The 57,671-nt window shown below is 39.7% G+C and carries 44 protein-coding genes and 1 tRNA gene (2 of these 45 only partly in view); 18 read left to right on the top strand and 27 right to left on the bottom strand.

The window, feature by feature from the left end; genetic code table 11:
• From secA to psb28, 4 genes are all read left to right on the top strand, one after another.
• Nucleotides 1-2,766: the 3' portion of a preprotein translocase subunit SecA gene (gene secA / locus AB0756_RS17695; protein WP_038087926.1), read on the top strand. It extends 30 nt beyond the left edge of the window; the window shows 2,766 of its 2,796 coding nt (coding positions 31-2,796); the start codon falls outside the window, past its left edge; it ends in the stop codon at nucleotides 2,764-2,766.
• A 244-nt stretch (nucleotides 2,767-3,010) separates the two neighbouring features.
• A complete protein-coding gene (locus AB0756_RS17690; RefSeq protein WP_038087929.1) occupies nucleotides 3,011-3,781 on the top strand; it encodes an RNA methyltransferase in 771 nt (256 codons plus the stop codon).
• A 142-nt stretch (nucleotides 3,782-3,923) separates the two neighbouring features.
• The gene (locus AB0756_RS17685) at nucleotides 3,924-5,525 is read left to right on the top strand and encodes a serine hydrolase (RefSeq protein WP_038087932.1); all 1,602 of its coding nucleotides are present in this window, start codon (nucleotides 3,924-3,926) and stop codon (nucleotides 5,523-5,525) included.
• Nucleotides 5,526-5,538: 13 nt separating this feature from the next.
• Nucleotides 5,539-5,907, top strand: a complete 369-nt coding sequence (gene psb28, locus AB0756_RS17680; RefSeq protein WP_038087935.1) for a photosystem II reaction center protein Psb28 — start codon at nucleotides 5,539-5,541, stop codon at nucleotides 5,905-5,907.
• Between the two features lie 205 nt (nucleotides 5,908-6,112).
• Here the strand turns inward: psb28 and dprA are convergent, their stop codons facing one another.
• The 4 genes from dprA to AB0756_RS17660 form a co-directional block, all read right to left on the bottom strand.
• Nucleotides 6,113-7,231 carry a DNA-processing protein DprA gene (gene dprA / locus AB0756_RS17675; protein WP_038088064.1) on the bottom strand — a complete coding sequence of 373 codons (1,119 nt, stop codon included), beginning with the start codon at nucleotides 7,229-7,231 and terminating at the stop codon, nucleotides 6,113-6,115.
• Between the two features lie 54 nt (nucleotides 7,232-7,285).
• A complete protein-coding gene (locus AB0756_RS17670; RefSeq protein ID WP_038087937.1) occupies nucleotides 7,286-8,014 on the bottom strand; it encodes a phytanoyl-CoA dioxygenase family protein in 729 nt (242 codons plus the stop codon).
• 188 nt (nucleotides 8,015-8,202) lie between these two features.
• A complete protein-coding gene (locus AB0756_RS17665; RefSeq protein ID WP_038087941.1) occupies nucleotides 8,203-8,853 on the bottom strand; it encodes a DUF2301 domain-containing membrane protein in 651 nt (216 codons plus the stop codon).
• Between the two features lie 91 nt (nucleotides 8,854-8,944).
• Nucleotides 8,945-9,718: an SAM hydrolase/SAM-dependent halogenase family protein gene (locus tag AB0756_RS17660; RefSeq protein ID WP_038087944.1), complete on the bottom strand. Its 774-nt coding sequence runs from the start codon at nucleotides 9,716-9,718 to the stop codon at nucleotides 8,945-8,947.
• 144 nt (nucleotides 9,719-9,862) lie between these two features.
• On the opposite strand from AB0756_RS17660, the gene pirA reads away from it, so the two are divergent.
• Complete coding sequence (gene pirA, locus AB0756_RS17655; protein ID WP_167844709.1) at nucleotides 9,863-10,018, top strand: arginine synthesis PII-interacting regulator PirA; 156 nt, start codon at nucleotides 9,863-9,865, stop codon at nucleotides 10,016-10,018.
• 182 nt (nucleotides 10,019-10,200) lie between these two features.
• Here the strand turns inward: pirA and AB0756_RS17650 are convergent, their stop codons facing one another.
• The 16 genes from AB0756_RS17650 to AB0756_RS17575 all read right to left on the bottom strand — a co-directional run bounded on the left by AB0756_RS17650 (nucleotide 10,201) and on the right by AB0756_RS17575 (nucleotide 34,046).
• Complete coding sequence (locus AB0756_RS17650) at nucleotides 10,201-10,530, bottom strand: STAS domain-containing protein (RefSeq protein ID WP_038087948.1); 330 nt, start codon at nucleotides 10,528-10,530, stop codon at nucleotides 10,201-10,203.
• Nucleotides 10,531-10,715: 185 nt separating this feature from the next.
• Nucleotides 10,716-12,140, bottom strand: coding sequence for a sugar transferase (locus tag AB0756_RS17645; protein ID WP_038087951.1), 1,425 nt, complete (start codon nucleotides 12,138-12,140; stop codon nucleotides 10,716-10,718).
• A 139-nt stretch (nucleotides 12,141-12,279) separates the two neighbouring features.
• The gene (locus AB0756_RS17640; RefSeq protein ID WP_038087954.1) at nucleotides 12,280-13,446 is read right to left on the bottom strand and encodes an endo-1,4-beta-xylanase; all 1,167 of its coding nucleotides are present in this window, start codon (nucleotides 13,444-13,446) and stop codon (nucleotides 12,280-12,282) included.
• 47 nt (nucleotides 13,447-13,493) lie between these two features.
• Nucleotides 13,494-14,273 (bottom strand): WecB/TagA/CpsF family glycosyltransferase, encoded by a 780-nt coding sequence (locus AB0756_RS17635; RefSeq protein WP_082051723.1) that lies wholly within the window; start codon nucleotides 14,271-14,273, stop codon nucleotides 13,494-13,496.
• Nucleotides 14,274-15,182: 909 nt separating this feature from the next.
• Nucleotides 15,183-16,502: a glycosyltransferase family 61 protein gene (locus AB0756_RS17630; RefSeq protein WP_038087956.1), complete on the bottom strand. Its 1,320-nt coding sequence runs from the start codon at nucleotides 16,500-16,502 to the stop codon at nucleotides 15,183-15,185.
• A 1,117-nt stretch (nucleotides 16,503-17,619) separates the two neighbouring features.
• Nucleotides 17,620-18,384, bottom strand: a complete 765-nt coding sequence (locus AB0756_RS17625) for a WecB/TagA/CpsF family glycosyltransferase (protein WP_237265900.1) — start codon at nucleotides 18,382-18,384, stop codon at nucleotides 17,620-17,622.
• Nucleotides 18,385-18,493: 109 nt separating this feature from the next.
• The gene (locus tag AB0756_RS17620; RefSeq protein WP_050045953.1) at nucleotides 18,494-20,668 is read right to left on the bottom strand and encodes a WD40/YVTN/BNR-like repeat-containing protein; all 2,175 of its coding nucleotides are present in this window, start codon (nucleotides 20,666-20,668) and stop codon (nucleotides 18,494-18,496) included.
• 73 nt (nucleotides 20,669-20,741) lie between these two features.
• Nucleotides 20,742-21,770: a glycosyltransferase family 2 protein gene (locus AB0756_RS17615; protein ID WP_038087961.1), complete on the bottom strand. Its 1,029-nt coding sequence runs from the start codon at nucleotides 21,768-21,770 to the stop codon at nucleotides 20,742-20,744.
• A 230-nt stretch (nucleotides 21,771-22,000) separates the two neighbouring features.
• A complete protein-coding gene (locus AB0756_RS17610; RefSeq protein WP_038087964.1) occupies nucleotides 22,001-23,026 on the bottom strand; it encodes a glycosyltransferase family 2 protein in 1,026 nt (341 codons plus the stop codon).
• Nucleotides 23,023-23,991, bottom strand: a complete 969-nt coding sequence (locus AB0756_RS17605; protein WP_038087968.1) for a beta-1,6-N-acetylglucosaminyltransferase — start codon at nucleotides 23,989-23,991, stop codon at nucleotides 23,023-23,025. Before AB0756_RS17605 ends, AB0756_RS17610 begins: the two co-directional genes overlap by 4 nt.
• A gap of 67 nt (nucleotides 23,992-24,058) precedes the next feature.
• Complete coding sequence (locus AB0756_RS17600) at nucleotides 24,059-25,096, bottom strand: glycosyltransferase family 2 protein (protein ID WP_167844710.1); 1,038 nt, start codon at nucleotides 25,094-25,096, stop codon at nucleotides 24,059-24,061.
• Between the two features lie 368 nt (nucleotides 25,097-25,464).
• The gene (locus AB0756_RS17595) at nucleotides 25,465-28,068 is read right to left on the bottom strand and encodes a lipopolysaccharide biosynthesis protein (RefSeq protein ID WP_336604376.1); all 2,604 of its coding nucleotides are present in this window, start codon (nucleotides 28,066-28,068) and stop codon (nucleotides 25,465-25,467) included.
• Nucleotides 28,069-28,093: 25 nt separating this feature from the next.
• Nucleotides 28,094-29,506 (bottom strand): GumC family protein, encoded by a 1,413-nt coding sequence (locus tag AB0756_RS17590; protein ID WP_038087971.1) that lies wholly within the window; start codon nucleotides 29,504-29,506, stop codon nucleotides 28,094-28,096.
• 1,202 nt (nucleotides 29,507-30,708) lie between these two features.
• Entirely contained in the window at nucleotides 30,709-32,493 is a 1,785-nt protein-coding gene (gene aspS / locus AB0756_RS17585) for an aspartate--tRNA ligase (protein ID WP_038087974.1), read from the bottom strand.
• Nucleotides 32,494-32,659: 166 nt separating this feature from the next.
• The gene (locus AB0756_RS17580) at nucleotides 32,660-33,064 is read right to left on the bottom strand and encodes a hypothetical protein (protein WP_038087977.1); all 405 of its coding nucleotides are present in this window, start codon (nucleotides 33,062-33,064) and stop codon (nucleotides 32,660-32,662) included.
• Between the two features lie 94 nt (nucleotides 33,065-33,158).
• On the bottom strand, nucleotides 33,159-34,046 hold the full coding sequence (locus AB0756_RS17575; RefSeq protein WP_038087979.1) for a zinc metalloprotease HtpX: 888 nt from the start codon (nucleotides 34,044-34,046) through the stop codon (nucleotides 33,159-33,161).
• 506 nt (nucleotides 34,047-34,552) lie between these two features.
• Here AB0756_RS17575 and AB0756_RS17570 point away from each other — a divergent pair.
• From AB0756_RS17570 to AB0756_RS17560, 3 genes are all read left to right on the top strand, one after another.
• Nucleotides 34,553-35,404, top strand: a complete 852-nt coding sequence (locus AB0756_RS17570; protein ID WP_038087982.1) for a hypothetical protein — start codon at nucleotides 34,553-34,555, stop codon at nucleotides 35,402-35,404.
• Nucleotides 35,405-35,612: 208 nt separating this feature from the next.
• The gene (locus tag AB0756_RS17565; protein WP_038087985.1) at nucleotides 35,613-35,960 is read left to right on the top strand and encodes a DUF190 domain-containing protein; all 348 of its coding nucleotides are present in this window, start codon (nucleotides 35,613-35,615) and stop codon (nucleotides 35,958-35,960) included.
• A gap of 64 nt (nucleotides 35,961-36,024) precedes the next feature.
• Nucleotides 36,025-36,243, top strand: coding sequence for a hypothetical protein (locus AB0756_RS17560; RefSeq protein WP_038087989.1), 219 nt, complete (start codon nucleotides 36,025-36,027; stop codon nucleotides 36,241-36,243).
• Nucleotides 36,244-36,454: 211 nt separating this feature from the next.
• Here AB0756_RS17560 and AB0756_RS17555 read toward each other — a convergent pair whose 3' ends face one another.
• Both AB0756_RS17555 and AB0756_RS17550 read right to left on the bottom strand, forming a co-directional pair.
• Nucleotides 36,455-36,751, bottom strand: coding sequence for a helix-turn-helix domain-containing protein (locus AB0756_RS17555; RefSeq protein WP_038087991.1), 297 nt, complete (start codon nucleotides 36,749-36,751; stop codon nucleotides 36,455-36,457).
• Nucleotides 36,748-37,095 (bottom strand): type II toxin-antitoxin system RelE/ParE family toxin, encoded by a 348-nt coding sequence (locus AB0756_RS17550; protein WP_038087994.1) that lies wholly within the window; start codon nucleotides 37,093-37,095, stop codon nucleotides 36,748-36,750. The genes AB0756_RS17555 and AB0756_RS17550 overlap by 4 nt, the downstream gene beginning before the upstream one ends.
• Nucleotides 37,096-37,522: 427 nt before the next feature.
• Between AB0756_RS17550 and AB0756_RS17545 the strand changes: the two genes are divergently transcribed.
• The 4 genes from AB0756_RS17545 (at nucleotide 37,523) to AB0756_RS17530 (ending at nucleotide 40,926) form a co-directional block, all read left to right on the top strand.
• Nucleotides 37,523-37,607, top strand: a tRNA-Ser gene (locus tag AB0756_RS17545).
• 420 nt (nucleotides 37,608-38,027) lie between these two features.
• Complete coding sequence (locus AB0756_RS17540) at nucleotides 38,028-38,384, top strand: hypothetical protein (protein ID WP_038087997.1); 357 nt, start codon at nucleotides 38,028-38,030, stop codon at nucleotides 38,382-38,384.
• Nucleotides 38,385-38,485: 101 nt separating this feature from the next.
• Nucleotides 38,486-39,670: a radical SAM protein gene (locus AB0756_RS17535; RefSeq protein ID WP_038087999.1), complete on the top strand. Its 1,185-nt coding sequence runs from the start codon at nucleotides 38,486-38,488 to the stop codon at nucleotides 39,668-39,670.
• An 89-nt stretch (nucleotides 39,671-39,759) separates the two neighbouring features.
• Nucleotides 39,760-40,926 (top strand): CapA family protein, encoded by a 1,167-nt coding sequence (locus AB0756_RS17530; protein ID WP_038088002.1) that lies wholly within the window; start codon nucleotides 39,760-39,762, stop codon nucleotides 40,924-40,926.
• Nucleotides 40,927-41,065: 139 nt separating this feature from the next.
• On the opposite strand, the gene larE is transcribed toward AB0756_RS17530, so the two are convergent.
• Nucleotides 41,066-41,890: an ATP-dependent sacrificial sulfur transferase LarE gene (larE, locus tag AB0756_RS17525; protein ID WP_038088005.1), complete on the bottom strand. Its 825-nt coding sequence runs from the start codon at nucleotides 41,888-41,890 to the stop codon at nucleotides 41,066-41,068.
• A gap of 235 nt (nucleotides 41,891-42,125) precedes the next feature.
• Between larE and AB0756_RS17520 the strand changes: the two genes are divergently transcribed.
• Nucleotides 42,126-42,995, top strand: a complete 870-nt coding sequence (locus AB0756_RS17520) for a branched-chain amino acid ABC transporter permease (protein ID WP_038088008.1) — start codon at nucleotides 42,126-42,128, stop codon at nucleotides 42,993-42,995.
• A 90-nt stretch (nucleotides 42,996-43,085) separates the two neighbouring features.
• Here AB0756_RS17520 and psaX read toward each other — a convergent pair whose 3' ends face one another.
• Complete coding sequence (psaX, locus tag AB0756_RS17515) at nucleotides 43,086-43,232, bottom strand: photosystem I protein PsaX (RefSeq protein WP_038088011.1); 147 nt, start codon at nucleotides 43,230-43,232, stop codon at nucleotides 43,086-43,088.
• Nucleotides 43,233-43,322: 90 nt separating this feature from the next.
• Complete coding sequence (gene lipA / locus AB0756_RS17510; RefSeq protein ID WP_038088014.1) at nucleotides 43,323-44,225, bottom strand: lipoyl synthase; 903 nt, start codon at nucleotides 44,223-44,225, stop codon at nucleotides 43,323-43,325.
• Nucleotides 44,226-44,556: 331 nt separating this feature from the next.
• Between lipA and AB0756_RS17505 the strand changes: the two genes are divergently transcribed.
• Nucleotides 44,557-45,195, top strand: a complete 639-nt coding sequence (locus AB0756_RS17505) for a response regulator (RefSeq protein WP_038088016.1) — start codon at nucleotides 44,557-44,559, stop codon at nucleotides 45,193-45,195.
• A 541-nt stretch (nucleotides 45,196-45,736) separates the two neighbouring features.
• Entirely contained in the window at nucleotides 45,737-51,376 is a 5,640-nt protein-coding gene (locus AB0756_RS17500; protein WP_038088020.1) for a trifunctional serine/threonine-protein kinase/ATP-binding protein/sensor histidine kinase, read from the top strand.
• A 96-nt stretch (nucleotides 51,377-51,472) separates the two neighbouring features.
• Here the strand turns inward: AB0756_RS17500 and AB0756_RS17495 are convergent, their stop codons facing one another.
• The gene (locus AB0756_RS17495; protein ID WP_038088023.1) at nucleotides 51,473-52,813 is read right to left on the bottom strand and encodes a cytochrome P450; all 1,341 of its coding nucleotides are present in this window, start codon (nucleotides 52,811-52,813) and stop codon (nucleotides 51,473-51,475) included.
• A 13-nt stretch (nucleotides 52,814-52,826) separates the two neighbouring features.
• Nucleotides 52,827-53,795, bottom strand: coding sequence for a terpene synthase family protein (locus AB0756_RS17490; protein ID WP_038088027.1), 969 nt, complete (start codon nucleotides 53,793-53,795; stop codon nucleotides 52,827-52,829).
• Nucleotides 53,796-54,909: 1,114 nt separating this feature from the next.
• Here AB0756_RS17490 and AB0756_RS17485 point away from each other — a divergent pair.
• The 3 genes in view from AB0756_RS17485 to AB0756_RS17475 are tightly spaced (at most 45 nt apart) and all read left to right on the top strand, a layout consistent with a single transcriptional unit that may run on beyond the window.
• Nucleotides 54,910-55,191 carry a hypothetical protein gene (locus AB0756_RS17485; RefSeq protein WP_137986322.1) on the top strand — a complete coding sequence of 94 codons (282 nt, stop codon included), beginning with the start codon at nucleotides 54,910-54,912 and terminating at the stop codon, nucleotides 55,189-55,191.
• A 45-nt stretch (nucleotides 55,192-55,236) separates the two neighbouring features.
• A complete protein-coding gene (locus AB0756_RS17480) occupies nucleotides 55,237-57,444 on the top strand; it encodes a chemotaxis protein CheW (RefSeq protein WP_038088030.1) in 2,208 nt (735 codons plus the stop codon).
• Nucleotides 57,437-57,671: the 5' portion of a chemotaxis protein CheW gene (locus AB0756_RS17475; protein ID WP_038088033.1), read on the top strand. 209 nt of this gene lie beyond the right edge of the window; only the first 235 of its 444 coding nucleotides appear in the window; it begins with the start codon at nucleotides 57,437-57,439; its stop codon lies off the right edge, out of view. Before AB0756_RS17480 ends, AB0756_RS17475 begins: the two co-directional genes overlap by 8 nt.

Raw genomic sequence — 57,671 nt, 5'->3', positions numbered from 1 at the left:
GCTCGTAAACTAAAAAAATACCAACCCTACATTACAGACATTAATCTTCTGGAAGAAGATATCAAAGCCCTTTCGGATGACGAACTCAAGGGCAAAACAGTCGAATTTAAACAGCGTCTTGGCAAAGGCGAAACTCTTGATGACATCTTACCAGAAGCGTTTGCCGTGGTTCGGGAAGCAGGACGCAGAGTCTTAGGGCTGCGTCACTTTGATGTTCAAATGTTGGGTGGTATTATTCTCCACTCAGGGCAAATTGCTGAGATGAAGACTGGGGAGGGCAAAACCCTAGTTGCGACATTACCGAGTTATTTAAATGCTCTTACAGGTAAAGGCGTTCACGTGATCACGGTGAACGATTACCTAGCCCGTCGTGATGCTGAATGGATGGGACAGGTACATCGTTTCTTGGGATTGAAGGTAGGGCTAATTCAGCAAAGCATGACGCCAACGGAACGCAAGAAGAATTACGATTGCGATATCACTTATGTCACCAATAGTGAAGTGGGTTTTGACTACCTGCGGGACAACATGGCGACATCCATGGCGGATGTGGTACAACGCCCATTTAACTACTGTGTGATTGACGAAGTAGACTCAATCTTAATTGATGAAGCACGGACACCGCTCATTATTTCGGGACAAGTCGAAAGACCAACGGAAAAATATCTCAAAGCAGCCGAAATAGCTCTAGCACTGCAAAAAGACGAGCATTATGAAGTAGACGAAAAAGCTCGTAACGTGCTGTTGTCGGATGAAGGTTTTGCACAAACAGAACGGCTTTTGGAAGTTAAAGATTTATTTAACCCAGAAGACCCTTGGGCGCACTTTATTTTTAATGCGATTAAAGCTAAAGAACTTTTCCTAAAGGATGTAACTTATATTGTCCGGAATGGAGAAGTGGTTATTGTCGATGAATTTACAGGTCGAGTTCTTCCAGGACGCCGTTGGAGTGATGGACTTCACCAAGCAATTGAAGCCAAAGAACGGGTAGAAATTCAGCCAGAAACTCAAACTCTCGCGACAATTACTTATCAAAACCTGTTTTTGCTGTATCCCAAGTTATCCGGGATGACGGGAACAGCAAAGACTGAAGAGGCGGAGTTTGAAAAAATTTACAAACTGGAAGTTACTGTTATTCCTACTAACAGAACGAGAAAACGCCAAGATTTGCCAGATATGGTCTTTAAGACTGAAGCAGGGAAATGGAAGGCGATCGCACAAGAATGTGCCGAAATGCACGCACTTGGAAGACCAGTTCTAGTGGGAACTACGAGTGTAGAAAAATCAGAATATCTCCGACAACTGTTGAGAGAAATGGAGATTCCCCATGAGTTGCTGAACGCCAGACCGGAAAATGTGGAGCGGGAAGCAGAAATTGTTGCACAAGCAGGACGTAAAGGTGCTGTGACCATTGCAACTAACATGGCAGGTAGAGGGACTGATATTATTCTTGGTGGTAATGCCGAGTACATGGCACGTCTTAAGATAAGAGAGTACTTCATGCCTCGTGTTGTCAAACCGGATGATGAAGATGCTTTTGGTATCCATCGGGCGGCTGGCTTACCCCCGGCGGGAACGGGTGGCGGTCAAGGCTTTGTACCCGGTAAAAAGGTGAAAACTTGGAAGGCGTCACCACAGGTATTCCCAACCCAGCTGACAAAAGAAGCAGAAAAGTTGCTGAAAGATGCAGTTGATTTTGCCGTGCGGGAGTACGGCGAACGCAGTTTGACAGAGTTAGAAGCTGAAGATAAGGTCGCTGTAGCCGCAGAAAAAGCACCAACTGACGACGTTGTGATTCAAAAATTACGGGAAGCGTACAACCGAGTTAAGCACGAGTACGAAGAGTTCACCAAAAACGAACACGATGAAGTGGTACAACAAGGCGGTTTACACGTTATTGGTACAGAACGTCATGAATCGCGCCGGATTGACAACCAGTTGCGGGGACGTGCGGGACGTCAAGGTGACCCCGGTTCGACAAGATTCTTCCTCAGCTTGGAGGATAACTTACTGCGGATTTTTGGTGGCGATCGCGTTTCACGTTTGATGACAGCATTTAACGTAGACGAAGATATGCCTATTGAATCTGGAATGCTGACCCGTAGTTTGGAAGGTGCTCAGAAAAAAGTTGAAACCTACTACTACGACATCCGGAAACAAGTCTTTGAGTACGACGAAGTGATGAACAACCAACGTCGGGCGATTTATGCGGAACGCCGTCGGGTTTTGGAAGGACAAGACCTGAAAGAACAGGTGATTAAGTACGCTGAAAAAACGATGGATGACATCGCTGACTACTACATCAACCCCGATTTACCTTCCGAAGAGTGGGAATTGGATAAGTTGGTTGAAAAAGTCAAAGAATTTGTTTATCTGCTAGCAGATTTACAGTCAAGTCAGCTAGAAGATATGTCAATGAGCGAGATTAAAGCGTTCTTGCACGAGCAAGTGAGGATTGCTTACGACCTTAAAGAAGCTCAAATTGACCAAATTCAGCCCGGATTGATGCGTCAAGCGGAACGATTCTTTATTTTACAAAGAATCGATACTTTGTGGCGCGAACACTTGCAGCAAATGGATGCTTTACGTGAATCTGTAGGATTGCGAGGTTACGGTCAGAAAGATCCGTTGATTGAGTACAAGAGTGAGGGTTACGAGTTGTTCCTGGATATGATGGTTAACATTCGCCGAGATGTTGTTTACTCCTTATTCATGTTCCAACCACAACCTCAGCCAATGATGCAAACATCTTCAGAGATGGTGTAGAAATAAACACCAACTCATTCTAACTTCCACCTTCATTACCCTACCCCTCTCGTTCCCAGGCTGAGCCTGGGAATGCCATTTTTATGAAGCTTTGAACTCCATGCCAAACCACATGGCGATTTGATAGGTTGGTTATGGAATTACAAAATTGCCACTCTAGATGTCAGACTGGGCGATAATCCTACTGTGCGTTTGGATTGAGACAATCAACATTTATAGCAAGTTTGCATGAGAACAGCAAGTCATGACACTAGACCAAGTAAAAATTATCTTAGTTGAGCCATCTGGACCTATGAATGTGGGATCGGTGGCGCGAGTTATGAAAAATTTTGGCTTTCATCATCTAGTGTTAGTCAATCCTCAATGCGATCCGCTTTCACTCGAAGCACTGCACATGGCAGTTCATGCCAAAGATATTTTACACTCATCTCAATCTGTAGCAACTCTACCAGAAGCTTTACAGGGATGTCAGCGAGCGATCGCAACAACTGCTCGCGTTAGGGACTGGGGAACGCCCATGGAAAATCCCCGCACGGCATTACCTTGGTTGCTTGAAAACCCACAACATTCAGCAGCACTAATCTTTGGTAGAGAAGATCGGGGTTTGAGCAATGAGGAACTGAACTACGCTCAAAGATTTGTTCGCATTCCTACAAGTTCCACTTATCCATCCCTCAACTTAGCAACTGCTGTTTCTCTATGCTGCTACGAATTAGCAACATTTTATACTGAAAACCTAAAAAATATGGAAAACAAACAACTTATCGCATCAGAAAATGCCTTGGATGATGACCTTGCTGCTTTGGATGTTGTAGAAACGTATTACCAAGAACTCGAATCCCTTCTCCTCAAGATTGGTTATCTTTATGCCCATACATCATCAAGTCGCATGGAAAAGTTTCGACAATTGTACAATCGGGCTCGACTACAAACTAAAGAAGTTGCAATGTTGCGAGGTATTTTACGACAGGTAGAATGGGCTATTAGGAACCTTTATAACCGCGAAGAATCATAATTCATGATGTTTGGGAGACTGACTCGTAAAAAAAATCTTTTTTGCTTGGAATTAGGGATTAGTATGTAATTGCAAGCCTGCTGTAGTGTTTACCTTTTATAAAAGCCAATTATAATATAAAATCTTATCATTATTATATATTATGAATACAAGAACTCGTATAAAAGTTATCCCACAGCGTCAGTCTTCGAGCCGTCGTCCCGATTTACGAAAAGTCCAAAAGCTACCACAGAATAAGGAAGCATTACGCAACCAACAACGCCCGCCTCAGAAAAAACAAACATCGACACGTGTAAAAGTAATTTCACCACTACAACCTACTCCTTTACCTAGAAGACAACCAAGGGGAGTCGCTCCACCCCAGCACTCTGCTACTTTTAAAGGGAGAATTCCTCCATATAACCCCAACGTTGTACCGTTAAAAACTGTCAGAGTGCAAAAGCATCCGGTGATGAAACAATCTTCTCGAAAAACGCGGTTAAAGCCGATGGCAAGAACAATTTTGTATGCCATACGGTTGTTAATTGTGGGAGTCGGGATAGGTGCGATCGTAGGTACTGTTTTATCTGTGTTAGACCCCGCTAATCGTCTCGCTACACCACCAGACTCATCATCCAATACAACCGTTGAACAACAAGCGCAGTCCCAGCCAACACCAACAGTAACTCCCACACCGACAGTTTCTGGAGTGTCCTTATCCCAAGAAAATATTCCCTTAAAATCAGCTATACAAAGTTTGGCAGCATCAACTCCAAATCTCACACCGGGAGTTTTCTTGGTTGATTTGGACAACGGTAGTTATGTGGATTTGAATGGGGCTGCTAGTTTTGCGTCTGCTAGCACAATTAAAATTCCAATTCTGGTTGCTTTCTTTCAAGATGTCGATGCACAAAAAATACGTCTTGATGAAAGCTTAACTATGGAAAAGGAAGTGGTAGCAGGCGGTTCTGGGAATATGCAGTACAAACCAGTAGGAACCCAGTTTACAGCGCTTGAAGTAGCTACGAAAATGATGACAATCAGTGATAACACAGCAACAAATATGCTGATTGCTCGATTGGGTGGTATTGATGCGCTAAATCAACGATTTCAAAGTTGGGGTTTGACAACAACTGCGATTCGCAATCTTTTACCGGATTTGGGAGGTACAAACACAACCAGTCCCAAAGAGTTAGGTACTTTGATGGCAATGGTTGGTAAAGGAAATTTAGTGAGTATGAGATCTCGCGATCGCATATTGGATATTATGCGCCGGACTGTGAGAAATCAACTGCTACCAGCTGGTTTAGGACCGGGAGCGACCATTGCCCATAAAACTGGTAATATTGGGACAATACTGGGAGATGCAGGGCTAGTGGATGTGCCAAGTGGCAAGCGTTATGTTGTTGCTGTAATGGTGCAACGTCCCCGGAACGATCCTGGTGCAGAAAAACTTATTGTATCCATTTCTCGCGTTGCTTACGAACAGCTCAGCCAAAGTTTTCCCGTTCCTCACAATACGGGAAATAGCATACCAACCACTACCTATCAACAGCCACCAGTTATAAGTCCGCCACCAGCCATAAATCAACCGTTCTCTAATGGCATGAGCAACACTTTACCTCCAACTGGATACCAACCTCCACTGATGAATCCACCATTACCTAATGGTATAGGTACAAACGTACCGCCAACGGGTTATCAAGCACCTGCGATCGCTCCACAAGTAGCACCGCAATATTACTACAATCCATACCAAAGATAAGTTTTCCAATTCCATGACATCTAAAACACCGTCAATTCAATTTTTTGCTGGCATTTTTGAAGAACTGAACAATGTCAGCCTGCGTCGTAACCTTCGTTCTGGTAACCGCATTATTGTTATGCTTTTTAAGCAAGTGAAAGCTTTGAACGGATTTAATAGCTTCACAAAACAATCTTTGAATTCAATGCTATTAACTGATGAAGAAGGAGAAATTCGTGTCACACCTTCTTCAACTCAATTCATTTTTGGAGGTGCAGAAGGAGATGAATTGCAGAGAGTAGAGTGTAAATTTGAAATCGAGCAAGAAGACCAATGGCAAAGATTCATGCGTTTTATGCAGCGATATGCTGAGGCAAATGGTTTGGCATATGGAGAATCATAAATGACTGGAAAGTCTTAATTCATACTTGCCATGTCATTAGAAATCGCACAGCGATAGCTACAACGGGGGGCTTTGAGTCCCCCATGAAGTAAGGATAAGAGGAAAGGGGATGCTCCCCAGAGAAGCTTTGTTTGTATAGTAACAATTTATTTCGCTTAAGTCTTTTAAAACATCTCTTAGCGTTTGTGGAGAAATTCCTACGCAATTAACAGCGTTGATACCGCATCCCTGGAAGTTGTGAAACTAGACCCATTAATTCTAACTCGAGTAAAGCGCCCGATACCAATCCAGCAGCCATACCAGATTGTTGAACAATCAAATCAAATGATAACGCTTCTGAAGAAAGTACCTTCATAACGTGTTGAAGTTCTGGAGATAAATCGGGTAAAGTCAATTGCTCTGGTGAAGAGACTGCTGCAACAGAATCAAGTTCTGGTATTGCTCCTAACATTTTGAGGAGTTCGTCTAATTCTCTAAGAATGGGAACAGCGCCTTGAGCGATCAGTTTTAAACATCCTTGGGAAGGATAGTCATCTAACCTTCCTGGTAATGCGTAAATATCTCGCCCAAATTCATTGGCATAACTAGCAGTAATCAAAGCACCCGATTTGATTGGTGCTTCCATCACTAACACGGCGCGACTCAAACCGGCTATGATTCGATTGCGACGGGGAAAGTGAGTGCGATCGGGGGGAGTTTTTGAGGGATATTCGCTCAGAACTAATCCATTCAGCAAAATCTGTTTGTAAAGTTCTTTATTTTTAGATGGATAAACAACATCTACCCCCGTACCGAGGACTGCTATTGTACGTCCTCCTGCTTTAAGAGTAGCGCTGTGGCTTTCAGTATCAATTCCGTCTGCTAAACCAGACACAACCGTAAAACCATTTTTAGCTAAAGCCACACTAATTTGACGAGTCCAACGCAAACCGTACTCTGAAGGTTGGCGCGTTCCAACAATACCAACTGTTGGTTTGTGTCCGATATTTTCTAGTAAATCAACTTCGCCGCGATAGTACAAAATAGGGGGTGGGCTGGGGATCTCTAGCAGCAACCGAGGATACTCTGGATCGGCTGGTGTCCAAAAATGAGGGTTTTGCTGTTGATGTTGTTGGAGAAATTGTTCTGGGTGCAAACGCGATCGCTGTTGTAAAACCTTAGATAGTGTTTGAAAACCAAAACCCTCTACCTCTTTCAACTGAGTTGAGGTTGCGTCCCAAGCTGCTGCTAGCGTACCAAAATGCTGTTGCAACCTTCCTAACAAAATAGGACCGACTCCAGAAATTTGCGACCAAGCGACCCAATACGCACGTTCTTGTTCCACCAATTGCCCATCCTTATCGTCTTTGGGTTTATTGTTCCCAAATTTCAGAACTGCCTAAGGATAAAAACCGGGAGTTTTTAACCTACGGCGTTGCATCTGTGTGAGGTCGGGGTAATCGTCGGGGTTATAGTAATATCTTGCCCATGCGCTCGAATACGGAGAGTATTTGTAGAATAGCGTCCGGCGTTCGTGTTGTCCTTTCCAGGGCATAGTACCGTGAGTTAGGGCTTCGGTAAAGATAATCGCTGTTCCTGCTTTTCCAGAAATTTCTTGCGTACAAGAAAGCGGATTTTCTAAATTTTCCCATTCTTTAAGTAAAGGGAAATTGCTTTTATGGCTACCTGGAATACACCCAAATCCTCCTGCGCCCTGCGGTACGTCTGTGAGGCTGTAGGCGACTGCAACCAAGCCGTTGTGCATTCTTCCATCTTTATAAAAGTAGTATTGACAGGGATCGTAGGGAGTCCCACCACCGTGTAGTATGCTGCCAATTGGTCCGGTACCTTGGCGAATAATGTGAACGTAATCGTGGTCTAGGCGAAAATTAGCTCCAAGTAGCTCGTCAAGATAAGGAGTGATTCGAGGATTGTCAATGAGACTGCGAAACGGTACACCCCAACTTAGCAAGCTATCAAAACGAACCCACTCTTTTCCGCGTCGATCTATACAAGCAATTTGCGGATCTAAAAGAGCATTGATAGCTGTTATCTCTGCTGGAGTTAAAGCATTTTCCAGCACAATAAATCCTTGCAAATCAAACAAGTAACGTTCTAACTCTGTCAAATCAACACCTATTGCTAATCACCTGAAATAGTATATAAGAATCCTAAATGATTTATAAAAAATTTAAGTAGGGTGGGCAATACTCATCAAAAGCTTTTAGTGTGCATTTCCACCCCAGGTATGCCTTACATTGCAAAAATCAAGAGGATTCTTATAGCAATTATGAAATCATATATATTGATTCAAAATTACGTTGCTTGCCGAGTCTTTAAATACTCAAATACGGACTTATCTCCAATATCGGGAGGAATTGCTTGCACTGCTTTGCGAACGGCAAACACGACAAACAGAACTGCCCAAATTCCTAATAAAATTTTTTCCCATTGAGTTGGCAACACCCCTACCAAATGTCCCAACAAGAGTAAGGGAACTGTTGGTGTTAGTATTTTAGTCTCAAAGCGATTAAAGCAAAACGCTTCTTTAAAATAAATTCCTGTCAGTGCTGCAAAAGTAAATCCTATTCCCAGTAATGTTAATGGTTGAGTATAAACGGTGACAGCCAATGGTGCGCTATTATACAAAGCTAGTACTGTGGCGCTAACACTGCCAATTGCCCAAAAAACTTGTAAAAGTCTGTGTAACAGTGTCATATAAATATGTATCATGAGTAAACTGACACCTAAAGCCAGACTGAAACAAACATATAAAGGTGTCAGTACTGGAAAAATCTCTGGGTTTTGGTTAAATATGACTAAAGCAGTACCTGTGGCAAAGCAGAGTGCAGCTACCATAAGTCCAGTACGGTAGACAATAACGCCCGTGCGATCGCTCTGATTAATCGTAAACTCTCCAAACTGACCTTGATAAATTTCCGGTGCAGATAAAGTTTGCTGAGCCATAGCAATTGAAATCCGAAATTTTTAAGAACTGCTAATCATCCCTATGCTATTTTATCCCCGTGTCCCCGTCTTGAGGATGCAATTTCATCCTTCATTCAAAATAAACTCTCAGACGATCTCCTAAGGCTATGTGCAATTGCGATCGCGCATTCCCATTGTTAACAGCAATCTCCACCCACCCATGACTGCCAATAAGTGCGATCGCTTCACCCACTTTAACATCGCTATAAGTTTCATACTTGGGAATAGTGATTCCCGCAACTTCTATATTCCAGTTCTTTCCCAGCACATCAGTCCCAGGAATGTTAGTCACTAAGTTACCGAAACGGTCAATATATTGAATGCTACCAGTTATACCAGTTTCCGTTACTATAGAATTAGCAATATCTAATTCTACTAGAGTAGCGGGGTCGATTGATTCGCCCAACTGTTTGAGGGGAACGCCACAAGCAAGATAAGCGGCTACTGGTGCAAAAATATCCCTCCCGTGGAAAGTACTGCTGGGTTGAGGGGTTCTCCAATACTTGGGGTTCGTTAGTTCTACGGCTGCAATTGCCGTACTTTCACTCAAAACTCCACCAAATATTCCGTTATCGGGTCCCACCAGGTAACCTTTAGCAAATTCTACTGCGATCGCTCGTCGCGTACTGCCTACGCCAGGATCGACAACAGCTAGATGCACTGTGCCTGGTGGAAAATAAAGGTACGCATCCATTAAGCAGAACCGAGCAGCCGCAACATCCTGCGGTGGAACTTCATGAGTCAAGTCTACTACTGTAAGTTTTGGGTTGATTTGGGCAATCACTCCCTTCATCGCCCCAACGTAAACATCACGGGTTCCAAAATCGGTAAGCAAGGTCAGCATGGGGTTGTAAACCTTCCACAAGAAGATATTGCCGCTTAATAATATATATTAAGTTTATTTTTTCTGTAGCGAAAGTTACGAAAAATTTGCTATGTTAGGAAAGTTAGACATTTGATGGAGAAATTTAAGAGGCACATTGTTAAAATGAGCAGGAACAGATTGGAATCGGTAAAACAAGCACGCGAAACACACAGACTCAATATTAAAAGAACCTTAGAACATCGCCTAAAAGTAGCTAGAGAAAAAGGTGATGAAAATTTAGTTCGCCAATTAGAAGCTGAAATGAACTATTTCAGTTAAAAATAAAGTTTTATTGTTCTAGTTCATAGTTTTGTTGTGTGTTAACCCGCTTTGGCGGGTTTTCGTGTTTTTAACAGCGATGGTGGCACTGTCAATTTCATAAAAAAAGGCGCTACCCTAACTTGAGAGTAGCGCTTTTATTCTTAAATGATACTTTTGCCTTCTTCAATTAGTTTGTACTTCTAAGCACTTGTGAATGCAGATTCATCTTCGTATATCTCAAACAGCCTATCTAGCTGAGTCAGTTCCAAGATTATTTTGAGTGCAGGCGATACAGAACAAAGACTTAAGCGCCGTCCCATACGTTGAGACAATTTTAATGCAGAGACTAATGCTAAAACTCCAGAACTATCTACAGATTCTACTTTACCCAAATCCAATAGCAAAATAGAACAGTCAGTTTGTGTTAACAGTGTTGTCAATTTGCGTTCAAACTCCAATGCATTTGCACTAACAATAGAACCATTCGGTCTGATGACTGTCATGTTTGGATTTAAAAGTGTGCTTTGCATGATTTAGCTCTAATGTGTCAAATAGTCCAAGTCTTAATAAAAGGTAAGTAGGTCAACCAAAAAGGGAGAGGACAAAAGGATGAAGAGCGTTATTGGTATTGATTTTTGATAGTTCAACAAAACTTCTGTCCTCGAACCTGTTAGCTCTCAGCAATTAGCGACAAGTTACGATCGCCAACTACTACCTAATAAGCACCTGTTTTGTTCAAAACAACCTGTACTGTTTGTAGCAAAATCTTCAAGTCCAGCCACAGCGACCAGTTCTCAATGTACGAAATATCCAATTTGACAGCGTCTTCAAAGTTATCAATATTGGAACGACCGGAAACTTGCCACAGCCCTGTAATACCGGGTAAGACTTCTTGTCTGAGAAAATGCTTTGTTTGGAACTTTTCGACATCTCTGATGGGTAAAGGGCGAGGACCAACTAAACTCATCTCTCCTAATACAACATTAAACAGTTGTGGTAATTCGTCTAAACTATAGCGGCGTAAAAACTTACCAATTCTGGTGATCCGAGGGTCATTTTTAACTTTAAACAGAACACCGTCTTTGACTTCGTTCTTAGCCTCTAAAGCGGCTTGTAACTTTTCCGCATTGACAACCATGGTGCGGAATTTCCAAATTTTGAATTTTTGACCGTGCAATCCAATTCTGTCCTGTTTAAAAAAGATTGGTCCGGGAGAATCTAATTTAATGAGTACTGCAAGGGATAAGTACACGGGTGAAAACAGGAGTATGAGAATAATTGATGAACACAAGTCAAAACATCTTTTTACCCAGAACTCACTACCCGTGATAAATGGTGCTGGAATTGTTACAAAAGGAACTTCACCAATCATCCAGAAATAAGATTTAGAAGGAAGAACTCCGGCTTCAGTTGGGATAATTCGGATAGTAATGCCGGCTGTGTAAAAATGCCAACAGACATACAGACGTTTTTTGATAGCATCCCAAGAGACAAAGACTTCTTCAACGCCCAGACTGCGAAGATATTCTAAAGTTGTGTCACGGTTGCTTCTGTCCAAACAGTTTGGGTTAGCGACACCAACAACCGTGTAACAATCCTCTTTCTCTATCAGCCTGATGTTTCTTTCTTTCTCATCAGAATCAGTGATTAGGAAAACTGTATGGCGGACAACTCCTTTTTTCCGCAATAAGGTAGTAGTCGTATCAACAAGGAAACGACCGGCACATAAGAAGGTTACTGAGAATAACCAAAAGAGCAAAAAGGTGGATCGAGAAATATAACTACTTGGTTCGTAAAGAAAGGCAATGAAGAGAAGGAATATATCGGCTAGGGAAACTGCTTTGATCAGACGGGGATAATTTCGACGATTGTACCCCGAGCGGTATAATCCCTGTGCGGTGATAATTCCTAATTGAACAAATAGAGTTAGCAGTAAGAAAGAAGATTTCTCTGTCCAAGGAGAGTTTACAGGTGTGCCATAAAATACTGCAACTTTCCATGCTATGGTTAAAAACACAGCATCTAGTAGTACTAGCGTTAAGACACGCAAAAATTTTGTTGCAAATCCTTTTTGAATTCTTGCGCCTCGACCTGACCTTAAATCTGGTTTGAACCCGACAACTGACAATTTGTAAGTCATCTTAACTGCACCTATTATTTGCTATGATGTTCTTTACTCTTTGCTTGGTAGATAAGAATTCGCGAGATTAACGAGGAAGGAATCGGACGAATTCGAGTTCAAATGGATGACTTTACGGCTTGACTTATAAAAACTATCTTTATCGCTTTGGAGCTCGGTCAAACGCTCTTGCTATTGCGTTCCAAGCTAATTTGCGTTGGAAGTTAACATCCAGTGGTAAAGGACGCACTGGTTGACCATCGGAACGTGGCAGAAAATATGCGTGCCATGTATATCGATCGCTCAGCCCCCAGGTTAAGACTGCAATCACGGCTTTCTCATCTAGCACTACTGAAAGATAGTCTTCATAGAGACTGGCAACCATGCGATCCCGAACTGTAGAATCTGCTGGCAGCTGTTGGTCTATTACGTCTAGTTCAGTAATCAGTATTTTTAAACCGAGACTGGCTACATCAGAGAGAAAAGCTCGCAGCTTTTGAGGGTTAAAGGCTTTTTCATGAGCCATTAAGTGAGACTGAATACCGAGAGCATGAATCGGTGTACCCTTTTTTAAAAGATTCTCTAAGAGCTTTAAAGTTGCCTTTCTCCTAGCCTCGTGTTTGGGTATATCGTACTCAATCCATGTCTCATTATACACTAACATAGCTTTTGGGTCAGCCGCCGCCGTTGCCCGATAGGCTAGTTCAATATAACTCGGCCCTAAAAAATCGAGCCATGGAGAACTCTGCAAACCATCAGACCTACCATCTTCTGGATCTATCGCTTCGTTAACCACGTCCCAAGAATGCATCTTACCTGCATAGCGCTTAGAGACAGTTGTGATATGGTCTACCAAAATTTTCTCTGCGTTTTGGCGGTTAACAGTCTCTTTGAACCATATAGGTATGTCTTGGTTCCATACTAAAGTATGTCCTCTATAAAGAATACCACGATTGCGTGCAAATGCAGCTAACCAATCTGCTCTAGCGAAGTCATACTTATCGGGAGCAGGACGGAGTTGAGACCATTTGAGAGCGTTTTCCGGCACTATCATGCCGCAATCTCTAGTAAAACTAGCACTAAAGGATGCATTGGATTGAAAAAAATCGGGTTCGACTGCTGCTCCATAAATAATCCCCTTTGAAGCAGCACGTTGTTTCAAAGAATTTTGTCCAACCACTTTAAAGTCTCTTTTTGGATTGTAAAGAGCTTGGACTTGGTTGTTCGTATTAACTATTTTTCCTGCTGTCACGGCAGCTGAGCTGGCTAAACCTGAGAATCCCAGGAATATGAAATGACGCCTGCTGAGAGGAAATTTTGGATACATGCACGATTGATAGGTAATACAATTGGTTACTGATGATTCGTCATCGGTCACTGATTGCTAGTTACAGGTCCAAGTAGGTCAATAAATTTCTGCCGCAACAGCCGATAGAAAAATAACGAATTGCCTACTAAATATCTTTTCCAAAGACGACGCGGTTCGGTAACGAATCTTGTCAACCATTCAAATCCAGAGTTGGTTAGCCACTGAGGACCGCGATAGACAGTGTTTGTATAGAAATCGAGGCATGCACCAAGAGGTAAGAAAACTTTTGCATCGATTCGATCCATGTTGTCTACGAGCCAACGTTCTTGTAATGGCATTCCGAAACCCACATACAAGATTCCCGGTTTAAATTCATTAATCTTCTGAATCACAATATCGTTATCACGACTGGACTTATCAAAATAGCCGTGATGTCCTTGTACTTTAAGATTGGGTGCGATCGCCGTTAACTTAGAAATTGCCTTATCTACAACTCCAGGCTTTCCTGCTAGAAGGAAGAGAGAGACATTGTTTCTTTCACAAGCTAACGCCAAGCTTTCTATATAGTCCGGACAAGTCATGCGATGCCTGGATTCCACAGAGTATCCAAAAAATTTTGCTGCTAGCAGTACACCGAACCCATCACAGAAAACCACATCAGCTTTATTTAAGAAGTTGCGATACCAAGGCAGTTCGCAGGCAAAGTTCATGGCTCTGATATTTACATTCCCTACAACCGTCTTCTCTCGGGTTTTCGCCGCCTCAACGACATAAGATATCAACTGACAAGCTGTGAGCTTGTGAAACCGAGTTTTCAGTATTGTAATTTCTTCAAATGATGGCATAATTACACCCCTTACCTCTTTAAACGAACAAGCTAAATGCTCTTAAGTCATTACAAAATTTGTATATATCAATACTTTTTTCGATAAATGTTTGTTTTTCATAAACTCACACACACTTTCATGAAATTTTTGTTAACCTCTCCTTGATATGTGAGCATATCGCAGTTGAAATAACAAAGCAACTAAATTTTATATCAAATATTCAAATTACAACTTCACAATATCTTTGAAAAAGTGAGTGAAGATCGATGTTATCTTGTCCTGAATTTTCTCTAGCGATCCAACTGTTTCTGCTTAAGATTCTAACCAATAGTCAGAAATGTAATAAAAGTAATATTAGTGAGATTTGTGTGTTTTTAATTATTTGATAGATCTAATAGAAAAGTATACGTTTTCATATATTTTAACGCTCTTCCATCACTCTGGGGAAAGAAAAAATGAAGGCAACTTTTAAACCTCATACAGCACTTGGATTTGAAGCTTTATTTTCTAACATTATGAGGAAAATCATGTTTTTTGCCTAAAAGTCCTGTGTAGCAAGGATTATCAAAAAAGGCAGGAGGCAGGAGGCATTTATGGAATGCTGGCTCCGCCCTCTGCCTTGTCTTCGTGCCATTGGGTTTGAATCCCCAACGAAAGTGTTCCTTCTGCCCTCTGCCCTCTGCCTCCTGCCTTCTTCAATTATTTTTTCTCTAGCGAGAGTGATGGAACGTTAATTTAGCGGTCATCATTTTATCTCATTTATCCCACTTACATGACTTATCTTTCCTTGGGTTATGTTGGATAAAATGAGGAAAGGACTTTAGATCTTATACCATTTCACGAAATGCCTGATACAAATGATTGGTCTCTAATTCTTTCCCCCTGCCCCCCACTGCTTATTTGTATCAACCTTAGAGTAAAACGGTATTAGGCTATATGGAAACTCTCAAGCGATCGATTATTTTCATAATATCTTTCTGCTGTGGCTACAAGTGTTTGCAGAGCGTCAACGTTTACTATTATGTCTGTATCCCGACGGCGAAAATCCATGCTCGGAGGCTTGCACTTCAAGAAACCATACCGAAAACCCAGTTCTTTTGCTAGGTAAACAAAAGTATCATCCACAAAGAACGAGCTAAATAATTCGATGACAGTCAAATTTTCTGCAAAAATCATATTTGTGAGGCCAGCACCCTGAGGACCAACAACTATTTTGGCTTGTGAAAAGAGTCGTACCTCATCTGCAAAGCTTAAGTCTTCAAGTACATAAGCAACAAACCCGAATGGCTTTAATGCATCTATGACTTCGTTTTCATTAATGATTCGACGACCTACTGCCTTCCGTCGCGAAATCAATATATAAGGTGAAAAATTAAGTTTGTCAGTTTCGAGCGCAGGCAGATTACCGAGTGTGCGTTGGCGAAGCCAAGAACAAGCTTTAGGAGATACGTGAAGTGCCGGAGAACGCCGAAAAGATGGGACTAACAATCGGTTCACTTTCATTCTTGACCCATTCCAAGGAATCCAGTCTTTTGACTGATATCCTAAAAGTTTTAGAGACTCTATTTGCCATGCAGAGGGATTTGATTCAACGATCAAAGTAGGCTTGATACCAGTCTTTTCTTGATAAAGCTCTAAGCTTTCCAGTCGTGCTAAGCAGTCTACTATCCAGTGATAGTAATTTCTACTCCAACCATTTATTAATGAACAGGCTACATCTAATTGAGGAGGATTGCCTTTGGATAAGAACTTTGACGCTAAAGCTTGTAAAGGTATGCATTCCTCTATTGGTAAATCTTCTTTTAAAGAGGAAGTTTGAGATAATGATGTACCAAATATTGTAGAAACTGGGACAGATGTTTCCAAAATAATATTTCTATTTTTGTCAAATCCTAGGGCAGTGGGACCAGCCAGTTCAGCATTATCTACTTCACATAAAAAAAATTCATCTTTTCTGCTTTTCTCAGGAATTTCATCAATAAATATCCCCGAATAGCCATGTTCATTTAAATTGTAAGGTTTCATACATGAAATTAATTCCTCTGATTGAAACTGAATTGTGTGGTATTGCTCTGTATTGTTGATTAACTCATGTCTCGTTACTATCTTAAACTTTAGGATTTTTTTTAAAAATAGAAGAATTGGTCGCCTGAGTAGAAAACTGTATTTGCTTTTACTCCGGTTAAGTATGAGATATAAAGTATGCAAAACTTTAATTTTTTTAAGATTGGAAACTAAAAATGTCATTTTAAATCTCCTGACAAATTTTTTTAATAAGCCGATCGCTGTCATAGGATGTGAGTTACGACCGCATACAAAACTGCTCGTTCTTCTAAGAAGAGTACTGATATTAAAGTAATTTTTCCGTATCCTAAAATTATTTACGATCGGAGTGTGAGCATGGCACACGAACAGAAAAATCGATAATTTTAGAACCGAAATGAAGTAAGTTGTGTCGCTAACTCCCACCTGTGTTCTCAATCAACAAATATTTTCTGCTATTTCTAGCCTGTGACTAAAGATAGTTATAAGGCTACAAAATTTCTGCCTCAATACTTCTTATTTATCAATTAAAATTTTCTCTTTGATGCACCGACACCACCAATTGTTCCATCTTGCACCATGATGGCTGAACTTTTCTGGAAACTTTTCAAGTTATCGGTAGAGTTTTTTATTGGTGTTTTACAAAATGTAGGTTACTCTATCTGAAAATACACTTCTCCTTTTACAAAGAGGTGTCAATCCAGTAACAAAACTGTGACGTTATTCACGACCTGTTAGAGGCTTCAATATTACTGAAATAGGTTAAGATGAGTTATATTGATTAACAAGCAATGTAGCTCTTAAATCTTCAGTGGAATTTTCCCCCTTAGCTTTGTGCCAATACTAAAGTTAAGAGGAGTTATGATTTGAAGTGAGTTATTTGTTATCAACCCATATGTGCTTTCATGAATGGGGAAAAATCCGCGCAGCTTTAAATTAATAAAATCTGCTGGACAATATTATAGTTCCTTGAATCTTTGGTAAAGCTTATTTAAAAATAGGAGCGTTGTACTAAAAATCAAGAATATAAATGTGATAATACATAGAGAAGCTGCATAAAGCGCGATCGCCCATGCTCATTGTGAGCCTCATTGTCTGCGATCGCACCACTGTAACAACAACTGCAGTCTCACGACTTTGAATTTGCAAAGTGATAAATTAAATATTGCGAGCAAGTCAAGTGTCAAATAGCTTGAATAACTACTCAAAAACTGCCAAATTTTAAGAGTAGCGTCATCGCTACCACTAGCTAAAGTTCTGCCGTATGAGCTAAACACAACTAACTGAATTCAGGGTATCAGAATTACCAATGGGGGCTCAATTAAAGAACTTTGGTCTCTGCGTCATTACCGAGGTTAACCATCTCATATTGCTTCATGGCAGACCATGGATTCTTATAAATTTGAAAACGTTGTTGTAACACTAGCCACAAGAATGGAATAGCATCGTACAAATACCTCTTCCACAGTCGTTTGGGTTCGCATGAAAGCCTATAAAGCCACTCTAGTCCTACTTCAGTCATCCACTTTGGAGCTCGGTTTATATTGCCGGCTTCAAAGTTGATAGTTGCACCAATAGCTAAAAAAGTTTTAATGTTGTTTAACTGATGCCTGTATTTAGAAATCCACAGTTCTTGCTTGGGAGCACCCATACCAATAGCTAAGACGGTAGCTTCTGAGGAGTTAATAAGCTCAACAATTTTTTGGCACTCATCCTCATTTTTCTCAAAGCCAAAGCTAGGAGAGTACGTGGCAATAACAATATTACGACCTACTTTTGAATTAATTTTTTGCTGAGCCTTTTTTGCAACATTTTCAAATCCTCCTAGTAAAAAAATCTTGACTTTTTCATCATTTTTGTAGTAGTTATAGAAAGCAGGAAACAAATCAGAACCAGAAATTTTTTCTTGAATAGGGGTTCCTAAAAATCTAGAAACATACATTATGATTTGGCTATCACAAACTCTATAATCTGCTTCTTGATAGACATCATAGAAATCTTTATTTCTATGTAATTTCATAATGTGATCTACGTTTGGAGTAAACACAATACCACCAAGCTTCAGGTTTTTTAAAAGTTCTGACATGGTAATATTATGTATATTTATACCTAAGAAATGAACTTTATTTGGACTCATGGATAATTTTTCAAAACAAAAAAAGAATGGAATTTTGCGTTTTTTTGATTCCAATTATTTAGCGATTTCCATAGTAAATTCCTCTGCCATTAGTACCAATAAAAACTAAGCCAAATTCCTGCTTACTTGCCTCCATAACATTTGGAGAATTGCCAATAGGTTTGGTGCGATCGCCAATTCTCTTCCATGTTTTTCCTCTGTCTAAAGAGCGGAAGATTCCTTGACCCATCTCATCTATTTCCCCATACAAGTAGAGCGCCGGGACTTTACTCCCTGGCTGAGGTTTACCCAAAGCAAACAAATGCGCTCTTTTTACCATTGGAAGACGAGAAAAAGTTTGACCGCCGTTAGTTGAGTGGAAAAGTCCTTGCTCGTCCATTCCAAGCCATAATTCCCCTTTGACTCCAGGAGATGCTTTTAAAGAGTGCCAATTTGTATGAGGAATGGATGATGAAACCACATCAAAAGATGCACCTCCATTAGTGCTGCGATAGAGTTTGCTGTTGTCATAGTAGTAAAAGGTCATGCCATCGACTGTGTCTGCAACCAAAGGCTGAAGCCAGTTCCAAGGTCCACTAAAGCCCTTTGGTAATCCAGAAATTTGTTTCCAAGAATTGCCTCCATCAGTAGTCCGCAGTGGTTGTCTGTCACTCACGGTGACAATCATAAGGTTTGCATCGGTTGCAGACATAGCTATACGTGTTGGCAGAGTATTTTGTGGAAAAGAGCCAAACTGCTTCCAAGTCAAACCACCATCATCTGAAGTTGCACCTGAATAAGTGTTATTAAATCGGTTACCACCCACACGTGCCATTCTTTTTGGATTGACTTCGGAATAAGCGATGCTGTAAGTGTCTTGAAATGCAGGTCCTCTCGCGCCAAAATTTTTTGATGGGTAATTATCTAATCCTTGGTTGTGGTAAAAACCATCTACATCTGCCACTCCACTTAATAGTAATGCCCCAGAAGGAGGTGATACCAAAGCAAAAGTAACCAATTCTTCATGCCCTGTCTGATAATTTGTCCAAACGACTGGTTTAGTGTTGGTGTTTTCTGTCTGCCAAATACCGTACCAATCAGTTAGCCAAACTCGACTAGCAACGTGAGGATCGAATTCAATAGCAGCCACCGAACCGTGGGAAATCATATCTTCATTCCACCAGGGGACTGTATTGTTGGCTTTGCGTTTTTGCTCTTGCCATATCCTCCCGCCATCTGATGAATGGTAAATTTTGGTTCCCTTATCTACAAATGTAGAAACCAGAATCTCTTGGAAATTATTTGGGTTAAGAGTGATACCATTAAAAGCAAGTTTGCTGTTAAAGGGTGTGATATTATTCCAAGAGCCGTTCTTTAATTGGCTAACACCAGAACTATGGGTAACATACAAAATATCTGAACTTGCGATCGCAATACGATTAACTTTTGATGGGCTATTTGCTATTTTAGTCCAACTCTTTCCAGTATCAGTTGACTTATAGATTGCATCTTCATAAGCAACAGCATAAACTGTACCAGATTTGTATTTGCTAAACACAACAGCAGTAATACCAATACCCTTTTTTAACTTTCCTGGGAACGATTGTACGTTTGCCCAAGTCTTACCACCATCTAAAGATTTCCACAGCCCATCTTGTCTTGAACCAAAAAAGAGAGCTTGAGAATTAAATGGATCGACAGCCAGTCTTTCTCCCGCCCATCTGATGTCATCATTTCCCCCCATTTTTAAGTCTAAATTTAGCTTTGTCCAAGTCTTTCCTTTATCTGTGGATTTGAAGATAGTTCCTTTGTACTGCCACCAATCACTTGTATATTTCCCTACAGCAATGTAAACAATATTTGGGTTATTTGGGTCAAGCGCTAAAGCTTCTCCTCCATAGTAATTGTTTTGAACAAGTGAAAATTGTTCGGTAAGAGGTATCCAACTTCTAGATGCAGAATTCCAACGATAAAAACCCCCAACGTCGGTTTTGATATACACTAAATCTCTTTCTTTAGGGTGTAGGTAAATACCAGTCACGTAACCACCGCCCCCCAATGATACGTTCTTTGTACCTAAAATCGTGTTTTGTTTATAGATTTTGGAATTAGCTACACTGACTTTTGGAGAGATAAGGTTAATGATGGCATTGTGAGATTTAACTTGTTGAACCCCTACTGCAACTATTAGAATAATACCTGCAAGAATAATAACTTTATTGAAAGTGCGGTTTTGCCAAATCGGGAAACGCATTTTTAAAACAAGAAGAGACTACAGAGTAATAGATGCCTAATTGTTCACCTTTGATGGGTGATGGAAATCTAAATCAGGCTTCTATTGTTCGATCTTTAAGAAGGCGCTGTTTTTGCAGAATTCCTGCTATCTTTCGAGCCGATACCTCCAGCTTCTTGGACAAAGATCCAGGCAAAAGCCAAATTAAATAAGCAGCTGCTCCAGTGATTAATGTACGTCGCGGTTCCTCGAGCAAAATACGCCAGTACGTAAATATGGATTGGTTCCACATTTTTACAGATTCCGCACCTGCTTGCAAAGTTACAGCTCTGCGAGCTAAGTATCTTAGATGATAAGATATAGCAGGTTTCTCCCATAAAACTACCTGCTCTGGTGCATAAGAACGAACTTTTTCAATCAGCTTTTTCCAAGATTCTAACTTTTTATTCAGATTCGCTGATAAGCCGTTAGAATTCACTCGATAAAGTGTCAAAACTTGAGGAATTCCCTCTAGTTTCCACTTTGTTTGAATAGCGATTCGCAACCAGCATTCCACATCTTCTGATTCGCGAAAATTTTCATCAAAATAACAATTTTCTATTGAACCATAACGTTCATCTAAAAATTTAATTTCCTCAAAGACTTCTCGGCGAAACACGGCTGCTGAACCATTTCCAATAGGGGTACGACAAAATAAATCTAATGGTGTAATATCTTTTAATTTAGACATTTGATATAAACCCCAAGGCTTACCTTTTTCATCAATAAATGCAGAGCAACTAAAACTTACACCTACATCAAGAGAAGATTCTAAATGAGCAATATGCTTTTCTATCTTGTCTGGTAACCACAAATCATCGGCATCTAAAAAAGCCAAATACTGACCTTGAGCATGACGAATACCCGTGTTTCGCGCTCCAGCTAATCCTCGATTTTTTTGATGGATTATTTTTATTTGAGAATTATTAAACTGTTTGCAAATTTCTGTACTTCGATCTGGAGACTCATCATCAATAATCAATATCTCCAGATTTTTATAAGTTTGTTCAAGCACGGAATCTAGAGTATTTTTTATATACTTCTCCGCACCATAAACGGGAATAATGACAGAAACTAATTTCATAGAATTACAGTCCTTATTAGTTGTAATATAGCAATCCTATTTGAGATCCAAACAAGGAAGACAAGGTAGACAAGGAAGACAAGGAAGACAAGGAAGAGGTGTTTGTAAATCATTTAGAACTGCTATAGATACAGTTTAGTTATGATTGGTATCCTCTCATGGGAAACCCGATTGTATCAAAACCAAGTTTCTCTATTTAAATAAAAATTCAAGAGAATTGTATGAAATAATCATTGACCCATCTGGTTTTGCAAAACAGGAAACTTTTTCATAGATTTTTTAATAGAAGAAATCAATTCCTCCAAACGACAGTAAATAACCTGCGGTACTAACCAAAGCACATAAGCGGCTACTAATGTTAAGAGTGTACGTCGGGGTTGCTCGGTGATAATACGCCAGTCCATCCAAATAGCGCGATGTATCATTTGAATAGCTAACAAGTTATCTTTTCGACGAACTGCACTTCTTGCTAAATAGCGTAAATTATAAGCTCGAAGCAAATTTTCCCATTTAGATATTATTTCTGGAGCGTAAGACCGAATTTTTTCAATCAACTTTTCTGTATACTCCAATTGCTTGAAAAGATTTGCCGAAAGCCCTCCTGCATTAACGCGATAAAGTGTTAATTTTTCAGGTATACCTTCCAACTGCCAGTTCGTTTGAATTGCAACTCGAATCCAAAATTCAATGTCTTCTGCTTGGCGAAATTGCTCATCAAAATAAAAGTCTTCGCTCGTACCATCAATGCTATCTTGATATTTTATTTCTTCTAAAACTTCCCGACGAACTACCGCAGATGAGCCATTTCCAACAACATTTTCACGCAGTAAATCAGCCAGTGTAATTTGCTTGAGCTTTGGATTCTGAGAAGTTCCCAAAAATTCCCCTTGTTCGTTAATAAAATCAGAAGCACTATAGCTAATTCCTATTTTAGGATTAGTTTCTAAATGCTCAATATGCTTCTCTAACTTTTGTGGTAACCATAAGTCATCCCCATCTAAAAAAGCTATAAAGTCTCCTGTCGCATGACGGATTCCAGTGTTTCTTGCTCCTGCTAATCCGCGATTTTTCTGGTGAATAATTCTAATTCTAGAATCTGTAAACTGCTGACAAATCTCTATACTCCTATCTGGTGAACTATCATCTACAATAATAATTTCTAGAGCGTCGTGTGTTTGCAATAGAACTGATTCGATCGCCTCCCCTATGTATTTTTCAACTCCATAAACAGGAATAATAACAGAAATTTTTTTCATGATCTTGTATGACAACTACTTAGCTCATTTATCGTATTTTGAGATATCCAATAGTCAAGCTTATCTAAAATTTGTCGATCGTGTGACATATCGAATTTTCTAGCAAAGTGAAAATCTCCTCCAATTAATCTTGAATAATCTTCAGTAGATAATATATTGGGATGACCAAGATGGCTATTGCTCCAATTAACATAGCGCTTGCTATTATTACAAATATTAAATAAATCGCTATTGATTAAAACAGTTTGTATAAAAGATTCTTCAGGAAGACAAGTTTGTCGGTAATATTCTACTAAATCAGTATTTTTTTGACAAAAATCATACAGATATTGAATGCATTTTTGCGAAAGAGTGTGGTAGTAACCTCCTGTATAACATTGAAATTTTTCATTAAAAGGAGATGGAATATGACGAACTCCTATAAGAAGACCATAAGCAGAACTGATTTTGAGATAGGACTGAAAATTATTGATTGCTACTCGAGGAATTTTGATTATGGCACGTTGCCAACGTGATAGCGATACGCCAAGTGACCGGTATTTATAGAGATAGCGTTCAGTCGATTCTCGAATACTTAAAGGATTTGTTATAGAATGCATTTTATAGTATTCTAAAAACCCATCATATTTAGTTTCATGCAGAAATTTTTCTATCTCAGGTATTGGTTGTGTTGGATAGTCTTGACCGGAAATGTTAACCAGCCAATCGAATTCTATTTGATTGTTGAAAATCCAATGAATTGCATCTAAATAGCCTTGCATTATAGAAAAATCACCACGACTTCGGGGACAGTGAAGAATTTCAAGGTTAGAGAAACAGCGCAGTGATTCTGTGTCTAGCTGAGTGCATTGAAAGTTATGACTAATTAATACAAAGGATTCAGGGCTTGATTGTTTAATCGTCTTCACTAGCCTAACGATCTGTTCTGAGTTAGTATGCGATTGAATAAAATATAAAATTTTCATAAAAAATCTCTTTCTTTGTAGTTAAACTTCAGGCAATAAATTTGAGAAAATTATTATTTTGGTAAGATTACGCTCCAGGCAATGTTCCTGAGAAAAACTGTTTTTTAAAAGCTCCAGCTACAGCCATAATTGGTAGACTCAATAAAGTAGAAATAACTTTTAGTGACAGGCTACAGATAAGGGCTTCTCTAATTTGACTTTTTGCTGTTAATATGTCACCTCGACTTAAAGCTCGTCGAGCAATTAATAAACCCCAAAGAGCAGCTTTTTCGGTTGCTTTTTTTGATAAATTATCTGCAACTTCGTTGGGAAGATAAGACTTAGAAATTTCAATGGCTTTACGCAACTCAATAAGATTTTGACCCGACTGAAATGATGCACGACTGTCCGCACCAGAGTGTTCTCGATAATATGCTAAAGTTTCTGGCTCATACCACACGGAAAAATAAGCAGAAATTCTCTTCCACATTTCCCAGTCGTTACAGTGAGGTAATTGAGAATTATATCCTCCTAATTTTTCATAAACGTTACGTCTAACCGCGATCGCAGGCGGCTGAAGTTGTTGCTCTACAGCTATCCGCTCTACCCAATTAGAAATAATACCTGGTGTGCTCTTTTGGTAAGGAGGTAAATAACGATAGCGATTGTTTTCATCTACATGAGCATAGTGACAAAAAGCAGCTCCAATTTCCGGGCATTGCTCAAAAGCCTTTTCTAAACGGTTGTAAAATCCTGGTAAAACTAAATCGTCGTCGTGCAAAATATGAACTAGATGTCCGCGAGATCTTCTAATACAAGTATTAAAATTCCCAACTAAACCCACATTATAAGGTTGTCTAAAAAAAGAAATTCGATTTTTACCTACCCTCTCAACTACTTTTTCTGGCTCGCCGCTTGTCGAGCAGTTATCAATAACCTCGATTTGCATTTCCTCAGGGCTGGGAGCTTGTTGAAGAATACTTTGTAATGTTTGCTCTAAATACTCTGTACGGTTATAAGTCGGAATCATTACTGACCATTTTGGTCTATCGATTCCTTGGGGAACTGGCTCAATCTCAAAAGAATAAGAGCCTAAATTTTGAGAGATTTGTTGAACAAGTGCCATAGAGATTAGGGAGGACAAAATTTTTGAAAGATACGTAGTAATACTCACCCCAATACTGCAACAGTTCAAAAATTTTTTATGAAAACAAGCACCTAATGCAGGGTTGCAAAAAAGCAAAACCTAGATAGTCTTGATGTGGACCCTACACTGATTTGAAATTAACGATGTCCGTAAAAATTTTATAACTTGAGATTTTAAAAGAGGTTGCCATGACTAATTTTTAGAGGCAGATGCAGAGTTAGTTCCTCTTTTTTCAATTGTATTTTTTTTCTTTATAAGAACTATCTTAGTACAAGAAGATCTTTACTTTATAAAGTTTTAAATAAAGTTTATGTATTTTTTATGAAACAAAGAAGCCAATGTCTCAACTACTTTTTATCAAACACGTACTTATTTGCCCAAATAGTAAATATAGGAATGGCTATTACGTGAGTTATAAGTACCGATGCTGCTACCCAAAGAATACCAAATTTCAAAGCGATCGCTAAAGCAAGTGCAAACACTAAAGTAAAAATAATATTCCAGTAAGCACTGATTTGCCCTTTGTCTACAGCAATCAACAGTGTAGATGCAGCTTCTGCAAATGGACGTGGAATAGCTGACAGACAAATTAGAACTAATATTGGAACTGCTTCTACCCACTTTTGACCGAAAATAATTGGTACATAAAATTGAGCCAAAAATGATTGTAGCAAAATTAGAGGAATGACGATTGAAGCAATAGTTTTTAGGCTGTGATAGTATTTTTCTTGAAGATTTTTTAAGTCCGTCCGTACTGCACATAGGTAGGGATACAATGATGAAACAAATGCACTGATAACATTCATACCGATCCCAAGCCCTGCATTAAAGGCAAAATAGTAAATCCCTAATTCTTTAACTCCTAAAAAACTTCCTACTAATAAATAATCTAAGTTGGCTCTGAATTTGTTCAGAAGTTCAACAATTAAAATATTTTTTCCAAATGAAATAATTTCTTGCCAACGATAAAGGGTAAAGGATTTCTTAAATCGCCAATTATTGTTTTTCCGAAGAATAAATACCCAGACAAGAGAGGATGACCAAAAAGGGATAACAACAGACCAAATACCCATACCCATTAGAGCCAAGCCCACAGTCATAGTGTTTCCCACCAATGACTGAACTGCATTACAAGTAGCAATAACGCTGAGTTTATTCTCTCTACCAATAAATGCACCTTGAACTTCAAAAAGAGGTATAAATAAATAAACGGTGCCAAGAACACAGATAGGTAAAATAAGGTTTTTATCGTGATAGACAAACGCAACAAGAACACCAATAATGCATTGAATAACACACAGACTGCTGCATAGAATCCAACTCAAGCAGTAAGCCGTGTCACACAAAACATCCAATTCTTCTTTTTCAGCTTGAACTAGTTTAGCGCCAATGCCAGACTTTTGAACGAAAACAGATGCCAAATCGTAGGTTGTCATGATAATTGCAAGTAAACCATAATCATAAGTGGTAAATACTCGCGCTAAAGTCACTGTTGTACCCAGGCGGAACACGCGGTTGAGTAACTCAGCTCCACCAAGCCAACCCATGTTCTGAGTAAATTTGTTAAATAATATTTGCTTTAATCGAGTAAATAATGTCCCTTTAGCTGTATTTAACAAAGTAGCGAAAACCTGGTTGCCTGTTTGCGGTATAAGATTTTCTTGGCTTATATCTATGGCTGGATTTAAGGTTTTGGGAACTTTTATACCTTGTTGTAATGCAATACCAAAGATGACCAATCCCGGCCAATAAACATAAGCAAGAGCATCTACATTTTCACCAAATGTAAAAAATAACAGTATTAAAAATACACTTAATCCTGTTTTTCCTATTTGGCTTTCTTGAGCTTTAATTAGCAGTGTTATCAAACTGGTAACAAAGGCAATGATTATGGCAACTGTACCAACTATTCCATTTATATATAACAGACCAAACCATGTATGATGGGAACCTATAGGCATTTCTGCTACAAGTTTTGGTCCTTTAGGAGGAGTAATTCCATGACCCCAAATAGGAGCATCATCCCACCATCGCTGTAATGCCAAACGTCCCAGTAATTCCCTAACCCTTGAAGACTGTGCTCTAGCACTTTTAAAGCTGTCTTTTAAATCTTGAACGAACTGAATCAGATTGTAACTGAATATAGCTGAGACGAAACTTGTTAATCCGGTTAAAATCTGCAAGTAAGGGCGTGTAAAATTGATTGCATACCAAGTTAAGAAAGGAACGGTCGGTAAAGCGATCGCTGCTAGCCTTGAAAGAGAACTGATAATCATGGCGATCGCTCCAATCATGCCTAAAACTCGCCATTTTTTGTTCGCTTCTTCATTGGCAAGTACTAAATACACATTTCCTACCAATCCAAGAGCAGGAGCCCACGGCGTGAATAATGTTAATCGTACTTGACCACCATTTTCTGGATCGATAAGGTGTAGATACACGTCATAGTATATTTGACCTCCACCAGAAATACTTTTCAAAGGAGAGGTATAAAGAGGAGACGGAAAATTTAAGACATTTGCTAGGTAACAAATGGGAACTAAAATCAGACTTTGCAAACAAACAATACAAACTGCTCTATAAATCAGTTGGGGTCTAATCTTTAGACATCCTATTAAGGGAAATATGGCTAAAAGTCCCCAACCTCTTGCCCAATTAATTGAAGTAAAAATAAGTTGTTGAAGTCCTAAATTCCAATCATTGTGATTGACAATTAAGGTTAATTCGATAATTAATACAGCAAAAATCCATATCCATATTGGATAGGAAATAATGATTTTTTCTTCTGATGGTGTTTGCTCGCTTTGCGTCCAAAGCTTTCTAATAATGTAGAGTGTAAGAATCCATGGAATGAAAGGGATAATGGTATACTGCAATCCCATAAAGTAGATTGCGTAAGTTCCTATTATCGAATACCAAATTAATCTTTCCGGAAAATTTTCAGGTTTCATCACTCTTGATTTTCAGACTTTGACTTTAACGTTCCTTAAGTGAATAATAGGAAAAACTCCGTTGAGATCTTTGCCCCATTGTGATAATTCCACTGGTTAAGAAAATAGAACTTACTAAAGTTCCCAACAAAACTATTTCCTTTGTTGGTCCAGCAGGTTTATCTGGTATACTTGGGTCTCCCATAATTTGGACTGGAGGATAAGAATTAGAAATACTGGATTTAGCAAGATCTAATCGAGCAATAGTAGATGAGAAAACAGCCTCTGCAACTTGCACCTCACGGTTCAAATCTTCAATAGTTGCTTGCTTTGCTGATAGTACTTTTAACCGACGCTCAAGTTCAAGGATTTCTCGATCCAACGTCCTGACTTGTGCTTCTAGACCCTGAGTTTCTACAGCTGCGCTCACAAGTTGTTCGGAGAAAGTAGTTCGTTTAGAACCACTTGTATCGGCGTTTCCAAAAGTGAGCCTATCTACATCTGCCAAAGTCAAAGGGCGTTTTAAAACTATCCTTGCTCGATTCAAAAGAGCTTCTTCAGATGTCGCAACTTCTGCTTTTTGCGTTAAAGATACTGGATGATTGGGTAAAAACTTAGCATTCAAAGAAATTAACTTACTTTTTGCATCATTATAAGCAAGTAGATATTTTTGAAAGAGTGTATCTGCTTGAAGAGAAAAAGCATCTGATGCATCTTGGGAGGATAAACCAAGATTACCAGACAGTTGTAACAATCGAGCTTTTTCCTCTTGTGCTTTAGCTATTGTCTCAGCACGTTGCTTGCGTAACGTTTCGATATTAACTGCTAAATTTTTGATCTGTTCATCTGAACTTACACCAGACTGAGATCTGTAGTTGGAAAGCCTGTCTTGAGAAATTTTGAGTTTTCGTCTCAAATCATCAATTCCCTTTTGCAAACGTGTATTCTGTTGACCAATCTCATCTCTTCTAAGTTTATTAAGCTTAATTTCTAAAGCATGAAATAAAGCGACAGATTTTTTATGGGCTTCTTGTGGGCTAGACCCTTGCAGGGTAAACTGCATCATTGTTGTGTTATCTATAATCTTAATTTTGGGTTTGCCAAATTCAACTACTGACATATTTGAAGCTCGTGCTGCTGCTTTTAAGACTTCTTCACTGATAGCAATAGTTTTATAATTTTCTCTCGGATCGTAAGTTGTTGCAGAATAAGCAGAAGATTCTTGGGAAACAGCTTGACCAATGTTGGGTAGGTTAATGTTAGAACTAACACCGGAATTAGCAATGTTTAACGACCACTCGCTTACATATACAGTTTTTGCTTTCACCACATAAAATAATGCTGCTATCCAGATAGCTGCATTGACAAAAACAATAGTTAAAGCGTACTTTGCCCAAATGTTTTTAAATGGTATGGGTTTTGTTTCCACTTCGGAAGAAGGTATGTATTTAGAACTCACTATCTTGTCACTGCTCCTAAACCAGATAAATGGATTCACAGTCAGTATTACTTATCAATAGTAAAAATGACAAAGTATTAAGTCTCATGGAAAAATCTTTACGACTGCCTCACAATTGAATTGGTAACAAAAAGTAGTTACTGCTTTTGTAACTAGCTCGTCTCTTTGAACGTTTTCGGTTTCGGTTACACCTTCTCTACAATTTGACGTATTCATCAATAAACAGTACACGCAACTAGACGGTGTTGCGTTGGAGGAACTGAGATCCATACGAGCCTCACAGCCTAATTCCTTAGGTAAAAATCAAGCTTTTTGATTGCAGTTAGATATTGAAATAGCTAATAAGGTTCTGTAGTTCCATACGCAAGCTCACTCTTAAAGAGCGGTAAAAAAATTAGTTCTTGAAAAAACAAAATTCAATTTTTCCGTGTAGCTATAAAAGACAGTTAAACGTGGAGAACACCCAGTTTTTTACCTGACACCTGGTTAATGCAATAATCGCTCTGTCTATAGAGACTCTCTAGGTAGCATGCACTTCTTGGCTTCCATAGAGCCATTGCCGCTAATCCTTAACACTTTCTACGTGATTTCTAGTCAACTGTGGTAGATACGTCACTCAAAATGAATGTTAGATTAAAAACACTGATTTTACGTAGACTCTCAGTGTTTTACTTTTCACTCTAACAATAATATCATGTCTCGTTAAATACTGCATAATTAAAAAAAATTTATGAAAGAATAGAAAAAAATTGGCAGTAGTGTCATTGCTATAGGAACTTTGTTTGATTGATGAAATACGTGTATTGTTCATTGTCCATTACATAAGACTTTTGGTGGGCAATGAACAATACTTAAATTTTTTATAAATGATGTAGGCTTGCTGTAATTAGTACAAGATTTACACTTAACGAGCCAAAATCTGTAAAACTTTTAATTTTTTTAAAAGTTTATGTATATTATCCGGACAAAAGCAAACCATACAGATGAGACACTTGCCCCAGTGATAAGCCAAGCCATGTCCTGTCTTTAAAATAGAGGTTAAGGAGGGCTGAGGGTGATTCATTACAAGGTTTGTATCCTCATGATTAGCTCAATGGAAAAATCCCCCTATTTCCTCTTTTTCAGGAAACTTAAGAGGGATTTAAATCTTTTGAGTTTTCAAAAGAATTGGTAGGCTTTCTGAATGGTGCTATTCAAATTACTTATGACTTAGGCTTGAAAGTTGAAGCAACGTGCAACTCTTTAAGCTGCTTGGCATCAACTGTTGAAGGTGCATCTGTTAACAAGCAACGTGCTTGTTGCGTTTTTGGAAAAGCAATCACATCTCGAATGGATTCCTCTTTAGAAAGTAACATCACCAAGCGATCTAAACCATAAGCAATTCCACCATGGGGTGGAGTCCCGTATTCAAACGCATCTAACAGAAAGCCAAACTTATTGTGAGCTTCCTCCGGAGAAAGCCCGATAGCCTCAAAAACTTGCTCCTGCACTTCGCGTTGATAGATTCGCAAGCTACCACCACCAACTTCAAAACCGTTCAATACCAAGTCGTATGCTTGTGCTCGTGCAGTTTTTAAATCGCTGAGATCGTTTGGATTGGGTGCAGTGAATGGGTGATGTAATGCTTCTAAACGTTTTTCATCAGCATTCCATTCAAACATGGGGAATTCTGTAATCCACAGCAAGTTAATTTTCTCTGGGTCTATCAGTTTAAATTCTCGAGCGATCGCTTGCCTCAATCTGTCTAAGGTTTTATTGACAGTGATAGTATCACCTGCACCAAACAACAATAAGTGACCTGGTTTTGCGTTTGTACGACGTAAAAGTTCTTGTTTTTGTTCCTCTGTCAAGTTAGTTTTGATGGCGTTAATTGTGTCGATATCACCATCTTCTCTGACTCGAATGTAAGCTAAACCTTGAGCACCTGCATCAGCTGCTTCTTTAAAGACGTCACCGCCCGGTTTAATACGTACATTGGAGATGGTATCTCCATTAGGAATAGGCAGAATTTTGACAACTCCACCATTTGCAACAGCATCCTTAAAAACTTTAAAACCACAGTCTGTCAAAATATCAGAGACATTAACAAGTTCTAAACCGTACCTTGTATCTGGTTTATCACTACCGTAGCGTTCCATCGCCTCTGCATAAGTCAAACGTGGGAAGGGACGTTGTAACTCAAAGTTTTTAACTGTTTTGAAGATATGACAAACTAACTTTTCGTTGAGTTCGATAATTTCCTCATGGGACATAAAGCTCATCTCCATGTCCAACTGAGTAAATTCCGGTTGTCTGTCAGCACGTAAGTCTTCATCTCGGAAGCAACGAGCAATTTGATAGTATCTGTCAAATCCAGATACCATTAATAATTGTTTAAAAAGTTGGGGTGATTGTGGCAAAGCAAACCATTCGCCTGGATTAGCCCGACTTGGTACAAGATAATCTCGCGCACCTTCAGGCGTAGAACGAGTCAGCACGGGAGTTTCGATTTCTACAAAACCTTCTACATCTTCCAAATAACGGCGAATGGCTTTCACAATTTGATGCCGCAATTGTAAGTTATTTGCCATGCGATCGCGCCGCAAATCTAAGTAACGATACTTCAGCCTGAGTTCTTCCCTTACCGGATCTGCATCTGCGGTAGAAACTTGAAAAGGAAGTTGTTTGCGGACAGCATTAAGCAGTTTAATATTATCGGCGTAAATTTCAACTTCGCCTGTGGGGATGCGAGGGTTTAGAGATTCTTCGGGACGTTGCGTAACCCTTCCCGTAATTTCAACAACATACTCATTTCTTAGAGCGGTCGCTTCTTTGTAGGAATTGGGAGTACGCTGAGGGTCGCTAACAATTTGAACTGTCCCACTGCGATCGCGTAAATCTATAAATATCACGCTCCCATGATCGCGGCGACGGTCTACCCATCCATACAAGGTAACAGTTTCTCCAATATGTTCTTGTCGGAGTTCGCCGCAATAGTAAGTTCGCATAATTAATTCTTGTCTACAGAGCTAGAGAGTCAAAACTAATATTAAAGCTTTTCCATTATCTAGCATCTATAGCAATTCTACGCATTCCACTTCCAGAAAAATCTTTTGTCTCATAGCACGGGCATCTTGCCCGTGCTACACTTTCAGAGGAAATCTCCAGAAACCATTAAGAACGAGGGCGAGGAGCATTAAAAGCATCCCATGCGGCTTTTGCTGCATCTTGGAAACGATCGCCAAGTTCGGCAAACTGTTTCCAAAACTCGTACCAGTTTTTCTCAACTTCCTGCTGAAGGATTGTAAATGCGTTTTCAATGCGATCGCGTTCTATGAGTGTTTCACCTTCAATTGCTTCTCTTGCGCGACGGACTGCATCTAAAAAAGTTTCCCGAGTGAGAGTTCCTGCAGATTCTGCTTCTGCTTGGGCGCGTCTTCTGAGTGCTTCAATCAGTGCTTTGGTTTCGTGCTTAATTTCATCAGTTTCCCCCGCCATCTCGGTTTCTACCATTTCATTGGTTTGAGGGCTAACTTGTACCACAACTACGTTTTCTTCACCGTTTGCATTGTATGTCATTGGTTTGCCTCCTTGGTAAGGATTGTAGGAATAGGGTCAGAGATTGAGGATTGAGAAGAAATTTCCCAATCGCCAGTTGCTAATCCCCAATCCCTTAACGAAATGAAAATTCAGAACTTCTAGATGTTGGTTGTTGTTCTAACTTTAGCAAAGCTTCTACTCTTGCTTCAGTCGGCGGGTGAGAAGAGAACAAGCTGCTGAGGAACTGTCCGGAAAACCCGTTGGTAATTAACAGTGGTTCAAAAGCGGGATTGGCATTCAGTGGTAATTCCCTAGCTGTGGCTTCCAAACGTTGTAATGCACGGGCTAAAGCACGAGGATTACCTGTGAGTCGTGCAGAACCAGCATCGGCTGCAAACTCCCGCGTCCGCGATATTGCTAATTGAACGATCGTTGCAGAAATGGGAGCAAGCAGTACTGTTAATAGTAAACCTATAGGATTGGGGCTGTTGTCGCGATCGCTCCTTTGATACGGTGCATACCAAACGCTATAACTGACTATTTGGGCTAGAAACGAGATAGCCCCTGCAATTGTAGCAGCGACGGCTTGTGTGAGGGTGTCACGATTGGCGACGTGAGTTAATTCGTGTGCAATAACACCTTCGAGTTCATCTTCTGGAAGTAAATTTAAAATTCCTTCTGTCACTGCGACTGCAGCGTGCTCTGGATCGCGCCCCGTAGCGAAAGCATTGGCTGCTGGGCTGGGAACTATGTATATTCTCGGTACAGGTAGGTTAGCGCGATCGCACAATCGCTGCACCATGCGGTACAAGCCTGGTGCTTCTTGTGCTGACACGGGCTGAGCGCGGTATGCGGCTAAAGCAATCTTATCTGATTGATACCATGACAATAAGTTTGTTACTGCTGCGATCGCAATCCCCATAACTATGCCACTGGTTCCGCCTATAATCCAGTAGCTTATAGTAATTAGAATTGCACTTAATAAAGCCAATAAAGCAGCAGTCTTAAATTGATTTTTCATGCTTTGGTCTCCTTAATAATGCTGAACTTTCAAGTCCATAGCTTGTTAGTAAAAGCATTACTTAAACCACACACCCAATCTATCAACCCCACCATAGATTTTAAAGGGAGAAATTAACTCCTGTATGGTACGGTTTTCCCTCTGCATCTTTCATACTTCATATTTCCTACTTCCTACTTCTTCCTTAAGATTGATTTAGCTTAGGTATAGAAAGTAATCTTCGCTCTAAAAGTAGGAAAAGCTAGAAAAGTGTTTTCAATTGACTCTTAGTTTTAATAAATGTACGTAAAGTAGGAAAATTAAAGCAGTCAATCAAAAAATAGCTAAAAAATAGTATTATTTATCTAAAGATTAATAACAAGACTGGATTCTATTATCATAGAAAAAATATATACAATGGTTCTTGAAGAGGAAATTTTTCAATTGAACGGCGTATTTGGCGCAGTATTACTCATCACCTAGTAGAGTTTCTACCTCCAGGGTTAATATCTCCGAGGACAAATCTAATGGCACAGAATATAAACAAAACAGGGTTGTTGCAGAAGGTTATTAAAAGCTTGCAGGAAGTGGCAGATTTTATTTTCAGTCCTTGGATGCATCGTGCATATGTTAAATCACTGCACAGACGAGTCGAATACCTAGAGCGAAAAGTCTATGAAGGTGTACCAAATACAGAAGAACGCCTAGAAGTGCTAATTCAGCATTGGCAAAACCAGTTTGACTTACTGCAAAATCAAGCCAAAACTCAGTTAGATAAGCTTGTAGAATATGACTTGCACCAGCAAGTCCTAGAAATCCTCAAGGAACAAACGCATATTATTATCCAAACAATAAAACCCAATATAGAAGATTTGGTATGCGAGATTGAGAAGAAAAAGCATTTAGACGATAAAGAAACAGAAGCAGACCTTCAAGCAAAACAACACAAGTTGCAAGAATCTTTAACACAAATTCAACACTTGAATGATTTGCTACCACATATAGAAGCACAGACAGCAGCTAGTCTAGAAGCTGGACATTGGCTGCTAGCGATTAGAGAAGACTTAGCACAAGACTTGGCAAAAGAGTTATTGGGTAGGCAAAATTCTCAGATAAAAGTGTTCCGCACTCAGTTGAGTAGATACCTAAAGCTCCTTGGTAGTTGTCTGGAAAATGGTATTGAACCTCGTTTGTTGTATCAAGGAATTATCAGCCACGAGCAACCATCACCTGAGATCTACCTAGAAGCATTTAATCTCATTAAAAATCGATACATTCCAGAGTGGGAATACTCATCCCACGTTTCCAAAAAAGCAGCTGAGGAATTGAAGAAGTATTTCAATTACTTGACTGACTATCTAGTCACAGTTTTGCTATGAACTGAAACATCCACATTCACAGGCGCTAACTCAATAGGTTACAAAACCTTAACCTTCGCAATCTCATTGCTGTCAAGATACGATCGCTTTATGGAATCGTGGCAATTTGTTAAAAGTTAGTTCCTATTGGGCAGGCAGTGCAATACTGGGAATTGTCAGCGTTCAGTTAGGAACAGTTTTAGCCAGATTGTGGAGGTAAAAAGTTGTTATGGCAGCTTGGAAACAACTCACAATATATATAGGCAAATCAGATCGTTGGTACGGTCAGCCACTGTACACAGCTTTAGTTGGACTTGCCAGAAAGCGGGGAATAGTTGGTGCAACAGTAACGCAAGCAATAACAGGGTTTGGAAAACAAACCTCTTGTCAAACTTGTGAACTTTGGGAGTTGTCCTCTGATATACCGATTGTGGTAACCATGATAGACCGAGAGGATGCTCTTGATGAGATATTACCATATATTAAAGAAATGGTCAGGGATGGGCTAGTCACTCTTCAAAACGTTGAAGTTATGCACCACGCACCGCTTCCATCCGGTTATCGCAAGTTTAATTGAGTGCTACTTGCTTTAAGTATTACAATGAGCAAGTTAGAAATGTGCTCCACTCACTTTAAAACTAATGACTATTTCTAAAGTAGAAGTCAAGCAGTTACTAGAACGATTAATTTTTGAGGATACACCTTCTCAAGAATGGGTGCAGGATGTTTGGGAATTCAGCCCAACACTGGGAGACAGTGCAGCAAAGTTACTAGAAGTATATGAAGCATTAATTGATTGCTGCTCGGAAGAGCAGTTGGATAATTTGCTGCAAAGCTACTATCAGCAACGTCTTGGATAAATTACACTGACTTGCAGAAGGCTACAGGTTCTATTAGTGGGCAAAAAATAGTTCACAAATTAAGGCGTCAAACACTCCTTAATTTTACAAACAACAGTTGGAGAGGTGGCAGAGTGGTTGAATGAGTGCTTCCTAAAGTCCGTGTAGTAAGCGTTTCAGGAATTTTTAGGAGTGAACCAGATGTGGGGCTAGTATCTTAAGTAAAAAAAATCTATCGATCCACATTAGCTAATTCAATTCGTACTTGCATACCAACAGCCTTAGCAGCACGCCCGATAGTGTCCAAGGTTACTGACACATTATCTGGATCTAAAAGTCTGTCGAGAGATGACCTACTAGTATTCATAAGCTTTGCCATCTCAACTTTGGATATGTTCTTTTCTTTCATTGCTTGTTGTAATTGCCAAGCAATCACCCGTTTTATTACAACCAGGTTAATCTCTTCAAGAGTGCCTTCTTCTTCTAGAAGATCGTCAAGAGACGAACCGACATAAGGATTATTACTCATCCATTCATCTCCAAATCTTTTTTACGCTCTAAAGCTAAATTCAACTCTTTAGGTGGTGTTTTCTGAGTTTTTTTGATAAACCCATGAAGCAAAATCATTTCTTCTGCATAAATACAGAAGAAAACACGCGCTATCCCTTGAGGTAAATTAGTGCGAATTTCATATAATCCATCCCCCATGGGACGACAAACTGGCATTCCAATGGGAAAACCAAATTCAACTGTCTTGATATCAACACCAATTAAGTATCTGGCATCTTTATCTAGGTTTTTTAACCAATCACGAACTGGCTCGTTACCATTTTCGTTTTTATAAAATCTTGCTGGGACTCGTTTTTCTTCCATGTGTACCAAATCAAGTTAAAAGTGTTGCCATTCAAAAAAGTTGGAACTGTACTTTTCGATCGGCTACAACAAGATAACTCGACTTGATGCACCTAATGTACCTTTTTTGGTGCATAACGTCAACACTGAATTGAAAACATAATATCCTTTTTGTCAACGTATATTAGTGGACCGGCGCTCTAGCGAACGGTACAACCAAAGAGGTAAGATCTCACCTTATGTATGAGTAAAAATGCTTTAGCAGAAATGTGGATGGGTAGCAGTAACCTAGCCGGGGGCGATCGTACTTGTTGTTTTTTGATACTTTTTAGGATAGGATAGATGCTGTATTTTTAATCTCGTGCTAATTTAAGAAAAAAGGCGTTTCACTAACCTCGCCCTATAGGGATGAGTTTTAATTTGCAGTTAGAGCCTTAATATATTTTTTGGAGAGGTGGCAGAGCGGTTGAATGCGGCGCACTCGAAATGCGTTTTAGGGTGACCTAACGGGGGTTCGAATCCCCCCCTCTCCGTTTTAATATCTGTAAAACTTTCAGCAACGCTTACCTTTGTAGAAACGGTTGCATTGTTTGAATTGGTTGAATAAATGGTTGAATTTGTAAAACTTATTTAATAAATTCCATAACATAAAAATAATTTAATACCGTCGCCTGTCATGACTCATACCATTTGGCGTCGCTCGCAAGTGACGTAAATTCTGTAGAGACACATTGTTGGAAGTGTCTCTACACCCTCAAATTGTGTCATCCTTTTCATCAGCAGCAGACTGGTGCTACATCTCAGTTGGCGAGCCTGCTTTTACCTTCTAAAAAAAGTTTTTAGCGATCGCAGCATACCCTGCATAAATCAAATCGGTCAGACATATGAACCGGTAGGAGCAAGAAAAACAAAAATTGCTCTCATAAAAATTCACTACCTACCGGGAGAGATCGATGATTTTTTTACGTTCTAAATCTAGCCATTTTGCTTTGTTGGTGAGCTTGACTTTAGCAAGTTCGATTATTAGCACTGTTGCTAGGGCAGAGTCAAATCCTTTTATTTCCAAAAACACCGTAAGTCAACCTAGCATTCAGAAAATTAACAATCCTATTATCCGCGATAAAATTGATATTTTTACTCCAGGCAAAATCAATGGTGCCGATCAATTTAAAGAAGGATTTGCCGACTTTAAAGAAAAACCAGGTTTTGCTGATTTTACCAAACCTGTTGATAAATCGAGCATTGCAGACCCATCTATTATACAGCGTCCGTCCGCAGTTGATACATTCAAACAAATTCAAACTCGTTAAGTTTGAATATTTTTCAAGGTAATTCTAATTTCAGTCAGACTTAGTTAACTTTGTAAAGACGTTTTGGCAAAACGTCTTTACCTTACTCATAGGTAATTATCATGATACAGGAAACAAAAAAAGTTCAATTTGTTGTCAAAACATCCAAACATTGTAACCTGAGATGTCGCTACTGTTATGAATACGCAGAGTTAGCCAACAAACAAGCGATCGCACTAGCTCAAATACAGCAAATGTTTACCAATATTGCTAGTTACTATCAACATTTAGATTTTGATATTGAAATTGAGTTTGTCTGGCATGGTGGAGAACCATTACTACAAAAACCTGATTTTTACTGGCAAGTGTTCGAGCTACAAAAACAGATATTTCAGTTTGACAATATTCGAGTTAGAAATGGCGTACAAACAAATTTGACATTATTAGACTCACAACGCATAAAACTTTTAAAAGAAGGATTCGATGGTGTAGGAGTTTCAATAGATCTATTTGGAGGATTGCGAGTTTACCAAACAGGTATTGAATCCCAAAATAAGGTTTTAGAAAACATAGATAAACTGACAAATGCCGGGATTGATTTTGGTTGTATCAGCGTCCTCACCAAGCAAAACTTAGAGTTTATTCCAGAAATATACAATTTTTATCGACAAATGAATCTATCTGCAAGAATATTACCTTTATTTAAAGGTTCATTTGAAAATCAACATCAAGGTTTTGAGATTACTGCATATGAAGTCTTAGAAGCTTATAAAAAACTAGTAGATTTATGGCTAGCAGATGAAAAATTGGTTTGGATATCTCCAATTTATGAAGCAATTAAGCAGGTAGTTCATCACTACACGCCCAATGCTCCAACAAGTTTCTATGATAAAGGTGAATGGGAGTCAATTTATATTGTTGATGTTGATGGAGAAGTCTACAGCTATGCAGATGCTTACTTAATAAGCCATACGCACGGAAATATCTTTAATCAACCCCTCGGCGCATTAATTAAGAGTTCTCAGCACCACAAAATAGTTATCGAAGCAGAAGAAAGACTTCAAGAAACTTGCAGTCAATGTAAATTTTTCGGTAGTTGTAGCGGTTATCCAATCGCCGAAGGAAATCGACAATATAATGAGATGAATTCAGACGGTTCGATTAAGTGTATTGTTGATAAAGGAATTCGACAATATATTGAGTATCGTCTGTTTGAAATGGGAATTATCGATCTAGATAGAGGATATGTAAAATTGGAACGATTGGATCTCAATCGCCAAAGTTCGCCCAGTTTAGCTTATATTTAGATGTTTAGCATTGTCAACTTGAATGTATTTTCCTATTAAAAGTTGCCTTTTTCAAGATATACTAGCGCCATATTTCGAGGAGTGCAACTATGGTGAGCCAGCGTTTGGGCAAACTGTGGTCGTTTGGCTTTATCAGTTTGTGTTTCTGCTTGGGTATTAGTATAGGATTATTCATTCGCTTTGGACAGTTACAGCGATCGCAAGCTGCAACTACATCCACAGATACATTGCCAGTTCCTTTCTCTGTACCCGAATTTCCAACCTCAGATACCATAACAATCCAAGCAGTTGGAGACATTATTCCAGGAACAAACTATCCTAACTACAGGTTACCAAGCGATCGCAACCAACTGCTGCCACAATCTGTACGAGCGTATTTGCAAAGAGCAGACATTTTATTTGGTAACTTTGAAACTAGCTTAACCAACTACCCCTACAGCGCCAAAGACATCAGCCGGGGACAAGTATTTGCCTTTCGTTCCCCACCCTCCTACGCTCAACTGTTTGCTGATGTTGGATTTGATGTTATGAACATAGCCAACAATCATGCACGAGATTTTGGTTTCATAGGGTTCCGAGACACAGTCAAGCACCTTAAAGAGGTTGGCATAGACACATTAGGACATAAAAATCAAATTCTTGTATTAGAACTTGATAATATTCGAGTGGCAATGATTGGGTTTGCTCCCTACGAACATTACAATTCCATTCACGACCTAGATACAGCCAAAGCACTCGTAGAAGAAGCTAAAAGAAATGCCAACATAGTCATTGTGTCAATGCATGCAGGAGCCGAGGGCACCAGTGCATTAAACGTCAAAAACAAAACCGAGTATTTCTATGGAGAAAATCGAGGAAATTCCATCAAGTTTGCGAGAACAATGATTGATGCAGGAGCAGATTTAGTTCTCGGACACGGTCCCCACGTTCCGCGAGCAATGGAAATCTATAATGATAAACTCATTGCATACTCTTTAGGAAATTTTTTGGGATATCGAACGCTATCCACAGTAGCCCAAACAGGGTACTCAATGATTTTAGAAGTTAAGCTTAATTCTCAGGGAAATTTGGTAGGAAGTAAAATTATCCCCGTTCGTTTAGATCGGCAAGGAATTCCCCGCATCGATCAACGCTTCCATACAGTAGGACTTTTACGTCATTTAATTAGTAAAGATTTTCCCAACCAACAAGTCAAAATTAATAAGAAAGGCGAAATTGTTTTAGAAGATAGCAATTTAGTTGCCGAAAAAGAATAAATTGGTTGAAAATCGGACAGGCGAGAACGCCCATCCCACATCCCTAGGTTCCTTGTTTTCTCGCTCCCAGGTTCTACCTGGGAATGCACATTTCGAGGCTCTGCCTCAACTTCGTGTCAGGCGTGGGGCTTCTGACCGATTATGCCCGTTGTACAATCTCTCGATTTAAAACCTGATTGAGCTTTCCACTGCGAAAACCTTCCAAATCAAGAGTAACGAATAGAAAACCAAATCCCTGAAAAGTAGAAACGAGTGACTGCAAATCTGTCTTAGCGACAAAGTCTTTAATTTCTTCTGGTGGCAATTCTATCCGTGCTATATCTCCTTGAGATCGAACTCGCAAGCTGTTGTAACCTAGCTTTCTTAAATATATTTCTGCCCTCCCGACTCGTTGCAGCTTGGCTACAGTGATCTCTTCACCGTAGGGAAAGCGAGAACTAAGACAAGGTTGTGCGGGTTTATCCCACCAAGGTAAACCAAGTTCTTGGGAAAGTTGCCGCACTTGGGCTTTTGTCATACCAACTTCTGCTAGAGGAGAACGTGCGCCTCTTTCCTTTGCAGCCTGAATTCCCGGACGGTAATCACGTAAATCATCAGCATTCACACCATCTACCACATAAGGATATCCCAATGCAGTCGCAAGGGGCTTGAGTGTATCGTGCAGTTCGCTTTTACAAAAATAGCATCGGTTAATTGGGTTAGAAGTATAGTCGGGATTTTCCATTTCGCGTGTTTGAACAATTCTATGACTAATCCCAATAGTTGCCGCTTGAATTTTAGCGTCCTCCAACTCCTCCGGTAACAGCGAAGGGGAAACTGCTGTGACAGCTAAAGCACGTTCACCCAAAACATCACACGCAACCTTAGCGACCAAAGTACTATCAACCCCCCCAGAGTAGGCAATTAATGCCTTATCCATCTCTAGAAAGATGCTTTTTAGTGTTTCAAGTTTTTCTGCAAGCATTTTAGTCAACAACCCCCATAGTAGCACCCAATCAATTTCATTGTAGAAGGGTATCGAAGGGAATGAGAGGTCAGGTGGATACCGACCACAAATATTGCGCGGTGGGTGGTGCCAACCCAATAAAAATCAATAATTTTAGATAGCCAAAGGGAGTAGTTATCTCCGCTTTTGCACAAATCAGGTAATATTCTCTAGATACTCCGAATCAGTAGTTGGAGGAGTTTGTGACAAAATTATGAATTTACAATTTGCTCAATTGATTGTTAATGGTATTGCTGTGGGAAGTATTATTGCTTTAGCAGCAGTTGGACTAACGCTAACTCTGGGAATTTTACGGTTATCTAACTTTGCTCATGGTGATTTTTTGACTTTAGGAGCTTACTTAACATTTGTACTGAATACATTATTTAAGCTGAATATTTGGTTATCTATGGTAATAGCAGCAATTGGTACAGTTGCTGCAATGCTTTTAGCGGAAAAGCTGCTGTGGTCGAGAATGCGCTCTATCCGTGCGAGTTCTACAACATTCATTATTATTTCCATTGGGTTAGCATTATTTATCCGCAATGGTATTATCTTTATCTGGGGCGGAAGTAACAAAAATTACGATTTGCCTGTTAGTTCTGCTATGGATGTTGGTGGTTTAAAAATACCCCCCAATCAACTGTTGGTTTTTGTTTTGGCTATAGTGGTTATTTTGGTGTTGCACTACGTTCTGCAAAATACCAAAATTGGTAAAGCAATGCGAGCAGTTGCTGACGATTTAGACTTAGCTAGGGTCTCTGGTATTAATGTTGACCAAGTGATTCTGTGGACTTGGACGATCGCTGGTAGCCTAACATCTCTCGGTGGTAGTATGTACGGCTTAATTACAGCCGTGCGTCCAAATATGGGGTGGTTTTTAATCTTACCCTTATTTGCAGCGGTTATTTTAGGAGGTATTGGCAATCCTTATGGTGCGATCGCAGCTGCTTTTATCATCGGTATTGCTCAAGAAGCTAGCACGCCTCTACTTGGTTCTCAGTACAAACAAGGTGTCGCATTATTTATCATGATTTTGGTGCTGCTTGTTCGTCCCAAAGGATTATTCAAAGGAACGATATAAAAGGGATTGGAGATTGGAGATTGTAAATGAGCTAATCAATACCCAATTGCTCATCCCCAATTTCCAATCCCTTTCATCTACTTGAACGTCTTACACTAGAATATGAAAATAAAAGGCAGCGACAAGAAAGTTAATTGCTAACAGTAGTACAGCCCAACCTGTGCGGAAGGGGTAAGGCGCTGTAGCTCCAGTTTTAGCAACGTCTTCGCCTACTTTTTTCTTACCTTCATTAGCCATCGCATTCTCTCCTAATTTAAAGACTTATTAACAGATACCAAATATCTGTCATATTTAGCAAAATTCGTTAGAAATATTTGTCAGACGCTGTTAATTGTCTCCCGCATGATAGGAACTGCGAACTAAAGGTCCGGAACGAACATGGCTAAATCCCATATCTTGAGCGACTTTGCCTAATTCATCAAACTCTTCTGGTGTCCAATACTTTTGTACTGGCAAATGTTCTAAAGACGGACGCATATACTGACCGATAGTTATACGATCGCATCCCACTTTACGCAAATCCACCATCGTTTCAATAATTTCCTCTCTCGTTTCCCCGTGTCCTAGCATCAATCCTGATTTTGTAGGAATGATAGGGTCAATGTCTTTAACCACTTGCAGGACAAAAAGCGAGCGATCGTATTTCGCCCCCCGACGTACTGGTCCTTGTAAACGTCGTACTGTTTCAATGTTGTGATTGTAACAGGCTGGTTTGGCTTGCACTATTGTCTTGATGCGATCGCGCTGACCTTCCTCACCAGCACCCACACCACCCCAAAAATCTGGTGTCAGTACTTCGATTTGAGTTTCTGGGTTCATTTGGCGAATCGTCTCCATCGTCTTCACAAAGTGACCCGCCCCTTGGTCTGGTAAATCGTCACGAGCAACAGAAGTCAGCACCACGTAACGCAATTCTAAGAGCTGCACTGCTTCTGCAACCTTTTGAGGTTCCTCCAAGTCAACAGGCATTGGTGCGTGACCTTTATCCACTTGACAAAAAGCACAAGATCTAGTGCAGGTAGGCCCCATAAGTAAAAAAGTAGCAGTTTGTTGGGCGTAACACTCACCCCGATTCGGGCAGCGTCCTTCTTCGCAAATGGTGTGAATTTGACGTTGCCTGATAATCCGTTGTACCGTTGAGAGTTCGCTAGCTTTACCAATCGGGCGGCGCAACCATGAAGGCATTGCCATAATTTCAGTTTTAATTTGAGATGGCTCTAAAGCAGTCATAAATCATTCAAAATTTTGCTAAACGCAGTTGCCTGAGGCGATTTTTGAGAAAAATTGTACCTCTATAGGGGCGCAAGACCTCCATATTCCTACAATAGGTTACTGATTCATTCGTCGGTAATTTATTTTCAGAAAATCACCTAAGTATTACTTTGCCACAATCACAGAGTTAAGACCGCTGTTTGTTACGTATGACACTTCAAGTATTGTCACTTCTATCGGAAATTACTCTCCCCCGATCCAGAGATATGTTGGGTATAGTGGGAGAATTCTTGACGCCCAAGGGCGCAACTACCATATAAACCTAAAGTTTCTATTAGAGCAAACAGTCGTGACAAGTAACAAAATTTTAGTTATCGATGACACTACAGTTGTCAGGGTAAAAGTACGAGAAATGTTACCACCAGGAAACTTCCAAGTTTTGGAAGCAAAAGATGGTGTAGAGGGATTGAATTTAATTCGTCAGGAAAAACTGAGCCTGATTATGCTAGATTTCCTACTTCCTAAGAAAAATGGCTGGGAAGTGTTTCAAGAGCTCCAAGCCAATAGTGATTTGAGGAAGATTCCTTTAGTCATCATGTCTGGTCGTAAAGAAGAGGTGACGGAGAAAATCCCCGAACCTTTTGAATATTTTGAGTTTCTTGGAAAACCTTTTGACCAAAAGCAACTCATTGGCGCAATCAAGTCCGCCATGACCAAGGCTAAACAACCACGTCCCGAACCAGCCCAGGTAGCAGTCGCAGCCACCTCCAACGGAGTCGCAGCTACCTCCAATGGAGTCGCAGCTACTTCCAATGGAGTCGCAGCTACTTCTAATGGAACCAGTGCAGTTACCTCTACTGAGTCTGGGTCTTCGGCTGCAGAAATCCAAGCATTAAATGAAAAAATTGCCAAAATGCAGGCAGAAATTGATGCTTTGAAAAAACAACTCAATCAAGTTGTAACTTTTATCAAACAAAAAGTTAAATAGCGATCGGTATCGTGAGGATATGTCTCTAACGCTGTACTTAACATAGAGTACGGCGTTTAGATTTTTGTTGACTAACTCACTGGGCTAAAGCCACAGAGATTCTTTTCGGACATCATGCATACAGACAAGAGCCTACGGTGGTCAAAGCACCATCTAGACTGTCTTCCCAATTCTCAAACTGGGTTCGAGTTTACTTGAACCGTTTGACACTTTTACAGTTTCCTTTCGGGTCGTGTCTGTCAATCACCGCCTTGGAACTACTGAATTCGGTGGTACTTGTGCAAAATTAAATATACATTGCTGAACGCTATACCCTTGATTTAGCAAAGCCAAGAGTGAAAGATAAATATATAAATTAATGTATATAACTACTGACTGGATCTCAGACCACACAGTCAGTTAAGTTCTAAGACAGCGGGGTTAATAATTATTAAGTTTTTCAAAAAAACGCAAAAATACTACTTTCGGCTCGTGACATGATACAAAGACTGTGCTTCTGGGAATACTAAATTAGAAGTATATTATCCAGAGCATAATGTAGATGTTGATACAGCTAGATACAATTTTTGCTATTCCTGGCTATCGCATAACTCAACAAATTTACTCGGGAAGCAAAACCCTGGTTTATCAAGGTATTCGGGAAAAAGACCAACAATCGGTTATCTTAAAACTGATGCGGAATGAATACCCAACCTTTCATGAAATTGCTCAGTTTCGCAAACAGTATGCGATCGCTAAAAATCTCAATTGTGCGGGTATTGTCAAACCCTATAGTTTGGAAAGCTATCGCAACAGTTATGTTTTGATTCTGGAAGACTTTGGCGGTATTTCCTTAAAAGAATATATCACTCGTGTAGAAACTACCCAGACAGCGTTTCTACAACAATTTTTTCACATAGCTGTTCAAATTGCCTCTACCCTTCACGAATTACACTGTCATCGCATCATTCATAAAGACATTAAACCTGCTAATATTCTTATTAATCCCACAACATATGAAGTTAAACTGACAGACTTTAGTATTGCTAGTCTCTTACCGAAAGAAATTCAACAACTGACAAATCCCAATTTTTTAGAAGGGACTCTCGCTTACATTTCTCCAGAACAAACAGGAAGAATGAACCGTGGGATTGACTACCGTAGCGATTTCTATTCCCTTGGCGTCACATTTTTTGAACTCCTGACCGGACAGTTACCCTTCACAACAAACGATTCCATGGAGTTGGTGCATTGTCATATTGCCAAACAACCACCCAAAGCTAATTCTTTAAATTCTAATATTCCCTTAACTATATCAGAGATCATCAGCAAGCTCATGGCAAAAAATGCTGAAGATCGCTATCACAGTGCTTTCGGGTTAAAACACGATTTAGAGATATGCAAGCAGCAGTGGCAAGAAACTGGAAATATTATACCCTTTCAGTTGGGAGAACAGGATATTTCCGAGTATTTTTTGATTCCTGAAAAACTCTACGGTCGTCAACAGGAAGTAGAAACTTTACTTGCGGCTTTTGAGCGAGTCACGGGTGGTAAATCTGAAATAGTTTTGGTTGCAGGTTCATCTGGTATTGGTAAGACAGCTGTTGTCAACGAAGTTCACAAACCAATTGTTCGTCAGCGCAGTTACTTTATTAAAGGTAAGTTCGATCAATTTCAACGCGATATTCCTTTATCGGGATTTTTACAAGCTTTTCAAGATTTAATTAGGCAGTTGTTAAGCGAACCTGAGCCCGTTCTTCAACAATGGAAATCTAAAATCTTATCAGCATTAGGCGAACAGGCTCAAGTAATTGTTGATGTTATTCCCAAACTAGAAGTCATTATTGGACGTCAGCCATCAGTCACTGAACTCTCTGGAACTGCTGCTCAAAATCGTTTAAATTTACTATTCCAGAGATTCATTAATGTCTTCACAACAAAAGAACATCCTTTGGTTATCTTTCTGGATGACTTACAATGGGCAGATACAACTTCGTTAAAATTTATTCATTTATTAAGCAGTAAAAATACTGCTTTGGAAGAGCGAACTAAATACTTCAATCAAGAAAAACAAACTATACCTGAGGGAGCTTTTTTACTTATAGGTGCATATCGAGATAATGAAGTCTCTCAAATGCATCCCCTGTCTGTTACTCTCAATGAAATAGAGAAGACAGGAATTTTAATAAATAAAATTAATTTAAAAGAATTAAATTATAACAGTTTAATAAATTTAATTTGTGATACGCTCAATTGTCAAGAAGCTCTATCTATTCCTCTCACAAAGATTGTATTGACGAAAACAAAAGGCAATCCTTTTTTTACTCATCAATTTCTGAAGTACTTACATGATGAATCCATATTAAAATTTGATTTTTCTCATCGTCTTTGGCAGTACAACATTAATGAAGTTAAAGCCATAGCTCTTACAGATGACGTTGTAGAATTTATGGCACTTCAACTAGAGAAGTTGCCAAGCAAAACTCAAGCAGTCTTAAAACTTGCTGCGTGTATAGGTAACGAATTTGATTTAAGAACTCTTGCTATTATCTATGAAAAATCTGAAGTCGATACAGCAGCGGATTTATGGCAATCGTTACTTGATGGTCTTGTTTTACCTGAAACTGGTTATCAGTTATTAGTTGATGACAGCGAACTTTCATCAATTCCTAACGATGGTTATCAAAAGTATAAATTTGTACACGATCGGGTACAGCAAGCAGCCTATTCTCTCATTCCCAACAATTACAAACAGTCAATTCATTTAAAAATTGGGCAATTGTTACTTAGCAGTTTTTCTGTCGAAGAAAGAAAAGAAAAGATTTTTATTTTAGTCAATCAGTTTAATGTAGCAGCAGAACTGCTAGTCGATCCAAGCGAGCGCGATCGACTGTCACAAATGAATTCGATCGCTGGTCGCAAAGCTTTAGCATCAACAGCTTACGTAGCTGCTGTTAAATATTTAACTACCAGCATTCAATTACTACCAAGCGATACCTGGAAAACCAATTATGATTTTACTCTTGCTTTGTATGAAACAGCCGCAGAAGCAGCATACCTAAGCGGTAACTTTGAACTAGCAGAGCAATTGATAGAAGTGGTATTGATACGAGCAAAAACCCTATTAGAGCGAACAAAAGTTTATGAAATTAAGATTCAGGCTGTTGGAGCACAGAGTAAACCGCTACCAGCAATCGATGTTGCACTGGGGTTTTTAAAACTTTTGGGCATTGAGTTTCCAGAGAGCCCCAACCAAACAGATATTCAAGCAGAAATGGCAGAACTTACATCAAATTTAGCTGGCAGACGTATAGAGGACTTAATCGATTACCCAGAGATGACGGAACCTCATGCACTAGCTGCTATGCGTATTTTATCTAGTGTAACGAGTTTTGCCTATCAAGCTATACCTGAGTTGTTTCCTTTACTCGTATTTAAACAAATCAATCTCTCACTTAAGTATGGCACTTCTCCTTTGTCTGCCCTTGTTTATGTTCGTTACGGAATAATACTTTGTGGAGTTGTGGGAGACATAGAGTTTGGCTATAGATTGGGCAAACTCTCTTTAGATCTGTTGGTTAGATTCCAGGTTAAAGATACCATATCACAGGTTCTTATGGGGTTTAATGGAACTATCAGACTTTGGAAAGAGCATATTCGAGAAATATTGCCCTCTCTTTTAGAAATTTATTCTATTAGTTTAGAAACAGGAAGTTTAGAATATGGAGCTTATGCTCTTTATTGTTACTCCTTCTATGCATATTTTATGGGTGGAGAACTTTCACTGCTCAAGCAGCAAATAGAAAATCACAGCCATGCTCTTGAGTCAACCAATCAGATAATGGTGTTAAATTGGAATAATATCTACCTGCAAAGTGTCTTAAATTTATTAAATAAGCAAGAAAATCCATTTGAGTTAATAGGTGAGGCTTATAATGAAAAAGAAATGATAACATATCATCAGCAAGCCAATGACAGCCTTGGTCTTGTGCATTTGTATTTATGCAAGCTTCAGCTGTGTTATTTACTAGCTGATTACAATAAGGCAGTTGAAAATGCTGTTAATGTCGAGAAGTATATAGAAGTGGCAGTTGGGCATTTAGTTGTTACTGAATTTCATTTCTACGATTCTCTGGCACATCTAGCAGTTTATCCTAATGCTGAGAAAATAGAACAAGCAAAAATTCTGGAAAAGGTATCTGTTAATCAAGAAAAAATGCAGAAATGGGCATACCATGCCCCTATGAATTATTTGCATAAATTTTATTTAGTAGAAGCAGAGCGATGTAGAGTTCTGGGTCAATATCTTGAAGCTGTAAATAGTTACGAGCAAGCAATTACCCTTGCTCAAGAAAATGAGTATGTACATGAAGCGGCTCTAGCCAGCGAATTGACTGGTAAGTTTTATCTGGAGTGGGGCAAACTTAAAATTGCCAAAATTTACATAATAGATGCTTATTATGACTATATCCGTTGGGGCTCAAAAGCTAAAGTTGAGGATTTGGAAAAGCGTTATGCTCAATTCCTTGCTACAATTCTTCAACAAGGAAAACTCAACACCGAACCAGCAACGAATAGCTCTAGTGAAAGTCGCACATCCTTATCTACGAGTGGCTCCAATCAAACTGTCCTTGGGTCAAATAGCAGTATTTCCGATTCTTTAGATTTGGCATCTGTTGTAAAAGCTTCAATTGCTCTGTCTGGAGCAATTGAACTCGAGCAGTTGCTGTCTACTTTAATGGAAGTGGTGATGGAGAATGCTGGAGCTTCTAAGTGTGCTCTCATTTTAAGTGAAGGCGATGCTCCCTCTGGGAGCCGCCCAAAGGGCGATCGCTTAGCAACGGACGTGCATCTGATAGTTTCTGCGGTCAGTTCAAATTCAACAAGTGCGCGGATCGACACAGCATTTCCCTCAATCGGTCTCGAATCAAGCAATGATGTTCCCGTGACTTTAATTAACTACGTCAAGCGAACACAGGAAATCGCAGTCATTGGTGATTTAAAAGATAAACCAGTTTTAGGTACTGATAGCTACATTCTTCGCGAGCAACCCAAAAGTCTCTTGTGTATCCCGATTATCAACCAAGGTAAGTTACTGGGTATTCTTTATCTAGAAAATCATTTAACAGCAGAAGCATTTACACGCGATCGCATAGAACTTCTCAAACTTATTACCACTCAAGCAGCAATTTCTCTAGAAAATGCCATACTCTACCAGAATTTGGCACGAGTTAACGAGCGATTGGAAGAATACAACCGTACTTTAGAAGAAAAAGTGTCAGAGAGAACTCGGGAAATTAATGAAAAAAATCAGCATCTGAAGAAAGCTTTAGAAGAGTTACAAAATACCCAAACTCAATTAATTCAAAGTGAAAAAATGTCTTCTTTAGGGCAAATGGTAGCGGGAATTGCTCATGAAATTAATAATCCCATTAATTTTATTCATGGCAATATTAATTACGCTACAGAATACGTAGAATCTTTATTTGATTTAATTACTATATATCAGCAAGAATTCTCAGATTCTTCCACTCTTGCTCGGGAAAAAGCTATTGAAATTGATTTGGATTTTATAGAAGAAGATTTGCCCAAGCTTTTAGATTCCATGAAGGTGGGAACCTCGCGTATTCGGAATATTGTCTTAGGCTTACGCAACTTCTCTCGTTTGGATGAAGCCGAAATGAAACCTGTTGATATTCATGAGGGTATCGATAACACTTTGATGATTCTGCACCATCGATTTAAGGTAAAAGGCACGCTAGGCGATCGCTTTGAGATAGAAGTTATCAAAGAATACAGTCAGCTGCCTTTAGTTGAGTGCTACCCCGGCCAGCTCAATCAGGTATTTATGAATATTATTGCCAATGCGATCGATGCTCTACACGATTGCGCTGAAGCTCAGGGTATACGTTTGTGCGACGGCTACAAACCAACAATTCGCATTCGGACTGAACTTGCAAACAACGATCGCGTCTCGGTTCGGATTGCTGACAATGGTGCTGGGATACCTGAAGATGTGAGTCAGAAAGTCTTCGATCCATTTTTTACCACTAAATCAGTTGGTAGCGGTACGGGCTTGGGATTATCAATTAGCTATCAGATTGTTGTGGATAAACATAAAGGTAGTCTCACTTACAATTCCATACGCGGTGAGGGAACAGAGTTTGTAGTCCAAATTCCGCTAACACAGTCACATAACTAGCAAATAGGTCAGTGTTAAAAATTGTCGTCATGATAAGGACTAGTAGTAGTAGGCGAGCACTCAGTACCCACCTACTACCGCAAACATTATTTGATATCAATGCTGTGAGGCAAGACGGCGAAACTTAACCTTAAGACCGTCATAAGGATATGGTGTGGGAAACTGAACGAAATTTAAATTTTGTCCCGATACCAGTTCCCACTCATACTCGCGTAGCAACATTGCTGTCAATAGTTTCATTTCTAACTTAGCAAACTCCTTACCGGGGCATTCTCGTAACCCACCGCCAAAAGGTAAATAACCAAATGGTTTTGCTTTATCCTCAGCCCTTTCTGGCGCAAAACGTCCTGGGTCAAAACACTCCGGTTGTGTATAGACAGAAGTGTCTTGATGACTTCTTTTAAATAAGTAAACGACAGTCCAATCTTGGGGAACGCGATAACCGTTGACTTCAAATTCCTTCGTGACTCTGCGGAAACCAAAAGCACCAGGGGGATTAACTCGCAAAACCTCTTTAAGAACTTGGTCCAGATAGTTCATCTGCTTTAAACGTTCTACTGTTAGCGGTTCCTCCAACCCCAACTGTCGTTGTTCTGCACGAGCATTGGCTAAAACTTCCGGAAACTGTGCTAGAAACAGACACATTGATGTCAGCGTTGATGCTGCTGTATCGTGACCTCCAAATAGAAACGTTAAGACTTGTTCTTTCACTTCTTGCAAACTTAACTTATTCCCATCTTCGTCTTGCGCTTGCAACAGCATCCCCAAAAGATCTTGACCGGGATGTGATTGCTGCTGACGCTCTCGGACAATTTCCTCAATGCGTATCAGTAGTTGCTTGCGACTGTGTAATGCTCGACCAAACTTAGTCCAAGGTAAAGGTATTGGTACTGAGAATAGACCATCTCCCCACTTCTCAAACAATTTACTGAAATGGTCATCGTTAGAAGTATCCAAACTTATGAGAAACTTGCAAGCAACATCAAGAGAGAATTTGCTCAGTTCTGGGAACCAGTTGAATGTACCCATGCGTTCCCATTTGTCTAAATAACTGCGGGAGATACTTTCTATACTGGAAAAGGACTGTTCTATGATTTTTGGTTGGAAAACTTTATGGAAAATCTTGCGTCGATTTTGGTGCTCGTTACCTGTTTGGATAAGTAAAGACCCCGACCCTAGCAACGCCCTGGTACATTCAGGCCATCTACTAGCAAGATGCATTTTTTCCTGGGTAAACAATTGGCGATTGGCATCTGCTCCCATTGTAACAACTGTAGGATGCCCAAACAAATTGGTTTTGAAAATAAATCCGTATTGCTTCTGTCGCTTTTCCAGATAATCTGGATCGCACAGAAAGTTTAGCGTTTCACCAAGTAACGGTAGACCAAAGTTACCAGGAGGTAAAGGTAGCGATTGCTGGCTAATAGTTGCTGTCATTATTTTACCTATCTTAGTATTTAACTGGTTCTAACATTTCGACACTTTGATAGCGATCGGTATAAGAATACCAATCGAGATTGCCGCGTATCCAAGCATGCATTATGGATATATATTGCGTCAATTCACTATCTAACTCGTTGCCAAAAACTGGTACACAGGCTTCCAAGCTTGTCAGAGATTTCATCTCTCGATCGTGCATAATAACGGCGCGATCGAGAGAGTTTTCTAAAGAAAGTTGTTGCTGATAGTGCAGTACTAAGACTATGTTGTGGACATCACCACTTGCCATTTCTCTAGAGGCTGAAAAGATATCATTACACCAAGCAAGAACGTTAATTGTCATTAGTTTGAGCTTGTCTACAAAATAATGATTTCTCCAAAAATCACTCAGCATAAAGTTATTGCAAAATTCACTCACTGTCAGGAAAAGATTTCCGCCTACACTGCATCTGCGTATCATCATATAAGCGTCAATGTCAGGCACAATGTTCTGTGCGCGGACTGCTGCTTCTTCAACACATCCTTGAAAGTATTCTTCAAAGCAAAGGAGGAAGTGACGAAACCATTGCATGCTCGCTTTTTGAAACGTCCTCTGTCGCAAATCGTGTAAGGCGTGAGTTAGAGGTATATCATTCTTGGTTGGTTCCGCTCCATTTAAGATTTCCATAAATCTTTTGTGATACACCTTTAGAGCTTCAGGTTGTTTTTTCAACTCTGAGAGATCGCATTGATCGTCCCAAATAAATACCCAACTTAACCAATCGTTTCCAATTTTTAATTCTTCTAACTCACAGTTTGGATAGGCTCGTGCAGCTAGTAAAAAGAATTTTGACTTAGAAAACCGACGATAAGTTGATTCCTTTGCCAGTAAATTGAAGCGCAATACCCATTCTAAAGAAGAATCTTCCAAAACATCAACATATTTATTGATTTGAGATGGAAAAGGACAGTGTAATTTAGGAAAAGTTAATTGAGTCATAATACCTCTCTCAGTGACAGAAACGCAAGACAAATAGACCCAACCTGAAGTCAGTGGGCTGAAATAGAAACTGTAAGTGGTAGCTAATTTCTCCTAACTACCCCTGCCGATAAGACTTACGCACTGTAGGCAGAAAAGAGTATGTGCATTAACGAATCTGCAACCTTAACAGGTTTGCGTTCAAGAAAAATTTACAAAATCCTCACCAGGTTCTCACACTGCATATGTATGCTTGACATCAGAATTATCCTTAAAAAAATGAAGTCATGCATCTCAAAAACAGTTCAAACTGGAAAGTTGAATCAATGCACGTAAAACAGGTTTGATACAGTGCGTAAGTTCTCAGCAAGTGGCTCATCGCGTTCTTACAAAGCAACTCACTGCTTTAAGTAACACGACATTTTGGCCTCAGACATATCCTAATGAAGATTTACAAGAAGTAAATTTTTCTTTTGGAAGTCATGCCGAAAATAAAAGCCATTATTCTTTTGAACTAATACTTGCAAATTGACGTTTCTTTAGGAAAGCAGCTAGAGCAAAACTATGTTCTTGCCAATCAATGCAATCTAATTTAAACATCGATTTCCTCAAGATTTTCCATTTTTTGTTTTTTGAAGTAACAGTGGTTAATCCATAACACGTTATACAGAAATTGAACTTAAGATTCAGTCTGTATTTTGTGGTGTTTAAGATAATCACTGTTGCTTCAAAAACTTTCTTTTATATAATTTTTGTTTTTTTTAATATTTCTCACATCCGTACATTCCTATGTTTAAAAATTTAATCAAGACTCAGTAGAATAGCGTATTTTCTCTTAGAAGTTATAAAGAAAATATAAAAAAATTATGAATACAGGATTTATTGACTGTAGAAAATACGTAAGGTTTTTGTTGTCAAGACTAAAAACACGCATTTCTCTCAGTATTTTGTTAAAATTATTAGTTTTTTTCATTGTTTCTGGTTAAGTATATTTATTTAATTGTCAGGAAATAGTGATTATCAAAGACTGCAAAATATATTTGCTTTTTCAAAAATTAAGAGAAATAACTTTACATGGTTTTTTAAAAATATAGATATCTTTAAAAGATGAGTAGAGCGTTGACACAATAAACACATGGCTAGAACAGGCATTACTGAGGTACAAATACTTGCTAATACGGAAATTGTGCGATCGCGCTTATTGGTCTGTTGCGAGTCTTTATTTGAAGGCCGTCGCGATGAAAAAAGTTCACTACCAAGTATGAAACAAGCGTCTTTACCTTTTACTAAGCCACTTGCTGTAGCCTGTGGAACCCGCCCACTACAGTGGCTCCTCTGCCATCTGCCATCTGCCTTTTTCCAGTCAGAAGTGAAGCGATTTGATAAACCACTACAGACGCTCCAGAGTTTAAAATAAGGTTAGGATGAACCAAAAAAGATAAATATAGAGCCTATTAACGCAATGGAGTTAGCAGAAAATGATGATATAGAAGCATTTCTACTTGAGAGCTATGAAAATCTCGATCGAATTGAACGCGACATTATCGATCTAGAAAAAGCGTCCTCTCAAGGAGAAGCGCTAGTTCGCATTTATCGCTCGCTCCACACCTTAAAAGGGAACTGTGGCTTTTTACCGTTTCCAAAGTTGGAATCACTAGCCCATGCGGGAGAGAGTTTGTTAAGTGCGCTACGCGATCGTCTAAAGCACTCGCCCTCTGGCGAGCGCAAGCTAGCGGTAACTCCTCAAATCGTTAGTATCTTACTCCAGACAGTTGACAGCATCCGGCAGATTCTTTCTCAAATAAAGACGACCAAGCATGAGGGCAACAACGATTACTCATCACTCATCAAGGCTTTAACTCAATTGCAGGAAACCGAACAAGCAGACACAGTGTCTGCATTACCTCACTCTGCTGTTAAGACTCCAATACTACAGCAAAGTAAGTTTGTTGAGTCGAGTGATAGCGAACTTCCAGAAGTGTCAGCCCTAACTGCATCAGAATCTTCTCACATCCGAGTCAGCGTTTCTCTATTAGATCGGGTGATGAACTTAGTCGGAGAACTCGTTTTAGTCCGCAACCAAGTCCTCGGATTTTCAGACCAGTTTCAGGATAGTGCCTTTGATGCGACTTGCCAGCGCCTTAACCTAATTACAGCCCAGTTGCAGGAAGGGGTGATGAAAACTCGTCTACAGCCAATGAGTACCATTTGGCAAAAATTCCCTCGCGTGATTCGCGATTTGGCACTCGCCTCCGGGAAACAAGTTCAGGTAGAAATGGAAGGAGCAGATACGGAACTCGATAAAAGTATTGTAGAAGCCATCAAGGACCCTTTGACTCACGTAGTCCGTAACTGCATCGATCATGGTATTGAGTTACCAGCAGAGCGGACCGCTTGTGGTAAATCAACCATAGGGCACATATTTTTGAGAGCTTTTTATGAAAGCGGTAAAGTCAATATTGAGATCGGCGATGACGGTCGCGGTCTCGACCCAGAACGACTCAAAGTGCGAGCGCAGCAGCTTGGTTTAATGAATGCCATACAGGCTGCGAGCGCAAGCGAGTCGGAAGCGATAAACTTAATTTTTTTACCAGGCTTCTCGACTAGCGATCGGGTAACCAACCTTTCTGGGCGAGGGGTTGGTATGGATATTGTTAAGAGTAATATTGAGAAAATTAACGGCAGCATTGAAATTTACAGTCAACCGGGACAAGGAACGACGTTTAAACTGAAGATTCCATTGACCTTGACAATTATCCCAGCATTAATTGTCACCTGTGGGGGCGATCGCTATGCTATTCCCCAAACGAGCCTGCAAGAGTTAGTTTGCTTAGAAGCAGAACAGGTACTTAATAGTATCGAGATGCTTTACGACGTTCCCGTGTATCGCTTGCGGGGCGATCTTGTACCACTGGTTTACTTAAATCAAGTGTTGCACATCAAAGACAAGGTTACTCATTTAGAAACACTGAGTCTGGTAATTGTCCAAGCTGAGAACTGTCGATTTGGTCTGTTCGTAGACACCATTGAAGATATTCTAGAGATTGTCGTTAAACCTCTAGGAAAGCAGTTGCAGGCACTATCCCTATTTGCAGGCGCTACTATCCTTGGCGATGGCAAAGTAGCATTGATTGTAGATGTCGTCGGTTTGGCAAACCGGGCTGGTATAATCACGAAACAAAAGCATCTGTTGTCGGGCGATACAGTCGCAGAGAACCAAGATCTGGTGAATCGCCAACAGATTTTACTATTTCAGGGTCCCCAAGGTACACGCATGGGTATTCCCCTAACAATAGCATTTCGGCTTGAAGAAATTCCTCGTTCCGCTGTGGAGAAAGTCGGAAATCATTATGTGGTGCAGTCTTACAATAGAATTTTGCCACTGATCGATCTGCATACTATATTTGGTGATGGCGAAGGAGCTTTTGCAAGTGAAGCAGATTCGCTTGCGCTCGTGATTGTCTCTCCCTACTCAGAACTGAGTGTCGGGCTAGTGGTCGATCGCATTCTTGATATAGTAGACGAATCATTAACAATCAAAGGTATTCCTAGCAGACCGGGCGTTCTTTTGAGTGCTGTTATTCAAGGTCAAATTACAGAAATTCTTGACATTGAAACTGTGATTCGGATGTCCAACCCCTATTTACTGCAAACAACCAATCGTGGCTGAACAAAAACTTTGCACTTTTTTTGTCAATGAAATTTACTTTGGCATTGATATAAAGTATGTTCAAGAGGTGATTCGCTCCCAAGTGATGACTCACGTACCTTTAGCACCACCTGATATTTGTGGGCTCATTAACCTGCGAGGACAAATTTTGACGGCGATCGATTTGCAGAGGCGATTGGAAATGGGCGAGTCGTTCATGCGCTCGACCGCTAAATTTGTAGATGAAG

The sequence above is a fragment of the Tolypothrix campylonemoides VB511288_2 genome (assembly GCF_045999855.1).
In the GTDB taxonomy this organism is placed as follows: domain Bacteria; phylum Cyanobacteriota; class Cyanobacteriia; order Cyanobacteriales; family Nostocaceae; genus Scytonema; species Scytonema bouteillei_A.
The sequence above is the reverse complement of the archived record's forward strand: the minus strand, read 5'-3'. Positions and strand labels throughout refer to the sequence as shown.

Excerpts from the sequence above, each read along its gene's own strand:
- AB0756_RS17690 (WP_038087929.1), top strand. The coding sequence starts at position 3,011 with ATGACACTAGACCAAGTAAAAATTATCTTAGTTGAGCCATCTGGACCT.
- AB0756_RS17685 (WP_038087932.1), top strand. The coding sequence starts at position 3,924 with ATGAATACAAGAACTCGTATAAAAGTTATCCCACAGCGTCAGTCTTCG.
- psb28 (WP_038087935.1), top strand. The coding sequence starts at position 5,539 with ATGACATCTAAAACACCGTCAATTCAATTTTTTGCTGGCATTTTTGAA.
- AB0756_RS17665 (WP_038087941.1), bottom strand. The coding sequence starts at position 8,853 with ATGGCTCAGCAAACTTTATCTGCACCGGAAATTTATCAAGGTCAGTTT.
- AB0756_RS17660 (WP_038087944.1), bottom strand. The coding sequence starts at position 9,718 with ATGCTGACCTTGCTTACCGATTTTGGAACCCGTGATGTTTACGTTGGG.
- pirA (WP_167844709.1), top strand. The coding sequence starts at position 9,863 with ATGAGCAGGAACAGATTGGAATCGGTAAAACAAGCACGCGAAACACAC.
- AB0756_RS17650 (WP_038087948.1), bottom strand. The coding sequence starts at position 10,530 with ATGCAAAGCACACTTTTAAATCCAAACATGACAGTCATCAGACCGAAT.
- AB0756_RS17645 (WP_038087951.1), bottom strand. The coding sequence starts at position 12,140 with ATGACTTACAAATTGTCAGTTGTCGGGTTCAAACCAGATTTAAGGTCA.
- AB0756_RS17640 (WP_038087954.1), bottom strand. The coding sequence starts at position 13,446 with ATGTATCCAAAATTTCCTCTCAGCAGGCGTCATTTCATATTCCTGGGA.
- AB0756_RS17635 (WP_082051723.1), bottom strand. The coding sequence starts at position 14,273 with ATGCCATCATTTGAAGAAATTACAATACTGAAAACTCGGTTTCACAAG.
- AB0756_RS17630 (WP_038087956.1), bottom strand. The coding sequence starts at position 16,502 with ATGACATTTTTAGTTTCCAATCTTAAAAAAATTAAAGTTTTGCATACT.
- AB0756_RS17625 (WP_237265900.1), bottom strand. The coding sequence starts at position 18,384 with ATGTCAGAACTTTTAAAAAACCTGAAGCTTGGTGGTATTGTGTTTACT.
- AB0756_RS17620 (WP_050045953.1), bottom strand. The coding sequence starts at position 20,668 with ATGCGTTTCCCGATTTGGCAAAACCGCACTTTCAATAAAGTTATTATT.
- AB0756_RS17615 (WP_038087961.1), bottom strand. The coding sequence starts at position 21,770 with ATGAAATTAGTTTCTGTCATTATTCCCGTTTATGGTGCGGAGAAGTAT.
- AB0756_RS17610 (WP_038087964.1), bottom strand. The coding sequence starts at position 23,026 with ATGAAAAAAATTTCTGTTATTATTCCTGTTTATGGAGTTGAAAAATAC.
- AB0756_RS17605 (WP_038087968.1), bottom strand. The coding sequence starts at position 23,991 with ATGAAAATTTTATATTTTATTCAATCGCATACTAACTCAGAACAGATC.
- AB0756_RS17600 (WP_167844710.1), bottom strand. The coding sequence starts at position 25,096 with ATGGCACTTGTTCAACAAATCTCTCAAAATTTAGGCTCTTATTCTTTT.
- AB0756_RS17595 (WP_336604376.1), bottom strand. The coding sequence starts at position 28,068 with ATGAAACCTGAAAATTTTCCGGAAAGATTAATTTGGTATTCGATAATA.
- aspS (WP_038087974.1), bottom strand. The coding sequence starts at position 32,493 with ATGCGAACTTACTATTGCGGCGAACTCCGACAAGAACATATTGGAGAA.
- AB0756_RS17580 (WP_038087977.1), bottom strand. The coding sequence starts at position 33,064 with ATGACATACAATGCAAACGGTGAAGAAAACGTAGTTGTGGTACAAGTT.
- AB0756_RS17575 (WP_038087979.1), bottom strand. The coding sequence starts at position 34,046 with ATGAAAAATCAATTTAAGACTGCTGCTTTATTGGCTTTATTAAGTGCA.
- AB0756_RS17570 (WP_038087982.1), top strand. The coding sequence starts at position 34,553 with ATGGCACAGAATATAAACAAAACAGGGTTGTTGCAGAAGGTTATTAAA.
- AB0756_RS17565 (WP_038087985.1), top strand. The coding sequence starts at position 35,613 with ATGGCAGCTTGGAAACAACTCACAATATATATAGGCAAATCAGATCGT.
- AB0756_RS17560 (WP_038087989.1), top strand. The coding sequence starts at position 36,025 with ATGACTATTTCTAAAGTAGAAGTCAAGCAGTTACTAGAACGATTAATT.
- AB0756_RS17555 (WP_038087991.1), bottom strand. The coding sequence starts at position 36,751 with ATGAGTAATAATCCTTATGTCGGTTCGTCTCTTGACGATCTTCTAGAA.
- AB0756_RS17550 (WP_038087994.1), bottom strand. The coding sequence starts at position 37,095 with ATGGAAGAAAAACGAGTCCCAGCAAGATTTTATAAAAACGAAAATGGT.
- AB0756_RS17540 (WP_038087997.1), top strand. The coding sequence starts at position 38,028 with ATGATTTTTTTACGTTCTAAATCTAGCCATTTTGCTTTGTTGGTGAGC.
- AB0756_RS17535 (WP_038087999.1), top strand. The coding sequence starts at position 38,486 with ATGATACAGGAAACAAAAAAAGTTCAATTTGTTGTCAAAACATCCAAA.
- AB0756_RS17530 (WP_038088002.1), top strand. The coding sequence starts at position 39,760 with ATGGTGAGCCAGCGTTTGGGCAAACTGTGGTCGTTTGGCTTTATCAGT.
- larE (WP_038088005.1), bottom strand. The coding sequence starts at position 41,890 with ATGCTTGCAGAAAAACTTGAAACACTAAAAAGCATCTTTCTAGAGATG.
- AB0756_RS17520 (WP_038088008.1), top strand. The coding sequence starts at position 42,126 with ATGAATTTACAATTTGCTCAATTGATTGTTAATGGTATTGCTGTGGGA.
- psaX (WP_038088011.1), bottom strand. The coding sequence starts at position 43,232 with ATGGCTAATGAAGGTAAGAAAAAAGTAGGCGAAGACGTTGCTAAAACT.
- lipA (WP_038088014.1), bottom strand. The coding sequence starts at position 44,225 with ATGACTGCTTTAGAGCCATCTCAAATTAAAACTGAAATTATGGCAATG.
- AB0756_RS17500 (WP_038088020.1), top strand. The coding sequence starts at position 45,737 with ATGTTGATACAGCTAGATACAATTTTTGCTATTCCTGGCTATCGCATA.
- AB0756_RS17495 (WP_038088023.1), bottom strand. The coding sequence starts at position 52,813 with ATGACAGCAACTATTAGCCAGCAATCGCTACCTTTACCTCCTGGTAAC.
- AB0756_RS17490 (WP_038088027.1), bottom strand. The coding sequence starts at position 53,795 with ATGACTCAATTAACTTTTCCTAAATTACACTGTCCTTTTCCATCTCAA.
- AB0756_RS17485 (WP_137986322.1), top strand. The coding sequence starts at position 54,910 with ATGGCTAGAACAGGCATTACTGAGGTACAAATACTTGCTAATACGGAA.
- AB0756_RS17480 (WP_038088030.1), top strand. The coding sequence starts at position 55,237 with ATGGAGTTAGCAGAAAATGATGATATAGAAGCATTTCTACTTGAGAGC.